Source organism: Rhizobium sp. 01L419, from assembly GCF_056400025.1.
This window is the reverse complement of record NZ_JBFTSM010000008.1, coordinates 272,605-320,712: the sequence shown is the minus strand read 5'-3', so window position 1 is coordinate 320,712 and position 48,108 is coordinate 272,605. Positions and strand designations below refer to the sequence as shown.

The following is a 48,108-nucleotide window of genomic DNA, read 5'->3' as shown; positions in this document are numbered from 1 at the left end:
CCGATACCGACGAACTGCTCGGCCTTATCAGAGGCTTCCGCATCAGCTCTACCGGTGTCGCCCCCGCCATGCATCAGGGTCGCCGCGCCGCTTAAAGACGGCGCGCAGACATCAGGCCTTTTCATCACCAAAATATTAGCGGCCGCCGGATGAAAATCCGGCGGTTTTGCTTTTAGCGCACCCCCCGATTTGTAGGGAAATTTTGTCCAAAATCTAATAAAATTAAAGCTTTATTATAAGATGGATGCCAATCGTAGCTAACCGGTCGCAGCATGTTCTCTTAAGCAGCAGTAGATGCGTCGCCCTCATCCGGCGCGCTCGCACAGGCGGTATAAAACCGCACCGGAATGCAGCCCCATTCCTGTTGCGAGGTATCATGAAGAATTTGAAAATATCGAAGCAGCTTATCTTGCTGGTTATTGGCCTGATGGTCGCGTTTGCGATTGCAACCACCTTCCAGGTCCGCTCCTCGGTCAATGCGATCTACAAGGAACGCTATGACATGCTGCGTTCGGAGGTCCAGTCCGCGGTCTCTGTTCTCAAGCTCTATCAGGCGAAGGTGACTTCAGGCGAAATGAAGCTGGAAGACGCCCAGAAGCAGGCCTACACCACGCTCAACGCCATGAAATATGACCCCGATGGCTATTTCTTCGGCTATAGCTACGACATCCAGATGATGTTCCACTATGACGCCTCGAAAATTGGCCAGACCAACAAGGGCATATCGAACCCGTTGAAGGACGTGCACAACGCGCTTCAGGCGGTTGCCGACGAGAATGTTTCTCTTGATATCCCGCATACCGGCATGAACAACGAAGTCGGGATGATGGCGAAGGCGACGCAGTCGCTGCAGGAAAAGATCCGGGAACGTCACGCGATGTCCGATCGCGAGGCTGCCCAGCARCTGGCTCTCGAAAGCGAGCGCGAAAGCAACCAGCGTCATCAGCAGGACGAAGCGACCGTTCAGGCTCGCGTCGTCAGCACCATCGGCCAGGCGCTTGAGCAGATCGCCCGCGGCGACCTGACGGTGCGTTGCGCCGACATCGGCCAGAAGTACGCGGCCCTGCGCGACAACTTCAACGATGCGCTCTCGCATCTGGAGGCCGCCATGGCCCAGGTCAGCGCCAAGGGCGGTGATATCGGCGTGGCCAAGGAAGAAATCCGCCGCGCCTCCAACGAACTGTCGCAGCGCACCGAGCGCCAGGCCGCAAGCCTGGAAGAAACCTCGGCTGCTCTCGATGAGCTGACCGTTGCCGTCCGCCAGACGGCCGATGGTGCCCATGAAGCCAGCAAGCGGGTTCATTCGGTCTCGACCGAAGCCACCCACAGCGATGCGATCGTCACCCAGGCCATCGAAGCCATGAGCGGCATCGAAAAGTCCTCGTCTGAGATCACCAAGATCATCGGCGTCATCGACGAGATCGCCTTCCAGACGAACCTGCTGGCGCTCAACGCCGGTGTCGAGGCAGCACGTGCCGGCGAAAGCGGCAAGGGCTTTGCCGTCGTCGCCCAGGAAGTGCGCGAACTGGCCCAGCGCTCGGCGGCTGCCGCCAAGGAGATCAAGGATCAGATCGCCCGTTCTTCCAGCCAGGTCGACCCGATACCGACGAACTGCTCGGCCTTATCAGAGGCTTCCGCATCAGCTCTACCGGTGTCGCCCCCGCCATGCATCAGGGTCGCCGCGCCGCTTAAAGACGGCGCGCAGACATCAGGCCTTTTCATCACCAAAATATTAGCGGCCGCCGGTTTCCCCGGCGGCCGTGTTCTTTTGTGCGAAGACGCTCGGAAAGCGCCCCATGCTCGGCGCCGCATTGGAAATGCACGTCCGGAACCAGCGCTGCGCTGGGTGGGTATCGTTGCGCCGATGCCATGACATGACAAAGGGGATGCTGCCGAGCGAGAGGGGCGGCTCCAGCAAGACGAGCCCGTCCGAATGACCCGAGGCCGCCACGACGCCAGCCATCAAGGTGGCAATCATATCCGAGCGGGCGATCAGCAGCGGCGCGGCATACATATTGGGAAGGGTCAGCGCGAGCCGCCGTTGAAGCCCTTTTTTCGCCAGCGCCGCATCGACATGGCCGAAGCGCTCGTTCTCCGGCGAGACCAACAGGTGCGGCAGAGCCAGAAAAGCATCGAGATCCAGCGGGTTCTTCGCCGTCGGATGATCTTTCCTGACAATGCAGATGAAACGCTCTTCGAATAGCGACTGGGTCAGAATGCGGCCCGTCTTGGTCGAGGGCACGCCGACCGTTACATCGACCTCTCCGGCATCCAGCAGATCGATGGCGTCATCACGGGCACTGAAATTCCTGACATGCAATGTGGCACTTGGAGCCGCCTCGGCCAGGCGGGCAACGAGCTGCGGCAGAAGCGCGAAGGTCGGGTGATCGGAGAGGCCGACCGTGAAGGCGGCAGATGAGGTCGAGGGGTCGAATGCCTGGGTGAAATCGAGGGTGCGCTGGATCTCGGCAAGCGCCCGCGACAGCGGCTCGGCGAGATCAAGAGCTCGCGGCGTCGGCTGTAGACTCTGCGGTCCACGCACCAGCAGCTCGTCTTTCAGAAGACCGCGCAATCGCGCCAGCGCAGCACTCATGGCCGGCTGCGTCCGGCCGATGCGGATGCCCGCCTTCGTTACGCTGCGCTCCTTCATCAAGGCGTCGAAGGCGACAAGCAGATTGAGATCGATGCCGTGTAAATCCATGGCATGGATGAATGCATATACTTGATATCAATTTCAAGCATGTTCCTGATGCCGCTAGGTTTGGCGGGTCGCAACGCAAACCAGGCAGGAGTTCATCATGCCATTCGCAAACTACAAGTTTCCCGAGGGTACTCTGACTGCAGAGCAGAAGGAGGATATCATCCTCAGGACGACGGCCATGTTCGTCGATTTTTTCGGAGAGGGCGTTCGCCCCTACACAATGGTTCTGGTCGATGAAGTCGTCGATGGCGGTTATGGCCGAGCCGGCGAAACCCTGACCATCGCCAAGATGCGAAAGGAACGATGAGCGCAAAGCAAAATGGGGCCGGAAGGCCCCATTTTTGTTATCGGCTGGCTCAGCCGGCGATCTTCGAAAAGTCTGCAACCGTTCCGGTCGCCGCACGGATCATCCGCAGCAGAGCGAGACGGTTGGCGCGGATCGCAGCATCCTCGTCATTGACCAGCACATCGGTGAAGAAGCGGTCGACGGGAGCGCGCAGCTTGGACAGTGCTTCCATGGCCGAGCGGAAATCTTCGTGAGCGACGGCACCGGCCGCTTCCGACGAAGCCTTGGTGATGGCGGCAAACAATTCCTTCTCGGCGTCGAGCTTCAAGAGCGCGCTCGAAACGCCATCGGCAACCACGGTGCCCTTCTTCTCCTCGGCGGCGAGAAGCTGTGTGGCGCGCTTGGTGCCGGCAAGCAGATTGATGCCGTCCTCTGATGTGATGAAGGCCGTCAGTGCCTCTACCCGGCGGGCAACCATCAGGAGGTCGTCGGCCTCAGGCGTCAGCACCGCATCAATGAGATCGTGACGCGCGCCCTGTTCGCGCAGATAGACCTTCAGGCGGTCGTGGAAGAAGGAAAGCAGATCGAACTGCCGCGACAGGTCGTCGGTGGCAACATTGGCGCCGATATCCATATCGATACGCTGCATATGCGAGATGATGCGCGGCAAGAGCGTCACGCGGGCGCGCTTTTCGAGCAGGATGCGGATGATGCCGAGCGCCGCACGGCGAAGCGCAAACGGGTCCTTCGAGCCGGTCGGCTTCTCCTCGATTGCCCAGAAACCGATGAGCGTATCGAGCTTGTCGGCCAGCGCCACCGTTATCGCCACCTTGTCGTCAGGCACGCGGTCGGATGGGCCCTGTGGCTTGTAGTGGTCTTCGATTGCGGCAGAGACGGAGACGTTTTCGCCTTGCAGCGCCGCATATTTGCGCCCCATCACGCCTTGCAGTTCGGGGAATTCGCCGACAGCTTCGGTGCGCAGGTCCGCCTTGCAGAGAACGGCGGCGCGATCCACCACCTTGTAGTCGGCGCCAACAGGCATGGCGATCTTGGCGGCCATTGCCCGGATGCGTTCGACGCGATCTCCCTGTGTACCGAGCTTGGCATGGAAGGTGACGTTTAGTGCATCGAGCTTGGCCATGCGCTGGTCGAGCGGCTTGGCAAGGTCGAGGCCGAATTTCTTGGCGGAAGCTTCCAGCGTTTCGAGGTCCGGCAGATTGCCCTGGTCACGCTTCCAGAAATGCAGCGCGTCCGACAGGCGCGCGCGCACGACCTTGCCGTTGCCGTGAACGATTTCCTTGCCGCCATCCGTCGCCTGGATATTCGAGACGAGAATGAACTTGTTCGAAAGCGTCTCTTCACCCTGTTTGCGAGTGACGAAGCACTTCTGGTTGGTCTTGATGGTCAGGCGGATGATCTCCGACGGGATCGAAAGATAATCTTCCTCGAAGGAGCCCATCAGCACCTGCGGCCATTCGACGAGGCCGGAGACTTCTTCCAGCAGGCCCTCGTCCTCGACCAGTTCCAGCCCGCTCGCAAAGGCGATGTCGCGGGCGTCATGCAGGATGATGTCCTTGCGCCGCTCCGCATCGAGGATGACCTTCGCCTTTTCGAGGCTCGCGACATAATCGTCGAAGCGCTTGACGGTGATGGCTTCGGGCGCATGGAAGCGGTGGCCGTAGGTCACGTTGGAAGCGACGATGCCGTCGATTTCGAAGGGAATGACGACCGTTTCTTCATGTTCTGTGCCGAAGGTGCAGACGATCGACTGCAGCGGGCGAACCCAGCGCAGTGAACCTGGCTGCGAGGAGGCCTTGCCCCAGCGCATCGACTTCGGCCACGGGAAATCCTTGATGATACCGGGCATCACGTCGGCGATGATATCTTCAGCGCCGCGACCGGGCTTGGAGATGACGGCGACGTAGAAATCGCCCTTCTTAGGATCGCTGACGACCTGTGTTTCGGACACGGAGGAAAGGCCGGCGCCGCGCAGGAAGCCTTCGATCGCCTTTTCGTTGGCGTCGGTGCGCGGTCCCTTGCGCTCCTCGCGGATATCGGCGGAGCGTGCCGTCAGGCCGTGAATGTCGAGCGTCAGGCGGCGCGGCGTCCAGTATTCGCGCGCACCCTCATAGGTCAGTCCTGCTTCCACCAGTGCATCGGTCAAGAGCTTCTTGAGATCGCCGGCGGCCTTGCGCTGCATGCGGGCGGGGATCTCTTCGGAGCGAAGTTCGAGAAGCAGGTTCGGCATGGTACTCTTTTCCTAGCGCCCGCAGGGCAGGGCGATCCAAAATGGTCGCCTCTGCTACCAAAGAATGCCGCATCTGCACAACCGCAAAAACAGGAAGAAGAAAGCTCAATTGTGCCTCAGTCGTCATGCTTAAATCGGCCCAAGGGCTGTCTTGCGCTGTGGAAAGCGGCGGCAGGCATTGCCTTGCCGCTTTTCGCCGCTATGGTCCGCCAACCCTAATAAGTGCAGGAAATCTCATGGCCGCTGATCTTCGTTCGCTCGCAGCAAGTATCTCCGCCGAAATCAACGCCCGGCCCGATCAGGCCAAGGCGGCGATCGAGCTGCTGGACGAGGGCTCGACGGTGCCGTTCATCGCGCGCTACCGCAAGGAAGTGACGGGCGGGTTGGATGATACGCAACTCCGCACGCTGGCCGAGCGTCTCGTCTATCTGCGTGAGCTCGAAGCCCGCCGCGATGCGATCATCGGATCCATCACCGGCCAGGACAAGATGAGCGCGGAGCTGATGGGCAAGCTCACCGCCGCCACGACCAAGGCCGAGCTTGAGGACCTCTATCTTCCCTACAAGCCGAAGCGCCGCACCCGCGCCGAGATTGCCCGCGAGCGCGGCCTCGGTCCGCTTGCAGAAGCCATCCTCGCTGACCGCAGCAAGGAGCCGGCAGCACTGGCCGAAGCTTCCATCACCGCCGACGTGCCCGACGTGAAGACGGCACTCGAAGGCGCGCGTGACATCGTTGCGGAAGGTTTTGCGGAAAATGCCGACCTGCTCGGCAAGCTGCGCGCCCATATGCGCGGTGCAGCCCTTCTCAAGGCCAGGGTCGTGGATGGCAAGCAGGCGACCGGCGAAAAATTCTCCGACTATTTCGATCATTCCGAACGTTGGGCGACCGCGCCCGGCCACCGCGCGCTTGCCATGCTGCGCGGTTGGAACGAGGAGGTGCTGACGCTGACGATCGAGGCGGATGCCGAGATCGCCTCGCCGAACAAGCCGGTCGAGCGCATGATCGCCGCCGCCTACGAGATTGGCGCCAGCCGCCCCGGCGATCGCTGGCTGATGGATGTTGCAAGCTGGACCTGGCGCGTGAAGCTTTCCATGTCTCTTTCGCTCGACCTGATGCGCGAACTGCGCGAAAGGGCGGAGGAAGAGGCAATCCACGTTTTTGCCCGCAATCTCAAGGATCTGCTGCTGGCAGCCCCCGCCGGCTCGCGTGCCACCATGGGCCTCGATCCGGGCATCCGCACCGGCGTCAAGGTCGCGATCATCGACGGTACCGGCAAGCTGCTCGATACGACCACCGTCTATCCGTTCCCGCCGAAGAATGACGTGCGTGGAACGCAGGCCGAGCTTGCCTCCCTCATTCGCAAGCACAATGTCGATCTGATTGCGATCGGCAACGGCACCGGCAGCCGCGAGACGGAAAAGCTGGTGGCCGATATGCTGACGGCACTTCCGGCGCCGAAGCCCACCAAGGTCATCGTTTCGGAAGCCGGCGCTTCGGTCTATTCAGCTTCGGAAACCGCTGCTGCAGAATTCCCGCAGCTCGACGTTTCACTGCGCGGCGCCGTCTCCATCGCCCGCCGCCTGCAGGATCCGCTGGCCGAGCTGGTCAAGATCGAGCCGAAATCGATCGGCGTCGGCCAGTATCAGCATGATGTCGATCAGACGAAGCTCTCCCGCTCGCTCGATGCAGTCGTGGAAGATGCCGTGAATGCCGTTGGCGTCGATCTCAACACCGCTTCCGCGCCACTCTTGGCGCGCGTTTCCGGTCTCGGACGCTCGATCGCCGATGCGATCGTTCTGCACCGCGACGAGAACGGCGCTTTCGAAAGCCGCAAGGATCTGCTGAAGGTTGCCCGCCTCGGCCAGCGCACCTTCGAGCAGGCGGCAGGCTTCCTGCGCATCCGTGACGGCAAGGAGCCGCTCGATGCCTCTTCCGTGCATCCGGAAGCCTATGGCGTGGCAAAGAAGATCGTCGCCGCTTGCGGCCGTGATCTGCGGTCGCTGATGGGCGACAGCGCCGCCCTGAAGGCGCTCGATCCACGCAAGTTTATCGACGAGAAGTTCGGCTTGCCGACGGTCAAGGATATCATTGCCGAGCTGGATAAGCCGGGCCGCGACCCGCGCCCGAGCTTCAAGACTGCGACCTTCGCGGAAGGCATCGATGAAATCAGCGACCTGAAGCCGGGCATGGTGCTGGAAGGCACCGTCACCAATGTCGCGGCCTTCGGCGCCTTCGTCGATATCGGCGTGCATCAGGATGGCCTGGTACATGTTTCGCAGCTTGCCGACCGCTTCATCAAGGATCCTCACGAAATCGTGAAGGCGGGCGATGTGGTCAAGGTTCGCGTCGTCGAAGTCGATGTAAAACGCAAGCGCATCGGCCTTTCGATGCGCAAGGATGACGGCGCTCCGACGGGTTCTCCGCGGGGTGAGTCGCGCGGAAACGCAGGCTCGCCTCCGCAGCAGGACCGCCGTCCCGCATCGGCGAAGCCGCAGAGCCAGGGCGCCTTCGGCGCGGCGCTTGCTGAAGCCATGAAGCGAAAATAAGGGCTTAGCCATCAAGTTTGCAAAAATGTCACACTTTGGCAATTGAATTTGCGGAGTGCTAAATCCGGCGCTTGTAAGGCAGCGAAGAGCTATTAAGTTGATGTGACCATCCTGTCACATTTGCGAGGCGTCCATGGCGTCGGCATTCTTATCGATTGTCCAAAAAATTGTCCGAAAGGGTTCTTTGGCCCTTACTCTTGCCAATGGCGAGACCCACACGATTGGCAATGGCACCGGTAATCCGGTTGCCGTTCGTCTTGCCGATCAGGAAGCCGAGGATGCGATCCGTCGCGATCCGACGCTGAAGCTCGGCGAAATGTATATGGAAGGCCGGTTCATTCTCGAACAGGGCAACATTTACGACTTTCTCTCTCTGGTGAAGCAGAACACCACCAACGAAATCTTCGATTTCAAGATGGCTGCCCTGCTGATGGGCCGCATCGCCATGCAGCAATTAAAGAGCCGCATGCCGGTCAACCATAACAAGCGTAATGTCGCCCACCATTACGACCTCTCCGAAAAGCTCTTCGAGCTCTTCCTTGATGAGGACTGGCAATATTCCTGCGCCTATTTCGATCCGCCTGATATCAGCCTGGAGGAGGCGCAGGTTGCCAAGAAGCGCCACATCGCGGCAAAGCTTATGCCGCAGCCGAACCAGCGCGTGTTGGAGATCGGTTCGGGCTGGGGCGGGATGGCGATGTATCTGGCGGAATCGACGCCCGGCCTCGATGTCACGGGCATCACGCTCAGCGAAGAGCAGCTGAAGATCTCACGCGAGCGGGCGCAGGCACGCGGCCTTGCCGATCGTGTCCGCTTCGAGCTGCAGGACTATCGCTACCTGACCGGCAGGAAGTTCGACCGCATTGTCTCGGTCGGCATGTTCGAACATGTCGGCATCGGCAATTACGGCAGCTTCTTCAAGAAGGTGCATGAGCTCCTGGATGACAACGGCATCATGCTGCTGCATTCGATCGCGCGTCCGAAGCCGAGCTTTGCCACAAACGCCTTCATCGAGAAGTACATCTTCCCGCAAGGCTATATTCCCTCGATCGCCGAGACGCTGGTGCCGGTCGAAAAGGCTGGACTGCTGACCCGCGATGTCGAAGTGCTGCCGCTGCATTACGCCTATACGCTGCGCCACTGGCGGGAGCGCTTCGTGGCCCGCAAGGCGGAAGCCGTCGCACTTTACGACGAGAACTTCTTCCGCATGTGGGAGTTCTATCTGGCCGGTTCCGAGATCGGCTTCCGCTGGGACGAACTCTTCATCGAGCAGATCCAGATCACCAAGAACCAGTTCGCGACGCCCGATAACCGGAACTATATTCCGGAGAACGAGGCGAAGCTGAAGGAATTCGAGGCGACGCGGCCACCCCTGGAGAAGTTCACCTTCTGACATCAAAAGCGCGGCTCGGCCGCGTTTTTTCTTTTGGAGAGACGGACATGAGCAGCGCATTTCCAGAAATCACCCTCGTGCGCCACGGCGAAACGGCATGGTCGCTATCCGGCCAGCACACCGGCCGCAGCGATATTCCGCTCACCGCCAATGGCGAGGCGGCGGCCCGCGCGCTCGCTCCGCGGCTCGCAGGTCTTTCCGTCTCCGCCGTCTGGTCCAGTCCCTCCCAACGGGCGCGCAACACCTGCACGCTCTCCGGGTTCGGGGAGGGGGCGATCATCAAGCCCGATCTCGCCGAATGGGATTACGGTGCCTATGAGGGCATTACGACCAGGGAAATCCTCTCGAAGCGCCCCGGCTGGCAGCTTTTCCGCGATGGTTGCCCGGATGGAGAAGCCGTAAAGGATATCGGCGCCCGGGCGGATCGCATCATCGCCGAACTGCGCCAACTCAATGCGCCGGTCCTGATCTTTTCGAGCTCGCATTTCCTGCGCGTGCTCGGCGCGCGCTGGCTCGGCCTGCCGCCGGAAGACGGCTCGCGCTTTATTCTCGATACGACGAGCATCAGCGTTCTCGGCTACGAGCACGATCTGACGGAACCGGTCATCCGCCGCTGGAACCAGAAGTAATTTCCGATCCCCTCGATCTCGCTCTCTTGGTTAAGAATGAGGTAACACCCTCTCTATAAATGTACCGATCGCCGCCGTCCGCGGCCGTTCTTGTATTGCGTTTTCTGGAGTGCGGATGTGTTTAATCGATCAGTCGTATCGATCTCTTTAGTTATTGCCCTTGCCTCTTTCGGCACTGCCTCCGCCCAGGAAGGCGGTCACTGGTGGTCCGGCGACTGGTATTTGAAGGTCGGCGTATCAGGCTTTTCCGCACCGAAGTTCGAGGGTGCGTCGAGCAACGAATTCAAGTTCAGCCCGCTGATCTCGATCGGCCGGCAGGGCACCGGCCCGCGCTTTTCCTCGCGCAACGACAATCCCTCCTTCGCTCTTGTCGACAATGGCGGCTTCCGCGCCGGTATCGTCGGCCGCTATGTGCCGGAGCGTGACGAAGGCGACGACAAGGATCTGCGCGGCCTGAAGAAGGTCAAGTGGGGCGCCGAAATCGGCGGCTTCGCGGAAGTCTACCCGACCGACTGGTTGCGCGCCCGCGCCGAAGTTCGTCAGGGCATCCGCTCCCATGACGGCCTCGTGGCCGACGTTGCGATCGACGCCTTTACCGATATCGCACCCGACCTGCAGCTTTCCGGCGGTCCGCGCGCCACCTTCGCAACGGGCGGCTATTTCGACTCCTATTACGGCGTCAACGACCAGCAGGCGGCTGCAAGCGGTCTGACGCCCTACGATCCCTCGGCCGGCCTGCAGTCTTATGGCGTAGGCACAGCGCTGACCTGGAATGCGACGGAGAACCTCTCGACGAGCGCCTTCGCGGAATACAAGCGCCTTGCCGGTCCGGCCGCGGATAGCAGCCTTGTTCGCGAGAAAGGTTCGAAGAACCAGTTCCTGATCGGCTTGTCTGCGAGCTACAAGTTCAATTTCACGCTGAACTAAGCGGGTTGGGTGATCATACCCAACCGCCATCGACGATGAACTGCTGGCTGGTGCACATGGCGCTGTCGTCAGCCGCGAGAAACAGTGCCATGCGGGCAATGTCGGAAGGCTGCAGCCTGTCGGGCAGGCACTGGCGCTCGGCGATCTGTCGTTCGCCGGCTTCCGTCAGCCACAGGCGCATCTGCCGCTCGGTCATGACCCAGCCGGGCACCATGCAGTTGACGCGGATGCGTTCGGGGCCGAACTCCCGTGCAAGCGCCCGCGTCATCCCCCAGATCGCCGCTTTCGCCGTCACATAGGCCGGGCAGTCCGGGTCGCCGACCATCCAGGTGATTGAGCCGAAATTGATGATCGAGCCGCCGCCGAGCACCTTCATGAAGGGCCGGGCGGCCTGAGCGGCGAAGAATTGATGGCGGAGGTTGATCGCCATGCGGTCATCCCAATAGGCGACGGTCACGTCCTCCGTCTGGTGTCGGTCGTCGTTGCCCGCATTGTTGCAGAGCACCCGAAGCGAGCCGTTCTGCGCGACGGCTTGCCGGATCGCCTGCTTCAGCGCCTCGATATCGCGCAGGTCGCAGGGAAGAAAGAGCGGTGCGGTGTGACCATCAGCCTCTATCGTAGCGACGAGTTCACGGCCGCTCTCCTCAGCAATGTCGACGAAGGCGACCCGGCTGCCCTGGGCGCAGAAGTGCCGCACGAGGCTTTCGCCGATGCCGCCCGCCCCGCCGGTGATGAACACGCTTCGGCCTCGGAGGCTCGGATAGCTGGCGTAGGTCGCAAGGTTGTCGCTGGCATCTTGGCTCATCGGGGAACTCCGGAAAGAATGTCGTAAAGGCTGGTGGGCCGCGCACGAAGGTGCCGCCCGACTGTATCAAACGGAAGACGCCGCAGGCACCCGGGAGGCGCTGCGGCGTCTTTTTTCAACGGTGTCCAGAGCCGCGACCTGCGGCGGACTTCAGGTCCGGCTCAGAAGCTCACGTTGAAATTGACCTTCAATGCATGATCCTGGGTCTCGCCTGCGATCTGACCGGCATAGGATGCGCCGATCGTCGCGTTTTTCGCGAGGTTGAAGTCCAGGCCGGCTTCCATGGTCAGCGCATTCTCGGCAATCGGCGCACCGACGGAATCGAAGCTCGCGCCGGTGTTGAAGGCGAGCTTGGAGCTCGGCGTGACATCGCCATAGGCGTGCCGCCAGCCAAGCATGCCGCGCACGGTTGCCTTGGTATCCTGCAGATCGATATCGGTGGAGGCGCGAATGCCGAACGTGGTGAACGCGGTGTCCATAGTGGACGATCCGGTTGACAGTGCTGCGATCGTGCCGCCTTCTTCCGAGAAGGCGTCGCTCTTCAGGCGGGCATAAGCGAGGTTGGCGAAGGGCTCGAAAGCGGTATCTTCAAAATCCATCCGGTAAGCCAGTTCCGCGAAGGCCTGGGTGGTGCGGGCGTCGTAGTCGGCCGACAGGGTCTCGTTGAATGCCGGGAACACGACATGGCGCTTAGTGCTGATATCGTGCGAGGTATAGAAGACGCCCGTGCGGAAGCCGAGCGCACCCCATTGCGTGCCGCCATAGATGCCGAGATGGACGTTGTCGCTCGAGCCGGATGACGTGCGGGCATCGACATCGAAACTGGTATTGCTGTAGCCGGCCATCGCGCCGAAGCGCCATGCCCCGGCCGCCGCGTCGGCGCCGAAGACGATGCCGCCGGTCGAGTGGTCGAAATCGGCTGCGTAGCCCGCTCCCTCGGTCGTGCTCTTGGCGCCGATCGCCTGGCTCCAGATGGCGAGGCCTTCGGTGTTGCTGATAGCGCCTGTCAAACCGTTCTCGTCGTAAGAGGTGACCTCCGACGTCGGCGTGCCCACTGCGCTGAACGCTGAGCGGAGACGCTGGCCGACCGCATCGTCGAGATAGAGGCTGTCCTGGATGAAGGCGCCCTTGACGCTGGAATGCACCTCGCCTGAGAGCGCATTGCCGTAAGGCCGCAGATAACGATAGAAGCCGATGGACTCGTCGAGCAGCGGATCGGGCTGTTCGCGGTTGATGACATAAAGCGACCAGCCATCCTTGGTCCAGCCGAAGGAGAGACCCTCGACTTCCTGGTCGCCGGGAGTGTCGAGCTGGCCGATCTCTTCCACTTCGCCTGTCGTCAGATTGGCGCGGTAGAGCGATTTTGTATCGCTTTCGGTGGAGAAATACATCCAGCCGTCGAGGATCTTGCCGCCCTGCGCCTGGTCGATCGTCCTCGAAAGGGGGATGTACTGCTTGAAGGAGCCGTCGGAGAGATTGTAGACCGCGATCTCCGTGGAATTGTCATAGGCCATGCCGTAGAGGAGGCCCTTCTTGGCATCCACGGCCACCCAGCTCGCAACGTCATGCGTGCCGTGCGGAGGGGTCAGCGAGAAATACTTGCCCGTGTAGGTCATGTCGCTCGCGTTATAGATCGCAAAGACCGGCGTGTTGTATTTCTCGCCGGTGACGGGATCGCGGGTGCTGGTGTCCAGCGAGATGTAAAGGTATCCGTCGGCGTAATCGATGTCGCCGATATGGTTGAGGCCTCTGGGCGCACCGGCAAACGGATTGGCGAGAGCCGGGTCGATCGCACTGTTGTCGCGGGTTATCGTGTTGAAGTTGCCGTCCGCCTTGTCCAGCGCGTTCGTGCCGGAAAAGTACCAGTTCTTGCCGTCGGTCGTCACACCCTGACCGCGATAAGTGATGGGATCGTCGGTGAATGTAAACTTCTCGACCATGATCCAGGGCTCGACGGCATAAGCGGGAATGGCCGTCGCACAGAGGAGAGCGGTGAGGAGGAGCGGTCTTGCCGCTTGCGCCATGGGCGCCCTGGTTGAGGGACCTCTGGTCATAAATGGCATTTCGAGTTTCCTTTTCGTAGGGCAAAGGCTGCTTGGTCGCAGCCGAGAGGGCCGCCACCTGACGGCAGGCGGCGACGGTGAAGGCGGTGTGACGAAAGCGCAGTGATCCGCTCGACAGGCCTCGAGGGCCGGTCGGTCGCGATGCTTTCATGGAGAGTGGGGCGCGTGCTGGTTCAGCGCGCGCAGTCGAACCTATCGAAAATGCGATTATACATTTGCGATATTCGATTTATAAATCGCGTAATTTTCGATTTTCGAAAATATATACGCTGAAATAATAAATAAAAGTCGGGATCTAGGCCCGAGATATTGTCAGAAAATCCATAATAAAGCTTCCATTTATGGGACTCTGATTCTAATTAAACATGAGTATCATGGTTTATTAGTATATTGTGAGTTGACGTCACTGAAGTGACTGTTCTATGAGGGCGGTAATAGGGGAGCGATGTGACAATAGTATGAATAGTATGAAGAATAGGAAGAATGCGAAAGCTCGATCTGCGGCTTTCGTGGCGCCATCGCGCATGGAGGGGATGACCGGCAGCAGCCTTCACACGAGGGTGCTCAACGAGATCGGCCAGAGCATCGTGCGAGGCGATCTTTTGCCCGGCGATCCGTTGCCGAATGCGGATGATTGGAGTGCCGCGCATGGAGTGAGCCGCACCGTGCTGCGTGAAGTGATCAAGGTCTTGGCCGGCAAGGGCATGGTGGAATCGCGCCCGAAGATCGGCACGCGCGTGCGTCCACGCAAGGATTGGAATTTTCTCGATCCGGACGTGCTTTTGTGGCGCTACGGCGGAAGAACCACAGCCGAAGACGCCCGCTCGCTTTTCGAGTTGCGTCGTGCGATCGAGCCGACGGCTGGTGCGCTGGCGGCCGAACGCGCCACTCCGGCAGAGATCGAGCATTTGCGTGGTCTGCTCGCCGATATGGAGCGGGCGGGCGATGATGGCGCGCGGTTTGCGGTGCCGGACCTCGCGTTTCATCAGGCGATCCTGCGCATGTCCGGCAATGAATTGATCGGTTCGCTGGCGGCGCTGATCGAGACAGCGCTGGTGATCAGTTTTCGGCTTTCCGACGACAATCCGCAGGGGCAGAGTCATTCGCTGCCGCTGCATCAGCAGGTCGTGGAGAGCATGGCAAATCGCGATTCCGCCGGCGCGAGCAAAGCCCTGGTTTCTTTACTGGATGGAGCCGAAAACGACGTGAAACGTGCGCTGGCTGCGCGTCAGCGATAGATATGCCGGCCGACCGGTGATCCGATGAACTCTCCTTCGTTCCACAGGGCAGGAGCCTTGCGACATGAAGCGGATACGATCGGGCCGCAGATGGCGCAGCTCGCCGGCGATGGAGTCTTGACCATATGTGCTGCCCGTCGCTAGATGGCCGCATGCAACAGATTGACGGTCTTAACGGGCGGGTTGCCGATGCGCCCTCGGATAATTGGGTTTATCGCATCCTGCCGCCCTGGCTGTGGCCTTATGCGCAACTGGCCCGTTGGGACCGGCCGATCGGCTGGCAGCTCCTCATGTGGCCGTGCTTCTGGTCGGCGACGCTCGCTGCCAACGCCGCAATCGAGCCGCGGGTCTTCTCCGGCGCCCTGCTGCTCTACCATCTGTTCCTGTATTTCCTCGGAGCTGTTGCCATGCGCGGCGCCGGCTGCACCTATAATGACCTTGTCGACCACGAGATCGACATGCAGGTAGCTCGCACCCGCTCGCGTCCGCTGCCGTCGGGTCGTGTGACGCATCGGCAGGCAAAGATATTCATCGGGCTACAGGCGCTGGTCGGCCTGTTCGTGCTGTTGCAGTTCAACTGGTTTGCCGTGCTCCTTGGCGTGTTGTCACTTGGCATCGTTGCGCTCTATCCCTTTGCCAAGCGCTTTACCGACTGGCCTCAATTCTTCCTCGGCCTTGCCTTTTCCTGGGGCGCGCTCATGGGCTGGGCAGGGATTTTCGGCAGCCTCTCCTTCTCTGCCTTCCTGCTTTACCTCGCGTCGGTCGTCTGGACGATTGGCTACGACACGATCTATGCCCATCAGGACAAGGAGGATGACGAGCTGATCGGCGTTCGCTCCACCGCGCGCCTGTTCGGCGAGCGCACGCGTCTGGCGCTTGTCGGCCTCTATGGGCTGACCCTGGCGCTGATGTTCCTGTCCTTCGTACTTGCGGGCGTTGGCCCTCTGGCTTTCGTCGGTCTGTTGATCGCCGCCGGGATGTTTGCATGGCAGATCAGGAAGCTCGATATCAACGATGGCGCCCAATGCCTCGCACTCTTCAAGTCGAACACCCGCGTCGGATTGATCATCTTTCTCGGCCTGTTCGTCTCGCTGCTTTTCGCCATTCCCTGAGCGCAAACGAAAAACCCGGCGCAAAGGCCGGGTCTTAAAGAGGTTCTGAGCGTAGCGCTCAGTTGCGGGCAATGATTTCCTTGCCTTCGATCTTCATGATGACGCCGAGCTTGCCGGTCGTGCGACGCACGAGGAAGCGCGGGCGACGGTTTGCGAAATAGGAATGACGACGGCGCGGCTTCATTTCGCTCGTGCGCAGGCCGCCGAGATGCTCTTCGAGCGGCCTGGCGACGCCGTCGGCTTCCACCATCAGCATGGGAATGCCGAAGGCTTCCGACCAGCTGCGCCAGTCGGCGGCGATATCGCCGAGATCATGGGCGACGAGCAGCGGAATGCAGAGTTCCGGATCTTCGTGATGCAATTCGAGCGTCACGGTGACGTCTCCGTTGCCGTGGTCGATGGCGCGGGCCGCAACGCCTTTGAAAACGCGCCGCGGCAAGGCGATGGAGAGCGGAAGGCCGCTGGAGGGGAGAATCTTGCGCAGGACCGCGCCGCGTTCGTCTATCGTTATGCTGACGTCACCGGCATGGTCGTGGATGGCATAGCTTACCTGCTGCGGAAAGCGAGACGGATCAAGACGCAATGTCGTGCCAGCCCAGACGGGCTTCAGAACGGTATTCTTCATTTCATTTCTACCCTTGTCTTACCTGAGAGCCGGTTTCCGGTCTTCTCCTCGGGACTTTTCGTCCTCTATGGCCGACAATAGGCGCCCCCCGTTCCGTACAGCTTAAAAATCGCGGTTAAGGAAATCCTGCCTCCGGGAATGGTTAGCAAAAGTGAATATGGCAGGGTTTCCGGAAGGTGAATGTGGGGCCGTGTCAAAGCGGGACAGCCTTAGGTAAGCCTCAGGTAAGCTTTGCATGGCAAAATACTCCCGCCAGTAGTCTGTCATTCTTTAAAGATTTTGCTGAAAAGGGCGCGCTTATGATCACGGCATCCCTCGCATATGTCATCCTGTCTCGCGATATGCCCAAGAGTCTGGACCGCGTCGCCAATCAGGCGCAGGTCAAGAAAGATGCCCAGTACTACGTCGATAATATCAATAAGGTGAAGGACGTCGACGACTTCCTTGGCGACTACAAGCTCTATAGCTACGCCATGAAAGCCTACGGCCTCGACGACATGACCTATGCCAAGGCCTTCATGAAGAAGGTCCTGCAGAGCGATCTCACAGATGCGAACAGCTTCGCCAACAAGCTCTCCGATACGCGTTACAGGCAATTCGCCGCCGCCTTCAATTTCAATGCGCCGCCCAAGGATATTCAGACGGACGCGCAGGAAGACGATTTGATCGGCCTTTACAAGCAGTCCTTTGCCGACGCGGCACAGCAGACCGCCACTGAGACGACATATTACAGCAAGCAGATGGACGGCGTGAAAACCGTCCAGGACTTCGTCAGCAATCCCCGTCTCCTGAATTACGCACTCAAGAGCGTCGGCATCGACCCGACCTACATGTCGAAGGACTATATTGCTGGTGTCCTGACCACCGACATCAGCAAGCTTGCCGGCAATGCGCCGGACCCCACCAACCCGGACGCACCACCCGTCGATCCGACCAAGACATATGTAGGCGACAAGCTCTATGCGCTCGCACAGCAGTTCAGCTTCAAGCCCGATAATGGCGATGCACAGTATTTCCGGGACAATATCGGTTCGGTGCAGTCGGTCGACGATCTCCTCGCCGATCCCCGTCTGCGCACGGTTGCGCTGCAGTCGGTCGGCATCGATCCGGCAACGGCCGATGACGCTTTCATCAAGATGGTGCTGACAAGCGATCCGGCCACTCTCGGCGGCGACGTGCCCTTCAGCAATCCCGATCCGTCGCTCAACTATGTCGGCGACAAATACAAGGAACTGCGTTCCTATTTCAGCTTCAACGCCGATGGCTCGGTCAACGGTTCTGCACAGAATTCCGATCAGACCCAGAGCGTCGCGTCGCTCTACGCGTTCCGCGCTCCCGCAGTCGGCGGCGTCGCCCAGACCGCGACACAGAAAAACAACGTCATCGAACAGTATAACATCAAGACCGCGACGCAGATTGTCGACCGCGACGGTACGGCCAGTGATGTGTACTATACCAGCCAAGCGATGTCAGATCTCAACAAGAGCTACTATCTGTCCAAGATCGGCACGATCACCAATGTCGATCAATTGGTCAACGACAAGCGGCTTGCAGATTACGTTCGCGCCGCATTCGGCATGGATCCGGGTTTTACGCAGCTGCGCAACGTTCTGACCGATCCTTCCTATGCCCGTTCGGTCGATCTGGGAAACGCCTACAAGGCCTTCAATTTCAAGTCCGACGGTACGGTCTCTCCGACGGAGCGCGCGCAGTCCTATGATCAGTTGACTGGCATCGTGACTGCCGCGTCGAACGTCTCGAGCTACTTCTCGAACATGATGATGCCGCCGGGTGGTGTCAGCCCGATCGACAATGTCGACGAACTGCTGTCCGATAAAATGCTGACCTCCTATATCAAGGATGCTTACGGCCTCGGTCAGGATTTCAGCGACGCCGAACTGAAGAACATCCTGACGGATTCCGCCTATGCCGATACCGCAGGCCATAAGAACATCCATGACGCCTTCAATTTCAACGCGGATGGTTCGGTCACCTTCCAGACGCAGCCGAATGGTTCCATTGTCGGCGCCCAAAATACTCTCCAGCTTCAGGGCATCAATCAGCTCGTCGCTAACAACTCTTCGTATTATCAGGTCAAGCTCAGCGAGCTTTCCAACAACGGCACGACCGCGGCGGTCGACGTATTCCTCGCCGACGACAGAGCGGTGAGCTTCCTGCGCTCCAGCATGCAGATTGGCAACGACGTCAGCGACACCACGCTACGCGGCATTCTGACCGATCCAACGGTCGCGGCTGCCCAGGGCTACGGTGACGTCTATCAGCTTTTCAATTTCCATCAGGACGGCACGGTCGCCCAAAACACCCTGTCACAGAATGCCGATCAGGTTGCCGCGATGAACAAGAAGGGGAGCGACGCCGCCACCTATTACGCGAACGCGATGCTTTCGATCGCCAGCGTCGATCAGTTGCTGGGTGACCAGAAGCTCAACAGTTACATTCGTTATGCCTTCGCCATTCCGACGAGCGTTTCGGATGCCGATCTGCGCAATGTTCTCACCGATCAGAGCGGCACCGGACCCTATGCCAATGTGAAGGCGGCGTTCAATTTTCAGGCGGATGGCACCGTCGCTGCCGGTTCGGCACAGACGTCTGCGCAGATGGCCTCCGTGAATTCGGCCGCTTCCATCAGGGAGGAAAGTATTCTGGACCGGATGGGCGACGTCAACGACGTCGATCAGTTGCTCGCCGATTCATCTCTGACAGACTATTTAAAGATGGCTTACGGTCTGAGCTACGACACTACCGACGCCGAATTGAAGAATATCCTCACCGATCCGGCCCATGCCGCGTCCGTCGGCCAGAGCGATCTCAACGCTGCTTTCAATTTCCGCGCTGATGGATCGCTGCCGACCTCGACATCCGCCCAAACCGGCGAACAGACGACGAATACCTCGGACAACTATACTTCCCGCGTCAACAATCAGGGCAACGATCTCATTGACCGCATCATCGCGAACTACAAATCGCGAATGGACGACGCCGATGGCGTAAAGAGCATCAATGATTTCATGAAGACCAACTCCACCGCCGATACGCTTCTCGGCAACAACTCCTATCCGGATCTTTATCAGATGGCGCTGCAGGCTTACGGCCTGACGACGAACGACATCTCGCGTTCCACCATGCGCAAGCTGCTCGCCAGCGACCCGTATGATCCGAAGGGATATGTCGCATCCTTCAAGGATGACCGCATCACCAAGATGGTGCGCGCGTTCAACTTCGGTGCTGACGGTAAGGCTGCCGAACCCCTGGCGGCTCTCTCCGCTGCCACGTTGGCGAAATATGCGACCGATTATAAGTCGCATGCGACCATGCTCATGAAAGACGGTCCCGCAAAGGACCGCGCTTCCAAGGATGCCACCAAGGAAGTCGATTATTTCGGCAAGACCATACCAACCGTAACGTCGCTCGACGATTTCCTGGCCGACAAGCGACTGACGGATCTCGTGCTGAAAGCGAACGGTCTCGATCCGAAGAACTACGACAAGGATACGCTGAAGAAGATCTTCACGTCCGATCCCGATGACAAGAAGAGCTATCTCAACACCAAGGCCGACGAGCGCTTCAAGGAGATCGTTGCTTCCTTCAACTTCGACAAGGACGGCAATCTGACCCGCGCCAAGTTGGGCACGATCCAGGACAAGCAGGCCGAAGCGAATACGCAGCAGATGTATGTGCAGCAGACCTTGGAAAACCAGCAGGGCGAAAGCAATGATGGCGTTCGCCTGGCACTTTACTTCAAGCGTAAGGCCGGTGACATCACGTCGATCTACCAGATTCTCGGCGACAAGGCGCTCTATCAGGTCGTTCAGACGACCTTTAGCCTGCCGCAGCAGATTTCGGCGATGAACGTGGACAAGCAGGTAGATCTGCTAAATCGCTTCGTGAAGCTGGAAGATCTGCAGGATCCGAAGAAGGTCGACAAGCTCATCAAGCGCTTCACGGCCATGTACGACATCAAGAACAACACACAGCAGTCGCCGGCACTTCAACTCCTGACCGGCGGCACCGGCCAGGCGGCATAGCTGCTCTGATGACGGCGTGAGCCTCAGTCCTCGAGGCTCACGACTTTGTCCGGGTTCATGATGCCTGCCGGATCGAAGGCGCGCTTGATGCGGCGCATCAATTCGATCTCTATTCCCGGCCGGATCGATGCCAACTCGTCCCGTTTCAACTGACCAATACCATGCTCGGCGGAGATCGAACCGCCATGGGCGAGCACCAGCCCGTGGACGATATGGTTCATCTCGTGCCAGCGGGCAATGAAGGCATCCTTGTCGGCACCGACCGGCTGGGAGATATTGTAGTGGATGTTGCCGTCGCCCATATGGCCGAAGGCGCAGATGCGTGCGCCGGGCATCGCTGCCATCACCGCCTCGCCGGCCTCGTTCATGAAGTGCGGGATCTTCGAAACCGGCACCGAAACATCGTGCTTGATCGAACCGCCCTCCGGCTTCTGGGCTTCCGACATGCTCTCGCGCATGTGCCAGAGCGCCTTTTGCTGCGCGACGGAGGAGGCAATCGCCGCATCCTGCACGAGGCCTGCTTCGAAACCCTGCTCCAGCACGGCATTCATCATCCGCTCGGCCGTTTCGGCGGAATCGGAGGTGGAGATATCGACCAGGACGTACCAGTCATGCGGCGTTTCCAGCGGATCGCGTACGCCGTCGATATTGCGCGCGGTGATCTCGACGCCGAAGCGCGGCATCAGCTCGAAGCCGGTGAGCGAGGCGCCGCAGAGGCTGGAAGCGAGGTTGAAAAAGGCGAGCGCATCCTCCACTGAAGAAAGCCCGGCAAAGGCAACCTGATGGCCGAGCGGCTGTGGGAAGAGCTTCAGCACTGCGCCGGTGATGATACCGAGCGTGCCTTCCGCGCCGATGAAGAGATCGCGCAGGTCATAGCCCGTATTGTCCTTCTTCAGGCGGCGAAGCCCGTCCCAGATCTCGCCCGTCGGCAGCACGACTTCGAGACCGAGGCAGAGTTGGCGCATGTTGCCATAGGCAAGAACCGCCGTGCCGCCGGCATTGGTGGAAAGGTTGCCACCGATGCGGCAGGAGCCTTCGGAGCCGAGCGACAGCGGAAACAGGCGGCCATGCGCCTCGGCGGCCTTCTGCACCTCGGCGAGGATCGCGCCGCCATCGGCCACCAGCACGTTCGCGATCGGATCGACGTCGCGGATCTTGTTCATGCGTTCGAGCGAGAGGATGACGTCGGCCTTGCCCTCGCGTGGCGTCTGCCCGCCAACGAGGCCGGTATTGCCGGTCTGCGGTACGATGGCCGTGCCGGTCTCGGTTGCAAGCTTCATGATCGCGGAAACTTCCTCGACCGAGCTGGGCTTCAGCAGGAGAGGGGAGGAGCCGTGATAGAGGCCGCGGTTTTCAACGAGGTGCGGTGCCAGATCGGCCTCGCTGCGCAGCGCATATTTCTCGCCGACGATGGCAGTGAACCGTTCGATTATGTCTTGAGAAATATTTGTGCTGTTCATGGAGCCCGGTCCTTCTTCGTCACTCGCGCGGTGCTGCCGCGCGCCGCAGTCTGTCGTTGATTGCTTCTCCAAGCCCCTCGTCGGGAATTGGCGAGAAGGCGATTACGGCCGCGCCGCTCGAATCGGCCTTTTTCATGTAGTCGAAAAGATTGGCCGCCGCTTCGGCCAGATCGCCGTGCGGGCTGAGGTTCAGCGCCATCGCCGCATGCTCGGCGCCTGCAACCTCGTTCGGCCCGAAGGCAATCAACGCTTCGCCGGGGTAAAGAGCCGTGGCCTCGAGCCGGACGGCTGCGCCCGGCGCATAGTGCGAGGCAAGCATGCCTGGCGCTTCGATCGCGGCGGCCGCCTTTTTCGAACGCAATAGCCGCTTGCCAGCCACCCGTTCGATCTCCCTGGCTGGCAGACCTCCCGGCCGGAGCAGCCGCAGTTCGCCATTCTCGACCTTCACGATCGTCGATTCCACGCCGACCGCGCTCGCTCCGGCATCAAGGATCAGCGGTATCTTCGCTCCAAGATCGGCCTCGACATGGGCGGCACTCGTGGCGCTCACCTTGCCGGACGTATTAGCGCTGGGGGCGGCGAGCGGCCGGCCGAAGGCGCGGATCAATTCGCCCGTAAAGCCCTTCGGTATGCGGATGCCGACGCTGTCGAGGCCTGCGGTCGCCAGCGCATGGATCGCGGTGCCGGTCTTCAACGGCAGCACCAGCGTCAGCGGGCCGGGCCAGAAGGCTTCTGCGAGCGCGCGTGAGATCGGATCGAATTCCGCATAGGCTTCTGCCATAGCAAGATCCGCCATGTGGCAGATCAGCGGATTGAAGCGCGGTCGGCCCTTGGTCTCGTAGATGCGGGTGATGGCGGCCGGATTGGTGGCGTCGGCGGCAAGTCCGTAGACGGTCTCGGTGGGAACGGCGATCGCAAAACCTTCGGCAAGTGCCGCGCAGCCGGCTTCGAGAGCTACCTGCCTGTCTGCCTTGATGTCGATTATTCGTGCCATGTCCTGCCCGGTTTTACTGCGGCAGTCATTAGGCCTTCCTTGCGGCGCGATCAATCCCGCCCAGAACGGGTGGACCTACAGCTGGCGGATGATCTGGCGAAGCTGTTCGTTGCGGGCGCCGAGCAGGAGGATGTTGCGGATGGCGATCTGCGGATCGTTGGTGCGGAAGAGCAGGCCATTGCCACGCACGGAGCGGTCGACCACCATCTTCTCCGGCGTGCTTTCTCCCGGCTTGACCGCTACGGCGAAATACATGCGGGAATTCTGTACCGCGATATTGTCGAAGAAATTGTCGTTGTCGCCGATGTCGGAATAGAAGTTGGCAATGTAGAAGGCCCAGGCCACTTCGTTGTAGCGGGCGAATTTGGTGCGCGCGGCCGTAACGTGGCAGTAGCCAAGATGGGGGCTGTCGGCCAGCGTCCGGTGGAAGATCAACTTCGGAAACTGGATCGCGCGGTGGAAGCCGTTGATATTCTGGTGGGTTTTTTCACCGGCAACCTGCAGCTTGCGCGCAGTCTTTTCAGCGACCTCCTCATGGGTGAGATAACGACGCTCTTCCGGCAGCCAATCCTCGCGGCGGCGGCTGATGCGGCCGGTGCGCAGGAATTCCGAATGTTTGGCGAAAAGCCGCGGCTCGGGGGGCTTGGTCTCGTCTCGCGTGTCGAAATATCGGAGTTTGGCCATGGCTTTCGCAGTCTTCCGCTGTGTCGGTCATCTGCAAGGATAGGATTTCATGTTTAACGCCCTGTTAAAATCGGCGGGTGGCGACTGAACCGGGGCAGGCTTCATCAAGGAGTGTCGCAAATAGGATATTGGTAGCCTGCTGCATTGGATTTGCTTGCAGCCAGGCCCCGCGCAATGTCGCAATTGACGATGATCAAGGCGGAATGGAATGATTTCGGGGATCGCCGGCTCCCTGTCGTCAATTTCGAAGCCGATGTCGCTTTACAACCAAGCGGCTGGCATGCTCGGTGATTAAATGACGCCATGACCAGTTCTCCGGAGGGAGAGGGAAGCCGGCGCGCTTCCGCTGCCGTGCTTCAACAGGGTGGCAGCCGCATGCACGAGGATAGGCAGATGGATATTCGCAGCAACGTTTTGCGCCAGCTCAAGAGCCGCCGCGAGGGTTTCAGCCTCGAACAGCCCTTCTATACCGACGAGGATTATTTCCGTCTGGATATGGAGATGATCTACTATCGCGATTGGCTTTTCGTTGGCCATGATTGCGAGCTGCCAAAACCGGGCGCCTACTTCACCGTCCAGATCGGCGAGTATCCTGTCGTCATCGTGCGGGGACGCGACAACATTGTTCGTGCCTTCCACAACAGCTGTCGCCATCGCGGCTCGCGCGTCTGCACCAAGGAACACGGCTCTTCGGTTCGTCTTGTCTGCCCCTATCACCAGTGGACCTACGATCTCGACGGCAAGCTCGCCTTCGCGCGCCACATGGGCGATGATTTCGACAAGAGCGGCTTTGGGCTGAAACCGGTCCATTGCGAAATCGTCTCCGGTTACGTCTTCATCTGCCTCGCCAATGTCGCGCCGGACTTCCAGGCCGTGCGCGACAAGATCGAGCCCTATATGGCACCCCACCACATCGGTGAGGCCAAGATCGCCTTCCAGAGCACCATCATCGAGAAGGGCAACTGGAAGCTCGTCTGGGAGAATAACCGCGAGTGCTATCACTGCGCCGCAAACCACCCCGAGCTTTGCCGCACCTATCCGGAAGCGCCGAGCGTGACCGGCACGGATGGTGGTGCCGACGATCCGGAGATTGCCGGCCATTGGGCGCGCTGTGAAGCAGCCGGTCTGCCGAGCAAGTTCCAGATTTCGCCGGACGGACAGTTCCGCACCGCCCGCATGCCGCTCATCGAAGACGCCGAGAGCTACACCATGTCCGGTAGGCCCGCCGTCAAGCGTCCGCTCTCCGACGACGTGAAGATCGGCCACATCGGCACCATGCTGCTCTTCCACTATCCGACGACCTGGAATCATCTGCTCGGTGACCACGCCATCTCCTTCCGCGTGCTGCCGCTCAGCGCCAACGAGACGGCGGTGACGACAAAATGGATTGTCCATAAGGATGCGGTCGAAGGCGTCGACTATAACCTTGAGGAATTGACCCACGTCTGGACCGAGACCAACGATCAGGACCGCCGCATCGTCGAAGAAAACGCCTTCGGCATCCGCTCGCCGGCCTACGAGCCCGGTCCCTATTCTTCGGTCCACGAAGGCGGCGTCATGCAGTTCCTCGAATGGTATTCGAACTTCATGGTCAACCGGCTGCAGGGCGATCAGGCAAAGCTCTCGGTCGTTGCCTGAGAGCGTTCATGACCGGTTAATGTCCGGTTCATTTCGCCTTCGGTAAAAATAGAGCGTAGATGCCGTTTTCGGGTCTTTTGGGAACAGTTTCCCATTTTATCCGTTATCGAGCAGGCTTTTTTCGCTCTTGATCGGAGATACGAATGTTTGGGCTGAGTAAGAAGGTTGCGACTGCGGTTATGGCCGCCGCCGTCGTTGTGACGAGCTTTGTGCCGTCGCAGGCAATTCAGATGCCCGCCGCCCCGCAGGTGGAAAAATCTTCGCCTGTCGAAAACGTCCAATACCGCCGTTACTATCGGCCCGGTTATCGGTCTGGTTATCGTCCCGGTTATCGCCCAGGCTACTATCCTGGCTACCGTCCAGCCTATCGCTCTGGCTGGTACGGCGGCTATCGCGGCTATTCCTATTATCGTCCTGGTTATCGCCACTATAACGGCTACTGGTATCCGCTGGCAGCCTTCGGCGCCGGTGCCGTCATCGGCGGCGCCATCGCCGCTCAGCCGCGCTACTACGCGCCTGCACCGGCTCCCTCGGGCATCAATCCGAGCCATGTCGGCTGGTGCGAAAGCCGCTACCGTTCCTACAGGGTCTACGACAATACGTTCCAACCCTATAACGGCCCGCGACAGCAGTGCTATTCGCCCTACTATTGAGGCGAAAGCAGAGATCGAGTCAGAACGCCCGGCCTTCGAGTCGGGCGTTTTCGTTCAGAGAATATCCACTCTCTTCAAGAGCCACCAAGCCAAAGCGATGGAGGCGAGGATGAGCCCCACGGCATATTCCGTACCGTAGTCTCCGACGGCGAAGGGCAGGTTCGCCGTGTTCATGCCGAAGAAGCCGGTCACCAGTGTCGGCGGCAACAGGAAGGCCGTCATGATCGACAGGATGTAAAGGTGGCGGTTCGTCTCCGAGGAGAGCTTGGAGTCGATTTCTTCATGAAGCAGTCTTGCACGGTCCTGCAGCGCATAGACATCGTGGTCGACTGTTTCCAGCCGGCTCGTCAGTCGTCCGGCAATATCGTCGAAGCCGAAGGGCATTTCGTCTTCGTCGGAGGCTGCCGCTCGCCGCATCAACGCGAGGACCGTGCGCAGGTGGCGGTGCAGACGCACGATCGTGCGGCGGACGGGAGCAAGCCTGCGGCGTTCGTCACGCGGGGCGTTGTCGTAGACGAAATCCTCGATCAGGTTGAGCTCTTCGGTGAGCTCCATGACGACGGAAATCAGCGTCCGCTGGAACTCGGTCACAAGCAGCTCGAAGAGGTCGACGGGACGGGTGAACTTGCCCGCATTCTTCTCGATCATCACGCGTGTCCGCTCCACGCTTCTCAGCGGCTGCAGGCGCGTGGTGATGATGAAACGGTCGGAGATGGCGAAATGCAGCCAGCCGAGATCGGCCGTGTCCTGGTCGAATTCGCGCTGGCAGTCCACCAGCGTGCCGTAGAGCATCTGTTCATCGACGGTCAGGATCGCGTGCGTGTCGCGCGTGGTCAGCGCCGACTTGGCGTCATCCATCACGCCGAGCGTGTCGAGGAGGGCGGGCACGCGGGCATCGGCGAGGTTGAGATGCAGCCAATAGAAACCGTCGTCCGCGGTCAGCTCCGCGGCCGTCGCGCTGTTTTGCAGCCGCACGGCCTTCTTGCTTTCCGGCGAGAAACGATAGGCCCATACAAGGCCGGGTATGTTGACAGGCAAGGTATCCATTATTGCCGATCCTCTCGCGAAAGCGATCAATCCTACTAAAGCATGTCGCGCAAAACTGTGTAGCGATTTTGCGGCAACGACATGCGTCAAAACAAAGGCCTAAAGCGTGACAGCGGATCTGAAAGATCGCGACACGCTTAGAGATTCTCCATGACGTTTGTTTGTGCAAGTGCACAAGCGAAAAGGCGCTCTCGATCATGGTTATCGACCGAAACCAAATTGACGTTTACGTAAAAATCAATTAGCTCTCAGGGTGGAGGCGCTTGCGGACCGGCTTTGCCGCACGCGGGCTGAATGCGGAGGAAAATAGGATGTATAAGGCGCCTGCCGAGGAAATCGTATTCACGCTGAAGCATGTCGCCGGCATGGCAGAAGCGATCGACAGCGGCATTATGGGCGATCTCGGCGAGGATCTCGTCGATGCCATCCTTGCCGAGGCGGGACGATTTGCCACGGAGGAAGTTGCCCCTCTCGCCGACATCGGCGACCGTCAGGGCGCCCGCCTCTCCAATGGTGAGGTGAAAACGCCGGACGGCTGGCGCGATCTCTACCGCAACTGGGCTGCCGGCGGCTGGAACGGCCTGACCGCGCCGGAGGAATTCGGCGGGCAGGCGCTGCCGCATATGCTGAATGTCGCAACGCTGGAAATGTGGAATTCCGGCTCCATGGCCTTTGCCCTATGCCCGACGCTGACCATGGGGGCCATCGAAGCGCTGAACGTTCACGGCAGCGTCGCTCTCAAGGAGAAATACCTGGCGCGGATGGTGTCAGGCGAATGGACCGGCACCATGAACTTGACGGAACCACATGCCGGCTCCGATCTTGGCGTGCTGAGGGCGAGGGCCGAACGCCGCGACGATGGCAGCTACCGCATCTTCGGCCAGAAAATATTCATCACCTGGGGTGAGCACGACGCGGCCGACAACATCATCCATCTCGTTCTCGCCCGCCTGCCGGATGCCCCTGATGGCACGCGCGGCATTTCGCTCTTCCTCGTGCCGAAATTCCTGGTCCATGACGACGGCTCGCTCGGTGCTCGCAACGATCTCTACTGCCATTCGCTGGAGCATAAGCTCGGCATTCACGGTTCGCCCACCTGCACCATGATCTACGGCGACGGAAAATTCGGCGAGGAGAAAGGCGCTGTCGGCTGGCTGATCGGCGAGGAGAACAAGGGCCTTGCCTGCATGTTCACGATGATGAACAATGCCCGCCTGGCCGTCGGCATGCAGGGTGTCGCGATCTGCGAGGCAGCGACCCAGAAGGCGATCGCCTACGCAAAGGAGCGCACGCAGGGCAAGGCGCCGGGCTGGAGCGGATCGGGCATGAGCCCGATCATCGAACACCCCGATGTCGCACGCATGCTGCTGACCATGAAGGCACTGACGCAAGGCTCGCGCGCCATCGCCTATGCCTGCGCGCACGCGATCGACATGGCCCATCGCGCCACCGGGCGACGCGGACACTGGCAGGAGCGCGCCGCTCTCCTGACGCCGGTCGCCAAATCCTTCGCGACGGATGCCGGCGTCGATGTTGCATCCCTCGGTATCCAGGTCCATGGCGGCATGGGCTTCATCGAGGAGACGGGCGCTGCCCGCTATCTGCGTGATGCCCGCATCGCCCCGATCTATGAAGGCACGAACGGCATTCAGGCGATCGATCTCGTCACCCGCAAGTTACCCTTGTCGGGTGGGGAGCAGGTCAAGGGTTTCATTGTCGAACTCAAGGCGATCGCCGAGGCTGTCCGCAGTTCAAACCTCGACGGTTTCGGCGCGACGGCCGACAGGTTGGAATCCGCGCTTGCAGATCTGGAGGCGGCAACAGATTGGCTGCTGTCCAGCCTCGCCGAAGGCAAATCGGCCGAGGCCCTGTCGGGTGCAACTTCCTATCAGCGTCTCTTCGGCCTCGCCCTGACCGGCTGCTATCTCGCCAAAGGCGGCCTTGCCCGCACGGCGGATGGAGCAGGCGCGGGCCGCATCTTGCTCTGCCGCTTTGCCGCTGAAAACCTATTGTCCGAAACGGCGGCGTTGAAAGATCGCATCGTCAATGGCGCCGAGAGCCTTGCTGCGGCCCGCACCGTCCTTGTCTGAGGAGCTGAAAATGAGCGATCCCATTATCATCGAGCGATCCGCCGAACATCCGGCCGTCCAGATCATCCGCTTCAACCGGCCGGAAAAGAAGAATGCCTTTACCCGCGACATGTATCGCAAAATGACGGATGCCCTGAATGCCGCAAATAGCGATGCCGGGATCAGGGTGACGGTCTTCCTCGGCACGGAAGGCTGCTTTTCGGCCGGCAACGACATCGGCGATTTTCTCGCCACGGCCATGGGCGGCAACATCGGAGAGGAGTTGATCGATTTCCTCTATGCTCTCGTCAATGCCGAAAAGCCTCTCGTCTCTGGAGTCGACGGTCTTGCAATCGGCATCGGCACGACGCTCAACCTGCATTGCGACCTGACGATCGCCTCCGACCGCAGCCAATTCCGCACACCCTTCGTCGATCTGGCACTGGTGCCTGAGGCGGGTTCCAGCCTGATCGCTCCGCGTATCATGGGGCACCAGCGCGCCTTTGCCATGCTCGTCGCCGGAGAGCCCTTTACGGCCGATGATGCGAGGCAAGCCGGTCTCATCTGGAAGGTGACGAGCCCGGAAGAGGTTGAAAAGCAGGCGCTAGCTGCAGCCGCAAAGCTTGCCGCCAAACCACCGGAAGCGTTGAACATCGCCCGCGACCTCGTTCGTGGCCCGCGGGAAGAGGTCATCGCCCGCATCGATGAAGAGGCCCGTCATTTCGCCGCCCGCCTGAAAACTGCTGAAGCGCGCGCGGCCTTCGAGGCCTTCATGCGCCGCTGATACCCTAAAAATCGGTGGGCATTCTCGGGTGCGAATTTAAGGTCTTTTTTAAGTATAATCTAACTATTGAATGGAAGACGGATCCCCCGACCGTCCGGGCGTTTGACGTGTTTCGTACGACCCCCTTGTCCGAATCCATTCAACGGCAATCGCCCGTTCGCAGCGCGCTTAACCCCCGCGCTGCGAAGCCGTTTTGAAGGACCGCAGCTCGAAGCACATCAACTGTATTTTCCTCGATTTCGGATAGTTAGGTATTTGCCAAACTATTTATTGACTCTCGTCCTGCTCCATCTATAGTTAGGCATATGCCTAACCAATCGCATGCCCTTGATTTGATGTTTCAGGCGCTGGCGGACCCCGCCCGCCGCAGCATGGTGGACCGGCTCTGCAAAGGGCCTGCTTCCGTGAAAGAGCTGGCCGAGCCACTCTCAATGGCACTGCCTTCGGTCCTCCAGCATCTGCAGATGCTGGAAGCAAGTGGCCTTGTGCGCTCGGAAAAAGCAGGCCGCGTGCGCACCTGCCGGATCGAACCGCAGGCGCTGCGCTCTGCCGAGGCCTGGATCAACGAGCGCCGTACGCTCTGGGAGCATCGTCTCGACAGTCTGGGCGTATATCTCGAAGCCAATCCGGAAATGCCTGACAAGCCTGGGAAGCAGAACGAAAAGGAGTAAGACCATGCAGGAAGAGTACAGCACCCTTCATTCCACCTTCTCCATCGAACGCACTTATGACGTGCCGGCTCCACGCGTTTTCGCCGCCTGGTCCGATCCGAAGGCGCGCCTGCAGTGGGAGGCGATCGGCGAGGACTTCACCACTACCTATACGGAGAATGATTTCCGCGTCGGCGGCCGCGATATCAGCCGGTTCAACTTTGGCAAGAGCGACGAATATGTCGCCGACGCCCGCTATGAGGATATCGTCAGGGATCGCCGCATCGTCTACGCCTATACGATGTCGCATAACGAACGCCGCATCTCCTCGTCACTGACGACCATCAGCCTGACGCCGGTCGCCGAAGGCACGCATGTCGTCGTCACCGAGCAGATCACCATCCTTGATGGTGGCGACAAGGTGGAATACCGCCAGGCCGGCATCGCCGGACAGTTGGACCAACTCGGCCGCTATCTCGCCGGCGAAAAGGTTGCCTGACGGCGGCCTATTTCTCGAGCGTCGCCACGACCTCGACATGCGAGGTCCAGAGGAACTGGTCGATGGGCGTGACCGAGGTGATCCGGTAGCCGCCCTCGACGAGGATGGCGAGGTCGCGGGCAAGCGTCAGCGGGTTGCAGCTCACGGCCACCACCTTCTTAACTATCGAGCGCGCCAGTTCCTTACACTGGAATTCTGCGCCCGCTCGCGGCGGATCGAAGACGACGGCGTCATAGACTTTCAGCTCCGAGGTCATCAGCGGGCGGCGGAAGAGATCACGCTTTTCGACGGTCACGGGCTTCAGGCCCTGCGTATTGCGCGCCGCATGGTCGAGAGCCGCGATCGCCTTGCCATCGCCCTCGACGGCATGCACGCGGCCGATGCGGGCAAGCTGCAGGGAAAAAGTGCCGGCGCCGGCAAAGAGATCGGTGATCCGCTTGGCCTTGCCGACATGCGCAAGCACCAGCTCTGCCATCGCCTCTTCAGCAGGCTTCGTCGCCTGCGTGAAGCCGCCGGCAGGCGGAGAGACCTTGATACCGCCGAACTCGACAACCGGCTTGGCAGGCTCGATCAGGATTTCACCATCGAGCGAAACGCGGGCGATGCCGCGAAGGCCGAGTATGACCTCCACCGTCTTGCGACGCTGCTGGTCCGACAGCTTCTTGACGCCTTCTACCGCGAGATCGAGGCCGGACAGGGTCTCCAGAACTGAGATGCGGAAGACATCCGCATTGGTCGCGACTGCCGCCCCGACAGCCTTGATCGCCGGCAGCCGGGAGATGATCCCCGCCGACGAGATGGGACATTCCTCGATGGCGACGATGTGATGACTTTCAGCCTGGTTGAATCCAACAAGCATGTCTTTTTCGGTCTTTCGCGCAGCGAAGACCACCCGGCGCCGCTCGCCGGGATGCGCGGCGACGATCTCGCCGACCTCGGGCGTCAATCCCTTCGATTTCAACGCATCGATGACGAGTTGCCGCTTGAAAGCCCGGTAAGGCACATCCGCCATGTGCTGCAGCGTGCAGCCACCGCAGGTGCCGTTGACGCCGTCTGGCCCGAAATGCCGGCAGGGCGGTTCCTGTCGGTCGGCGGAGGCCGAGGCGATCGACATGACCGTGCCCTGGCTCTTGACGCGGGCGATCGCCACCGTCTCGCCCGGCAGCGTGAAGGGCACATAGACAGGCCCGTCCTTGCCGTTGGCAATACCGTCGCCCTGCGCGCCGAGCCTGTCGATGGTGATTGTTTCCGTGCTCACGCTTTTGTCCCTGCCAGTAGAAATTCCTGATTGCCGTCGCCGCCCGAGATGGGTGAAGGGATGAGCCCAAAACTCTTCCAGCCCATGTCTTCGGTGAACCAGCGTTCGAGTTCTGCCGCCACATCGGGCCCGGAAGCCGGATCCTTGAGCAGTCCGCCCTTGCCGATCGCCTCGCGCCCCGCCTCGAATTGCGGTTTGACGAGGATGGCGGCGAGCGCATTGACCTCGGCAATATCGAGCGCCGGGGCAAGCGCCAGCTTCAGCGAGATGAAGGAGACGTCGGAGACGACGAAATCCACGGGCTGGCCGATATCCTCAGCCGTGAGATTGCGGGCATTGAGTCCCTCGATATTGGTCACCCGCGGATCGGCTGATATCCTCGGATGCATCTGCCCGTGGCCGACATCGATTGCCGTCACATGCGCGGCCCCCCGCCCCAGCAGCACTTCGGTGAAGCCGCCAGTCGAAGCGCCGACATCGAGACAGTGCCGTCCTGCCGGGTCGAGCCCGAAGTGATCGAGCGCCGCCACCAGCTTTAACGCTGCGCGCGAAACATAATCCTGCGCCGGATCGTCGATCTCGATTGCCGCATCCGGGCTGAAGACGGCACCAGCCTTCGTCACCACCTTCCCGGCGACCTTCACCGTGCCGCGTGAAATGGCGTCTCGGGCCCGCGAACGGCTCGCAAAGAGGCCGAGGGTGACGAGGAGTTGGTCGAGGCGCTGGCTGTTATGATCGGACATCGGCTGTGAATGACCGTCAAAGCCGCCGGTTGCAAGCATTTTGTTGGCACAGCGGGCACCCTAGTACAGCCTCATATCGCCGGAACCGCAATAAACTAAACCGATATGTGCTGCGATGCACAAATTTAAACAATTTTAAATCCTGCCCGCATAGGTTCGCTTTGATTGCAGCGGTTCAATTGAATCGCTTCGTGCCATGAAGGCTCTCGCGTCCTCCCCGCCGATCATGTTCCTCATCAAGAAGTCTTGTGGCTGCGCACCTCGCGCGGTTGCCCCTTGTCGCGCCTGATGTCGCCAGGAGAAATTGACCGATGTTCGCTCGAAACATATCCTTGAACGGTAAGCTTGCGGCCACGTTCGCAGCACTCATCCTTATTTTCGTATCCGTTTCCGCTTTCGTCTATTCCAAGGCAACGACTTCGGCGAGCGCCTCCGCCGAGCAGGAGAAATCCGAGCGTCTGGTCAACCAGATCGACGACGCGTTGCAGGCCATGCTCGAGCAGGCCGTCAACCTGCGCGGTTTCATCCTCTTCCGCAGTGACAGCACCTATGGCGACATCTTCGCCAACCGCGAGCGGATGCTAAAGGCAATTGCCGCCGCCAAGCAGACCGCTTCTTCCCAGCCTGAGGTCGTGTCGATGATCGACGACATGCAGAAGGCTGCAGACCTTTATTTCCATGAGCTCGCCGAGCCGCAGGCCAAGGCCCGCAAGGAAACCGAAACGCCGATCGCAGAGGTCGTCAAGATCGGTGTCAACGCCACCAAGGGCCAGCTCGACGGCTTCCGCGCCGCTTCCGCCAAGATCAAGTCGCTTGCCCGCGAAAAGTCCGAGTCTCTTGCTGAAGCTCAGCTTGAGGCCAACAGCGACCTCAAGACCACGCTGGTGGCTGGTGGCATTGCTGCAGCGCTTGCCGCCGCCGGTCTCGCCTGGGCCTTGTCGCGCACCATCGTTCGCCCGATCGTCGGCATGACGACGGCCATGGACCGCCTCGCCGGCGGCGACCACAATGTCGAAGTTCCGGCAACCGGCCGTCAGGACGAAGTCGGCCGCATGGCTCAGTCGGTACTGGTCTTCAAGGAAGCCGCCATCGAAAAGCAGCATCTTGCCGGCGAAACCGATCGCATGCGCGGCGAAGCCGAACGTCAGCGCCAGATGAGCGACGAGCAGAAGGCCCGCGAAGAAGGCGAGATCCGTTTCGCCGTCGAAGCTCTGGCCGGCGGCCTTGCAGGCCTTGCCGTTGGCGATGTCGCAGCCCGTATCCAAGCGCCGTTCGCCCCGCAATACGACAGCCTGCGCAACGACTTCAACAATGCCGTCGAGAAGCTGCAGGCCGCCCTGCAGTCGGTCGGCCGCAACGCTTCGGCCATCAATGCCGGCGCCGGTGAAATCCGCTCTGCCGCCGACGATCTCGCCCACCGCACCGAACAGCAGGCCGCTGCCGTCGAAGAGACCGCAGCCGCTCTCGAAGAGGTCACGACCACGGTCCGCGACTCCGCCAAGCGCGCCGAAGATGTCGGCAACCTCGTCGAGCGCACCCGCCTCGGCGCTGAAAAGTCCGGTGAGGTCGTCCGCAGGGCGGTTTCGGCCATGCAGCAGATCGAAAAGTCCTCGGGCGAGATCTCCAACATCATCGGCGTTATCGACGACATCGCCTTCCAGACCAACCTCCTGGCGCTGAACGCCGGCGTCGAGGCCGCCCGTGCCGGTGAAGCCGGCAAGGGTTTTGCCGTCGTCGCACAGGAGGTACGTGAACTCGCTCAGCGGTCCGCAAACGCCGCCAAGGAAATCAAGGCACTGATCAACACCTCCAGCGAACAGGTCAATTCCGGCGTCGGCCTCGTCGGTGAAACCGGAAAGGCGCTGGAAGCGATCGTCGCCGAGGTTCAGGAAATCAACCACCACGTCGGCGCGATCGTCACGGCCACCCGCGAACAGTCCATCGGCCTGCAGGAGATCAATACTGCGGTCAACAACATGGACCAGGGTACACAGCAGAACGCCGCCATGGTCGAAGAACAGACGGCCGCCAGCCACGCGCTTGCCCAGGAAGCCTCCGCCCTCGACGACCTGCTACGCCAGTTCAAGCTCGGCACCCAGGCTGCTGCTCCGGTCCAGAGGACCGTTGCCGCGACCCCGGCATCCCGCCCGGTCGCGTCTCCCGCCCGCGCACTCGCCAGCAAAGTCACCAGGGCTTTCGGCGGCAAGCAGGCAACGGCCGCCGCTGCTGTTGTCCAGGAAGACTGGACCGAATTCTGAGAGCTACTCTCGCGAATGACAAATGGGGCAGGGCGGCATTCATTGCCGCCCTTTCTTTTTGTGACCTTGGAGCAATTCAGCAAAAATGTGCACGCGGACATAGTTGCGACGGAATTGGGAAGGGCAGAGGCAGGCTTTATCGCCAATGGCGATTTCATCGACGATGCGTTGCATCACGGCGGAATGATCTTCCACCGCGACGGCAAGAGGCCGGAATTGAGAGATGCGGGTCGGTGTGCTGACTTAACCGGCCACGCCCACCGCAACACCGCGTCCGAGTGCGTTGAAGACAGTCGAGACGATGCCGGCGCGATCGAGCCCCGCATGACCGATCATCGCTTCCGGCTTTGCCTGCTCCATCCAGATATCGGGCATCACGAGTGTGCGAACCTTCAGCCCGCGGTCGAGCAGCCCATCCGTCGCCATGAATTGCATGACCTGACTTCCGAAGCCGCCGACGGAACCTTCTTCCACGGTGATGAGGATTTCGTGATGGCGTGCAAGCTGGCGGATCAGGGCGTGGTCGAGCGGCTTTGCGAAGCGCGCATCGGCAACCGTGGTCGAGAGGCCTGCGGCATCGAGGTCCTCGGCTGCCAGCAGACAGTCGGCAAGCCGCGTGCCGAAGGAGAGAAGCGCCACCTTGGTGCCTTCCTTGACGATGCGCCCCCGGCCGATCTCCAGGATCTGGCCGCGCTCCGGCATGTCGACGCCCACACCTTCGCCGCGCGGATAGCGGAACGAGATCGGGCCGGCATCATAGGCGACGGCTGTGCGCACCATATGCTTGAGCTCGGCCTCGTCGGCAGCCGCCATCACCACGAAGCCGGGCAGGGTGGCCAGGAAGGCGGTGTCGAAGGAGCCGGCATGTGTCGGTCCATCAGCACCGACGAAACCGGCGCGGTCAATCGGGAAGCGTACCGGCAGACCCTGTATCGCCACATCATGCACAACCTGGTCATAGGCGCGTTGCAGGAAGGTCGAATAGAGCGCCGCAAACGGCTTGAAGCCTTCGGCGGCAAGGCCGGCGGCGAAGGTCACGGCATGCTGTTCGGCAATGCCGACATCGAAATAGCGTGACGGGAAGATCTCGGCGAATCTATCAAGGCCGGTGCCGCTCGGCATGGCGGCCGTGATACCGACGACGCGGTCGTCGAGTGTCGCTTCCTGGACCAGCGTTTCGGCAAAGACATTGGTATAGCTCGGCGCATTCGGCTTCACCTTCGCCTGCGCGCCGGTGATGACATCGAATTTGTTGACGCCGTGATATTTGTCGGCGGCGGCTTCCGCCGGCGCATAGCCCTTGCCCTTCTGGGTGACGATATGGATCAGCACCGGGCCATTGGCATTGTCGCGCACGTTGCGCAGCACAGGCAGAAGATGATCGAAGGAATGTCCATCGATCGGGCCGATATGGTAGAAGCCCATCTCCTCGAACATCGTCCCGCCGGTCACGTAGCCGCGGGCATGCTCGACGGCGCGGGTGATGGCGCGGTCGATGTTCTTGCCGAGATAGGCCGTCAGTTTCTTGCCGAAGTCGCGGAAGCCCATATAGGTGCGCCCGGAAGCAAGGCGGGCGAGATAGGCGCTCATCGCCCCCGTCGGTGGAGCGATCGACATGTCGTTGTCGTTGAGGATGACGATCAGCCGCGCGTCCAGCGCGCCAGCATTGTTCAGCGCCTCATAGGCCATGCCGGCCGACAGCGCTCCGTCGCCGATGACGGCGATGACGCGGCGGTCCGTCTTGTCGATATCGGCAGCGACCGCCATGCCGAGACCGGCCGAAATCGAGGTCGAGGAGTGCGCAGCACCAAAGGGATCGTATTCGCTCTCTGCCCGGCGGGTGAAGCCCGAAAGGCCGTTTTCCTGGCGTAGCGTGCGGATGCGGTCGCGGCGTCCGGTCAGGATCTTGTGCGGATAACACTGGTGGCCGACGTCGAAGATCAGTCGGTCGTCCGGCGTATTGAAGACGCTGTGGATGGCGATCGTCAGTTCCACCACCCCAAGACCTGCGCCGAGATGCCCGCCAGTGCGGGAGACGGCATCGATCATTTCGTCCCTGACTTCGCGTGCAAGCTGCGGCAGATCGCGATCCTCGAGCTTGCGCAGGTCGGCAGGATAGGCGACCTGATCGAGCAGCGGGGTCTTCGGGGATTGTGTCACGGGCGGGCGCTCTTCTTTGACTGATCGGCTTTGCTTTATTCGATTGAATTGCGGCAAAACAACTACTTTTGCATAACCGCAAGTTTTTCACCTTAGAGCACTTCAGCCCTCCGGCAAAGGCACGAATTCCTCTTCGTCGCCGGGGACGATGTCGAAGCGGCCGGTGCGCCATTCCTCCTTGGCCTTCTCGATCCGCTCCTTCGAGGAGGAGACGAAATTCCACCATATGTAGCGCTTGGAGTTCAGCGCGGCACCTCCGAACAGCATCAGATGACAGCCCTGAGTGCCGGCTTCCAGCGTGATCGCATCGCCCGGCCGGAACACGAGAAGCTGGTCTGGCGCGAACCTGTCGCCGGCAATGACGACCTCGCCCGCAAGCACGTAGACGGCCCGTTCCTCGTGCGCCGCACCGAAAGGAAATTTCGCGCCAGGCTGCAGGGAAATGTCGGCATAGAGCGTATCGGTGAAGACCTTCACCGGCGAAGTAAGCCCTTCGAAGGAGCCGATCACGACACGGCCGGTGACACCGCCATCCTCGATCAGCGGCATGTCGCTTTTTTCAGTATGGGTAAAGGAGGGATCGATTTCTTCCTTGTCGCCGGGCAGCGCCAGCCATGTCTGGAGGCCGGACATGGAAAGCGAATGGCCGCGCAGATTGTCCGGCGTGCGCTCGGAATGCACGATGCCGCGGCCGGCCGTCATCAGGTTGATGTCACCGGGGCGGATGACCTTTTCCGTGCCGAGGCTGTCGAGATGGCGGATTTCGCCGTCGAAGAGATAGGTGACCGTCGAAAGCCCGATATGCGGATGCGGCTTCACATCCAGCGCCTCGTCGGGCTTCAGGATCGCCGGCCCCATGCGGTCAAAGAAGATGAACGGCCCGACAAGCCGGCGCTGGCGCGTCGGCAGGGCGCGCCGCACCTGGAAACCACCGATATCGCTGGTGCGCGGAATGATCAGGTTCTCGATCGCGTCACAGGCGAAGGCGTCGCCGGGCAGGGGATCTTTACCGGGGAAAAAGGACATGGCGAACTCCGATCACAAGGGCCTAAGCCACAGATAGCGCCTGCCGGTCTGTGGCGAAAGGGCCAGTTTCTGAGATCGTCGTGAAGCCTTCAGATCGCGGTGAAGCCGTTATCGACGAAAAGATGGGCACCGTTGACGAAGAGCGATTCATCGCTGGCGAGATAGAGTGCGGCTCGGGCGACATCTTCCGGCTCGCCGATCCGGCCCTGCTGCGCGGCAATAGCAGCGTCGGACACATCCACGCCATGCGCCTGCAATTCCTTCACCTCGCGCAGGCCGTGCGGCGTACGGATGAAGCCGGGGCAGACGGCATTGCAGCGGATGTTACGGTCGCGGAATTCCACCGCGATGGCGCGCGCAAACATATGCACGGCGCCCTTGGTCGTATCGTAGAGCACTTCCATCGGCGTTGCCGCGACGGCAGAGATCGAGGAGGTGCAGACGATAGAGCCGCCGCCGGCCTCGATCATCTTGGGCAGCACCGCCTTCGTCATCAGGAACATGGAGCGTACGTTGACGGCGTGCAGCCAGTCCCATTCCTCCAGCGTGGTTTCCAGGAACGGCTTGATGACGATCGTGCCGGCATGGTTGAAGAGCACCGTAACCGGGCCATAACGTTCCTCGACGCCTGCCACGGCAGCATTGACGGCCACTTCATCCGAAACATCAGCCGTCCAGCAATCGGCCTCGCCGCCGGCCGCGCGGATCTCGTTGACGGTCTCCGCCGCTGCGTCGCCATTGCGGTCGATGATGGCGACGTGCGCACCCTCAGCCGCAAACAGCTTCGATGCCGCGCCGCCCATGCCGGTAGCACCGCCTGAGACAATGGCGACCTTGCCCTTCAATCTGTCCGTCATTTCTTCTGTTCCCCTGATGTTGTCGAGGGATCATAGATCGACAGGAAGCTTGCAGCCAAGAGCCTTGGAAGAGATGGTTGCTGTGCCTCAGGCGCCGTCGAGCGGCTCCACGCCCTGCGGCTTGCCGGCGCGGTCGAGGCGGATCTTCTCGATGCGGTTTTCGGCGGCCGAGAGCAGCGTTTCGCAATGCTTCTTCAGCGCTTCGCCGCGCTCGTAGATCTCGATGGATTCATCCAGCGCCACGTCGCCGCGTTCCAGGCGGGCCACGATGCTTTCGAGTTCGGCAACCGCCTTTTCGAAGGAAAGACCGGAAACCTCCGGCTTGGCGCTGTCAGTCATTCTCAACCCTTCATCATTCTGAGGATATGCATACCCGCCGACTCGGCGAGTCCTTCCAGATCATAGCCGCCTTCCAGCAGGCTGACGACCCGGTTATTGGCGCTGCGATCGGCAACCTCCAGAAGCCGGCCCGTTGCCCAGTCGAAATCCTCACCCGTCAGGTTGATCTGCGCCAGCGGATCACGGTGATGCGCATCGAAACCGGCGGAGATGATGATGAGATCGGGCCTGAAATCGTTGAGTGCCGGCAGCACGCGCGACTTGAAAGCCTCGCGGAAATGGTCGCTGCCGACATTGGGCGAAAGCGGCGCATTGACGATCGTGCCATGCGCGCCATTCTCGTCCTTGGCGCCGGTCCCGGGATAAAGCGGCATCTGATGGGTGGAACAGAAAAGCACGGAGGGATCGTCCCAGAAGATATCCTGCGTGCCGTTGCCGTGGTGGACGTCCCAGTCGACGATGGCGACGCGTTCTGCGCCGTGAACCTTCTGCGCATGGCGGGCGGCGATCGCTGCATTGTTGAAGAAGCAAAAGCCCATCGCCGTCATCTTTTCGGCATGGTGACCCGGTGGGCGCGCCGCGACGAACACATTGTCCGCCTTGCCCCGGAACACGTCGTCGACGGCAGCCATCGCTCCACCGACGCCGGTCAGAGCCGCCTGCAGGCTCTTCTGGCTGGCATAGGTATCCGCTTCGAGCTGGTTGATCTTGTCTTCCTCTTCCGGGATCTGCCGCATGACGGCGATCAGATGCTCCTCCGGATGGGCAAGCAGTACGGCGTCTTCATTCGCCTGCGGGGCTTCCTTTCGATCGAGACGTTCGAAATTCGGATGCTCCAGCGCGACATTGAGCGCGCGGATGCGGTCGGAGCGCTCGGGATGGCCTGACGGCGTCACGTGCTCGAGAAAGATGGGGTGTTCGTAAAGACGGGTGCTCATGCAGGCACTCTATCGGTCGCAAATGTCATGATCCACAGCAGATGGAGCGCTGCGCGTCGATTTCAACAAGCCGCATCGTCGCAATTAACGCTCGCATCCTCCCGTTTACGCTATTTTAATTGTTTCGTTTACTTCGACGGACCCCATGCTAGGGTCATGGTGATAACCTGCAAGGCAGACCTGTAAATGAGTAAGACGAACCGCCCGGACATGGTGGAATTGCGCGTACCGTTTCGTGATGTGGACATGAACGGCCAGATGTTTCTGGCCTCCTATATTTCCTATGCCGAATCCGTACTTGCGAGCTTCTGGTCGTCGAGGCCAACAGTGGAAGACGAGCCCGTCTATACTGCCAGCAAGGTTTCCTGCATCCTTCATCGCCCGCTGCACTATCACGAGACGGTGACCTTCATCGCTGGCGTCGACAAGATCGGCGTACGTTCCATCGGCTTTCTCATCTCCTTCGAGATTGAGGACGAGCGTGTCGCCGAGGTAGAGATCATCTGGCAGGCACGCACCAGCGACGATGGTTCGCCCGCCGCACTCCCCGAAGAGACCCGCGACTGGCTCTATAGTTTTCTCGATTAGATACGGATCGGCAGCAGCGGATAGCCTACCATGACGGCCCGGCCGACGAGCGCTGCGACAAAGGCCTTGATGACGTCGCCCGGAATGAAGACCATGCTGCCGATAAAGGCCTGCTGCAGACCGATATTGGCAGCAAAAGCCAGATAGGCGATACCGAAAGCATAGAGCACGACGATGCCGCCGATCATGGCGGCGAGGAAGAAGCTGACCGTCTGCACGAGGCCGGACTGGTTGCCATGAACCAGACGCTCGCTGAGGAAGCCCGTCACGAAAGCGGCAAAGACCCAGCCGAACAGGAAGCCTGATGTCGGAGCCACGAAGGCGGCATATCCGCCACGGCCGCCCGAAAGCACCGGCAGTGTCATTGCAACAAGCAGCAGCACGATCAGCACGGAAATCGTGGCGCGTCTTGCGCCAAGCACGACGCCTGCCATCATGACGCCCAGCGATTGCGCGGTGATCGGCACCGGTATGAAGCCGAGATAGATGGGCGGCAGCAGACCGAGAGCCACGATAACAGCGGCAAAAAGAGCGGCAAGAACGAGGTCGCGTGTGCTCATCGTGATCTCCAATTCATAAATCGTTAACTGACATGCCGCCGAATGCCGCGCGCGTCAATCGCCGCTGCAATGTTATCCGCATCCCGTAGCGTCAAAATGATGAGCGGGGTCAGGATCGTCGTCGGCCGGACTTTCAGTCCGCGTGCCGCGTGCGCCTCGCTGATCGCGTGGTAGCGATTGATAATCTCCGGCACGAAGCGCAGCACGAGCCCGACCGCGAGGCCAATATCGTCCGCCTTCACCCAGCCGGTCCGTTCCAGCGGCCGGGCAAGCGCGGTTATCTCATCCATGAACTGGGTGATTGTTGTCGTCGCGGTCACTGCGGCGGCAAACAGCATCAGCGCCGTCAATCTCAAGAGTGTCGCCAGCGCGTCATGCCAGGGATTGACGATGAGGGTAAAGAGCGCCACGACCGCAATCGTCAGGAAGATCGGACGCAGCCGGAGGACCGACTCCTTCAGCGGCAGGCCGATGCTGCGATAGATAAGTGCGGTCAGCAGGGTGACGATGGCAAGCAGCGGAAGATTGTCCCCGACGAAGAGCACAAAGCCAAGCAGGAAGAGCGAGAAGATCTTTGCCCGCGGCGAAAGCCGGTGCAGGGCACTGTTGCCTTCGACATAAAGCGACTGCATCAGGCTGCGAGCTCCCTGTAGAGGGCGATCGCTTCGGCCGCCGGCGCATCGGCCGCCAATTTGCCTTCATGGAACAGAAGCACTCGCTCGAAACCTAATATCAATTCGAGATCATGGGTGATGACCAGGACATTCTCTTCCAGCCCGTCGATGGTCTTCTGCACGAGTGCCCGGTTTCGCAGGTCGAGCTGATTGGTCGGCTCGTCGAGGATCAGGATATTGGGTCCGGTCGCCAGCACCGAGCAGAGGGCTGCGAGCTGCAACTCGCCACCCGAAAGCTCGTGAGCACGGCGAACGGCCAGTTCCTCGGCGTTGAAGCGGGCAAGAACGAGCTCGACCTTTCTCTCTATCTCCGCTTTCGTAAATCCGCGGCCCTTGAGTCCGAAGGCAATATCGTCCTTGACGATAGGCAGGATGATCTGGTTTTGCGGCGACTGGAAGATGAAGCCGACATCGGCAAGCGCCGTCTTTTCATGAAGTGTGTCGCGCCCGTTGACCAGGACCTTGCCAGTGGTCGGTTTCATAAGCCCGTTGATCATCCGTGCGAAGGTCGTCTTGCCCGAACCGTTGAGGCCGATGACGCCCAGCCGGTTTTCGGTAAGAGAGAGTGTGAGTGGCTCGACCGCGACCCTTGCTCCGAAACTGGCGCCAGCGCTCTCGAAACGAATATCCAAGTATGGTCCCCTTGTTTGAATTCCTGCTTCTATAAGGCAGTGGCCGTGCGATAAAGGATCAAAATCAAGTTGGCTCGAATATGGTATCGGGTAGCTAGGAAGATTTTCCGCGCTATGATCGCTGCATGACGAATCTGCTGTCCAATTCCGATGCCCGCCGTATCTTCCTCGCCAAGCAGGGGTTGAGTGCGCCTCCGAACCGCGCGCTGACCAAGGCCGGCCTGTTGGAACTCATTCACGATCTCGGCTTCGTGCAGGTGGACAGCATCCAGACGGTGGAGCGCGCCCACCACCAGATCCTCTTCTCACGCAATCAGACATACCGACGTGAACATTTGACCGCGCTCCTGGAGAAGGAAGGCGCTCTCTTCGAGCACTGGACGCATGATGCTTCCATCCTGCCGAGCACCTTCTTCAAATACTGGAAGCACAAATTTCGCGACGAAGAAGTGGCGATCGTCGAACGCTGGCGCAAATGGCGTGGCGAGGGCTTCGAGGCCTCCTTCGAGGAAACCTATGAGCGGGTGGTGAAGGACGGGGCGATCCTGGCGCGCGACATGAAGGCGGATGGTCACGTCTCTGGTGGCTGGTGGAACTGGCACCCGAACAAGACGGCGCTCGAATATTTCTGGCGTACCGGCAAATTCGCCATCGCCGGCCGCTCCAACTTCCAGAAGATCTATGATCTTGTCGAGCGCGTCATCCCCGCCGAGTTCCACGAGCCTGAGGTCAGCCGCGAGGATTTCGTCGACTGGGCCTGCCGCAGCGCGCTCACTCGTCTGGGCTTTGCCACCCATGGCGAAATCGCCGCCTTCTGGGATCTGCTCTCGCCGGACGAGGCGAAGGCCTGGGTATGCGAACACCGAGACGAATTGATTGAAGTGCTGATCGAACCGGCTCTCGGCGGCAAGCCACGTTCCTCATGGGCTTTCACCGATTTCATAGATACAACGGATACTTACCCCGAGGCACCGGCACGAATCCGGGTGCTCAGCCCCTTTGATCCGATGATCAGGGACAGGAACCGGACCGAACGCCTGTTCGGTTTCTTCTACCGCATCGAGATCTTCGTGCCCGAGCCGAAGCGGGAATACGGCTATTACGTTTTCCCGCTTTTGGAAGGCGACAGGCTTATCGGCCGCATCGACATGAAGGCCGACAGGAAGAAGGGCACGCTGGATGTTAAGCGGCTGTGGCTGGAACCACGCGTGAAGGCATCTGCGGGCCGGCTGGAAAAGCTGGAAGCGGAGCTCGAGCGCCTGGCGCGCTTCGCCGGCGTGGAAAAAGTCGTCTATCTGGACGGCTGGAAGGGATAATTCCTTCTCCCCTCTGGGAGAAGGAGCAATCAGCAGATCTCTGTCTTCGAAATCTTGATCCCGAATCCTTCCAGGCCGACATAGTGCCGTTCGCGGCTGGTCATCAGCGTGATTGAGCTGACGCCGAGATCCTTAAGGATCTGCGCACCGAGGCCGATTTCCAGCCATTCATTGTCGCGTGTCTGCGCTTCGGCGTGTGCCTCGCGGCCCTGGCTGCGGGCCTTGCGGCCGTTGTCGTAATGGCCGACGCCTACCGAGCCTTCACGCAGGTAGACGATGACGCCACGCCCCTGTTCGGCAATCTTCTGCATGTAGAAATCGACCGGCTTGCGTTTGCCGAACAGGTCGTCCGCGACGTTTTCCGGATGCAGGCGCACTGGAATATCGACGCCATCACGGATATCGCCGAAGACGACGGCGAGATGCTGCATCGGGTCCCAGGGCAGGGCGTAGGTGTGCGCCTTGGCCTTGCCGAACGGAGTCTCGATATCGAAGCTGGAGCCGAGCTCGATCAGCGTTTCCTTGCGCTGGCGATAGGCGATGAGGTCGGCGACCGAGAGGAGTTTCAGCCCATGCTGTTCGGCGAAATCCACCACCTGCGGGCCGCGTGTCACCGTGCCGTCGTCATTGACGAGTTCACTGATAACACCGATTGGCGGCAGCCCGGCAAGCTTGCAGAGATCGACAGCAGCCTCCGTATGGCCGGAGCGCATCAGCACGCCGCCTTCGCGGGAGACCAGCGGGAAGATGTGGCCGGGACGCACGAAATCTGACGCACCGACATTCGGGTTCGCAAGGTTGCGTACCGTCAGCGTGCGGTCGTCGGCGGAGATGCCCGTCGTCGTACCGTGCTTGAAATCGACGGAAACCGTGAAGGCGGTCGTATGGGCGGAATCGTTTTCCGCCACCATGGCGTTGAGGTTCAGCCGCTTGGCTTCCTCTTTCGGCATCGGCGCGCAGACGATCCCTGACGTGTGGCGCACGATGAAAGCCATCTTTTCGGGCGTCGCATGCACGGCAGCGACGATCAGGTCGCCTTCGTTTTCACGGTCATTGTCGTCCATGACGACGACGATCTCGCCGGCTTCGAAAGCCCGGATAGCGTCAACGACGCGCTTCTGGTCATAAGACATGGGACAATTCCTATTTCAGCCGGCCGGTCTGGCCGCGGTCGCGAAGATAATGGTCGGCAATGGCGCAGGCAATCATCGCCTCGCCGATCGGCACGGCGCGAATGCCTACGCAGGGGTCATGACGGCCCTTGGTTCGAATATCGACATTCTTGCCGTCGGCATCGATCGACTGCCGTTCTGTGAGAATGGAGGAGGTGGGCTTGACGGCAAAACGGGCGACGACCGGCTGGCCGGTCGAAATGCCGCCGAGAATACCGCCGGCATTGTTGGACAGGAAGATCGGCGTGCCGTCATTGCCCATCCGCATCTCGTCGGCATTGTCTTCGCCGCTCGTCTCTGCGGCGGCAAAACCATTGCCGATCTCCACGCCCTTGACAGCGTTGATCGACATCAGCAACGAAGCGATATCCTGGTCGAGCTTGCTATAGATCGGCGCACCGAGGCCCGCCGGAACGCCTTCTGCGATCACTTCGATGACGGCGCCGATGGAGGAGCCCGCCTTGCGGATGCCGTCGAGATACTCTTCCCAGACGGGTACGATCTCGGCATCGGGAGAGAAGAACGGGTTCTGCCCGACCTGATCCCAGTCCCAGTTGGCGCGGTTGATCTTGTGTTTGCCGATCTGCACCAGCGCGCCACGGACGGACACGCCGGGTACGACGAGCCGGGCAATGCCGCCGGCTGCAACGCGGGCAGCGGTTTCGCGCGCCGAGGAACGACCGCCGCCGCGATAGTCGCGGATTCCGTATTTCACGTCATAGCTGAAATCGGCATGGCCGGGGCGATACTGCCGGGCGATCTCGCCATAGTCCTTGGAACGCTGGTCGGTATTCTCGATCTGCATGGAAATCGGCGTGCCGGTGGTGATCATCGTCTCTCCGTCGGCGTCCATCATCACGCCGGAGAGAACCTTCACAAGGTCGTCTTCGCGCCGCTGGGTCACGAAGCGGCTCTGGCCGGGCTTGCGCTTGTCGAGCCAGACTTGCAGGTCCTCGAGTTTGAAGCGCAGCCCCGGAGGGCAGCCGTCTACGACGGCGCCGAGCGCTGGTCCGTGGCTTTCGCCCCAGGTGGTTACACGGAAGAGATGACCGAATGTATTGTGCGACATATGTTCCCGCCGGATGCGCGGAACCGTTCGTCACCGGCCGCGCCATTACTCGAAAAAGGCGCGACACTCATAGGCCAAAAAACAGCCCAGGCAAAAGCCTTTCTTTGCGCCTGATGGTGCTATCGGGGAATGGTGTTTCCGGTCCCTGCGAACGGTGACGTGCCTGGCTTCAGCGCTAGGATGCCAGAAGCCAGGCAGTGCCGCGCGCCTCGATGGCGAAATCGTCGAAGGAGAGAGGGCGTGCAAAGGCATAGCCCTGCAGGAGATCGCAGCCGAGATCGCGTAGCAGTTCAGCATGCGCCATCGTCTCGACGCCCTCGGCCACCGTCTCGACGCCAAGCGAGCGGGCGATCTCGATGATGGAGCTGACGAGCGTGCGCTCCTGCGAGGAGGCGACGATCGGCTGCACGAGCTGCCGGTCGATCTTCAGCCGTTTCGGCTTCAGCTTCAGCAGTGAGACGATCGAGGTATGGCCGGTGCCGAAATCATCGATCTCGATATCGATGCCGAGCGCCTTGATCTGTTCGAGATTCTGCGAGACCACGTCCTCGCTTTCGTCGAGGAAGATGGATTCCACCAGTTCGAAGGAAATTTCGCCGGGGCGGATCTGCAGGTCACCAAGGGAGTCCAGAAGGCTGCCATCATGCAGGCGCCGCGCCGAAACGTTGACCGAGATTTTCGGAACATAGACGCCCTGTGCCGCCCAGCGCATCTTGTCGCGCAGTGCCGTTTCCAGGACGATGCGGTCGAGCGTCTGTACGACATTGATCTCGTCGGCAATGCGCAGGAATTTGTCCGGTGTCAGCAGACCCTTGGAGGGATGGTGCCAGCGTACCAGCGCCTCGACACCAGTCAGCTTCATCGTCCGTGCGCAGAACTGCGGCTGATACCAGGCCGTGAACTCGCCATTGTCGATGCCGGCAAGGATCTCATCGGCCGTGCGCTTGTTGTTGATGATGTCGGCCTGCAGGTTGTGGTTGAAGAATTCGTAACGGTTGCGGCCAAGGCTCTTGGCCCGGTAGAGCGCGATGTCTGCATTGATCAGTACCTTGCGGGCATCGATATGGATGCCGTTCGCCAGTGCGATGCCGATCGACACGCCGCAGCGACAGGAAAAACCCTGGAAATCGATGGGCTGACGCATCTCCTCGATGATACGGCCCGAAAGCTCCGCCATGTCCTTGTCGCCGACGTCGAAGGAAAGGATGACGAACTCGTCGCCGCCAATGCGGGCCACGACGTCACTCTCGCGCAAGTTCCTGGAAAGCACGCGCGACGCATGCACCAGCATGGCATCACCCGCTGCGTGCCCCAACGTGTCGTTGATTTCCTTGAAACGGTCGAGGTCTATATGCAGGATCGCGAATTTCTGTCGCTCCCTGTGGCCGGCATCCGTCAGATTTTCCAGTGCGATATCGAGC

39 protein-coding genes and 1 pseudogene (1 of these 40 only partly in view) are annotated in these 48,108 nt (G+C 60.5%); 18 read left to right on the top strand and 22 right to left on the bottom strand.

Features of this window, described 5'->3' with window-relative positions; all coding sequences use genetic code 11:
* Positions 1–376 precede the first annotated feature (376 nt).
* The gene (locus AC1DUP_RS18325) at positions 377–1,873 is read left to right on the top strand and encodes a methyl-accepting chemotaxis protein (protein WP_477833589.1); all 1,497 of its coding nucleotides are present in this window, start codon (positions 377–379) and stop codon (positions 1,871–1,873) included.
* Here AC1DUP_RS18325 and AC1DUP_RS18320 read toward each other — a convergent pair.
* Positions 1,805–2,701, bottom strand: a pseudogene (locus AC1DUP_RS18320) (LysR family transcriptional regulator); the annotation flags it as partial. The gene AC1DUP_RS18325 and the pseudogene AC1DUP_RS18320 overlap by 69 nt on opposite strands.
* A gap of 97 nt (positions 2,702–2,798) precedes the next feature.
* Between AC1DUP_RS18320 and AC1DUP_RS18315 the strand changes: the two are divergent.
* Positions 2,799–3,008, top strand: coding sequence for a tautomerase family protein (locus AC1DUP_RS18315; RefSeq protein WP_113297249.1), 210 nt, complete (start codon positions 2,799–2,801; stop codon positions 3,006–3,008).
* Positions 3,009–3,057: 49 nt separating this feature from the next.
* Here the strand turns inward: AC1DUP_RS18315 and glyS are convergent, their stop codons facing one another.
* Complete coding sequence (gene glyS, locus AC1DUP_RS18310) at positions 3,058–5,235, bottom strand: glycine--tRNA ligase subunit beta (protein ID WP_477833586.1); 2,178 nt, start codon at positions 5,233–5,235, stop codon at positions 3,058–3,060.
* Between the two features lie 236 nt (positions 5,236–5,471).
* On the opposite strand from glyS, the gene AC1DUP_RS18305 reads away from it, so the two are divergent.
* The 4 genes from AC1DUP_RS18305 to AC1DUP_RS18290 all read left to right on the top strand — a co-directional run bounded on the left by AC1DUP_RS18305 (position 5,472) and on the right by AC1DUP_RS18290 (position 10,730).
* Positions 5,472–7,781: a Tex family protein gene (locus AC1DUP_RS18305; RefSeq protein ID WP_113509614.1), complete on the top strand. Its 2,310-nt coding sequence runs from the start codon at positions 5,472–5,474 to the stop codon at positions 7,779–7,781.
* A gap of 133 nt (positions 7,782–7,914) precedes the next feature.
* Complete coding sequence (locus tag AC1DUP_RS18300; RefSeq protein WP_113297246.1) at positions 7,915–9,174, top strand: SAM-dependent methyltransferase; 1,260 nt, start codon at positions 7,915–7,917, stop codon at positions 9,172–9,174.
* Between the two features lie 47 nt (positions 9,175–9,221).
* Complete coding sequence (locus tag AC1DUP_RS18295; RefSeq protein WP_113310705.1) at positions 9,222–9,803, top strand: histidine phosphatase family protein; 582 nt, start codon at positions 9,222–9,224, stop codon at positions 9,801–9,803.
* Between the two features lie 117 nt (positions 9,804–9,920).
* Complete coding sequence (locus AC1DUP_RS18290) at positions 9,921–10,730, top strand: MipA/OmpV family protein (protein ID WP_113310706.1); 810 nt, start codon at positions 9,921–9,923, stop codon at positions 10,728–10,730.
* 13 nt (positions 10,731–10,743) lie between these two features.
* On the opposite strand, the gene AC1DUP_RS18285 is transcribed toward AC1DUP_RS18290, so the two are convergent.
* Both AC1DUP_RS18285 and AC1DUP_RS18280 read right to left on the bottom strand, forming a co-directional pair.
* Positions 10,744–11,535: an SDR family NAD(P)-dependent oxidoreductase gene (locus AC1DUP_RS18285; RefSeq protein ID WP_477833583.1), complete on the bottom strand. Its 792-nt coding sequence runs from the start codon at positions 11,533–11,535 to the stop codon at positions 10,744–10,746.
* Between the two features lie 161 nt (positions 11,536–11,696).
* The gene (locus tag AC1DUP_RS18280; RefSeq protein WP_477833581.1) at positions 11,697–13,598 is read right to left on the bottom strand and encodes an autotransporter outer membrane beta-barrel domain-containing protein; all 1,902 of its coding nucleotides are present in this window, start codon (positions 13,596–13,598) and stop codon (positions 11,697–11,699) included.
* 560 nt (positions 13,599–14,158) lie between these two features.
* On the opposite strand from AC1DUP_RS18280, the gene AC1DUP_RS18275 reads away from it, so the two are divergent.
* Both AC1DUP_RS18275 and ubiA read left to right on the top strand, forming a co-directional pair.
* On the top strand, positions 14,159–14,836 hold the full coding sequence (locus AC1DUP_RS18275; protein ID WP_477833579.1) for a FadR/GntR family transcriptional regulator: 678 nt from the start codon (positions 14,159–14,161) through the stop codon (positions 14,834–14,836).
* 152 nt (positions 14,837–14,988) lie between these two features.
* A complete protein-coding gene (ubiA, locus tag AC1DUP_RS18270) occupies positions 14,989–15,948 on the top strand; it encodes a 4-hydroxybenzoate octaprenyltransferase (RefSeq protein ID WP_477833577.1) in 960 nt (319 codons plus the stop codon).
* Between the two features lie 58 nt (positions 15,949–16,006).
* On the opposite strand, the gene AC1DUP_RS18265 is transcribed toward ubiA, so the two are convergent.
* Positions 16,007–16,573: a DUF6101 family protein gene (locus tag AC1DUP_RS18265; RefSeq protein WP_113297239.1), complete on the bottom strand. Its 567-nt coding sequence runs from the start codon at positions 16,571–16,573 to the stop codon at positions 16,007–16,009.
* 299 nt (positions 16,574–16,872) lie between these two features.
* On the opposite strand from AC1DUP_RS18265, the gene AC1DUP_RS18260 reads away from it, so the two are divergent.
* A complete protein-coding gene (locus AC1DUP_RS18260; protein ID WP_477833575.1) occupies positions 16,873–20,619 on the top strand; it encodes a DUF1217 domain-containing protein in 3,747 nt (1,248 codons plus the stop codon).
* Positions 20,620–20,642: 23 nt separating this feature from the next.
* Here the strand turns inward: AC1DUP_RS18260 and AC1DUP_RS18255 are convergent, their stop codons facing one another.
* The 3 genes from AC1DUP_RS18255 to AC1DUP_RS18245 all read right to left on the bottom strand — a co-directional run bounded on the left by AC1DUP_RS18255 (position 20,643) and on the right by AC1DUP_RS18245 (position 23,757).
* Positions 20,643–22,079 (bottom strand): FAD-binding oxidoreductase, encoded by a 1,437-nt coding sequence (locus AC1DUP_RS18255; protein ID WP_115035611.1) that lies wholly within the window; start codon positions 22,077–22,079, stop codon positions 20,643–20,645.
* A 19-nt stretch (positions 22,080–22,098) separates the two neighbouring features.
* On the bottom strand, positions 22,099–23,073 hold the full coding sequence (locus AC1DUP_RS18250; protein ID WP_477833573.1) for an L-threonylcarbamoyladenylate synthase: 975 nt from the start codon (positions 23,071–23,073) through the stop codon (positions 22,099–22,101).
* Positions 23,074–23,148: 75 nt separating this feature from the next.
* Positions 23,149–23,757 carry a DUF6656 family protein gene (locus AC1DUP_RS18245; protein ID WP_113297235.1) on the bottom strand — a complete coding sequence of 203 codons (609 nt, stop codon included), beginning with the start codon at positions 23,755–23,757 and terminating at the stop codon, positions 23,149–23,151.
* A gap of 393 nt (positions 23,758–24,150) precedes the next feature.
* Between AC1DUP_RS18245 and AC1DUP_RS18240 the strand changes: the two genes are divergently transcribed.
* Positions 24,151–25,395, top strand: a complete 1,245-nt coding sequence (locus tag AC1DUP_RS18240; RefSeq protein ID WP_113297234.1) for an aromatic ring-hydroxylating oxygenase subunit alpha — start codon at positions 24,151–24,153, stop codon at positions 25,393–25,395.
* 143 nt (positions 25,396–25,538) lie between these two features.
* Entirely contained in the window at positions 25,539–26,048 is a 510-nt protein-coding gene (locus AC1DUP_RS18235) for a BA14K family protein (RefSeq protein WP_115035609.1), read from the top strand.
* A gap of 54 nt (positions 26,049–26,102) precedes the next feature.
* Here the strand turns inward: AC1DUP_RS18235 and AC1DUP_RS18230 are convergent, their stop codons facing one another.
* A complete protein-coding gene (locus tag AC1DUP_RS18230; protein WP_113509625.1) occupies positions 26,103–27,095 on the bottom strand; it encodes a transporter in 993 nt (330 codons plus the stop codon).
* A gap of 311 nt (positions 27,096–27,406) precedes the next feature.
* Here AC1DUP_RS18230 and AC1DUP_RS18225 point away from each other — a divergent pair, with 311 nt between their 5' ends.
* From AC1DUP_RS18225 to AC1DUP_RS18210, 4 genes are all read left to right on the top strand, one after another.
* Positions 27,407–29,185 (top strand): acyl-CoA dehydrogenase family protein, encoded by a 1,779-nt coding sequence (locus AC1DUP_RS18225; RefSeq protein WP_115035608.1) that lies wholly within the window; start codon positions 27,407–27,409, stop codon positions 29,183–29,185.
* 10 nt (positions 29,186–29,195) lie between these two features.
* Positions 29,196–29,948, top strand: a complete 753-nt coding sequence (locus AC1DUP_RS18220; RefSeq protein WP_477833569.1) for a crotonase/enoyl-CoA hydratase family protein — start codon at positions 29,196–29,198, stop codon at positions 29,946–29,948.
* A 305-nt stretch (positions 29,949–30,253) separates the two neighbouring features.
* On the top strand, positions 30,254–30,619 hold the full coding sequence (locus AC1DUP_RS18215; protein ID WP_477833567.1) for an ArsR/SmtB family transcription factor: 366 nt from the start codon (positions 30,254–30,256) through the stop codon (positions 30,617–30,619).
* A 4-nt stretch (positions 30,620–30,623) separates the two neighbouring features.
* Positions 30,624–31,097 carry an SRPBCC family protein gene (locus AC1DUP_RS18210; RefSeq protein WP_477833565.1) on the top strand — a complete coding sequence of 158 codons (474 nt, stop codon included), beginning with the start codon at positions 30,624–30,626 and terminating at the stop codon, positions 31,095–31,097.
* A 7-nt stretch (positions 31,098–31,104) separates the two neighbouring features.
* On the opposite strand, the gene AC1DUP_RS18205 is transcribed toward AC1DUP_RS18210, so the two are convergent.
* Together AC1DUP_RS18205 and AC1DUP_RS18200 are read right to left on the bottom strand one after the other, a co-directional pair.
* On the bottom strand, positions 31,105–32,355 hold the full coding sequence (locus AC1DUP_RS18205; protein WP_477833563.1) for a class I SAM-dependent RNA methyltransferase: 1,251 nt from the start codon (positions 32,353–32,355) through the stop codon (positions 31,105–31,107).
* Complete coding sequence (locus tag AC1DUP_RS18200) at positions 32,352–33,098, bottom strand: TlyA family RNA methyltransferase (protein ID WP_113310722.1); 747 nt, start codon at positions 33,096–33,098, stop codon at positions 32,352–32,354. Before AC1DUP_RS18200 ends, AC1DUP_RS18205 begins: the two co-directional genes overlap by 4 nt.
* A gap of 311 nt (positions 33,099–33,409) precedes the next feature.
* Between AC1DUP_RS18200 and AC1DUP_RS18195 the strand changes: the two genes are divergently transcribed.
* Positions 33,410–35,356, top strand: coding sequence for a methyl-accepting chemotaxis protein (locus AC1DUP_RS18195; protein WP_113297226.1), 1,947 nt, complete (start codon positions 33,410–33,412; stop codon positions 35,354–35,356).
* 243 nt (positions 35,357–35,599) lie between these two features.
* Here the strand turns inward: AC1DUP_RS18195 and dxs are convergent, their stop codons facing one another.
* From dxs to AC1DUP_RS18170, 5 genes are all read right to left on the bottom strand, one after another.
* Positions 35,600–37,516 (bottom strand): 1-deoxy-D-xylulose-5-phosphate synthase, encoded by a 1,917-nt coding sequence (gene dxs / locus AC1DUP_RS18190; RefSeq protein ID WP_477833560.1) that lies wholly within the window; start codon positions 37,514–37,516, stop codon positions 35,600–35,602.
* A 102-nt stretch (positions 37,517–37,618) separates the two neighbouring features.
* On the bottom strand, positions 37,619–38,542 hold the full coding sequence (locus tag AC1DUP_RS18185) for a pirin family protein (protein WP_477833558.1): 924 nt from the start codon (positions 38,540–38,542) through the stop codon (positions 37,619–37,621).
* An 89-nt stretch (positions 38,543–38,631) separates the two neighbouring features.
* Positions 38,632–39,399, bottom strand: a complete 768-nt coding sequence (locus AC1DUP_RS18180) for an SDR family NAD(P)-dependent oxidoreductase (RefSeq protein WP_477833556.1) — start codon at positions 39,397–39,399, stop codon at positions 38,632–38,634.
* Between the two features lie 87 nt (positions 39,400–39,486).
* Positions 39,487–39,738, bottom strand: a complete 252-nt coding sequence (locus tag AC1DUP_RS18175; protein ID WP_003545921.1) for an exodeoxyribonuclease VII small subunit — start codon at positions 39,736–39,738, stop codon at positions 39,487–39,489.
* A gap of 2 nt (positions 39,739–39,740) precedes the next feature.
* Positions 39,741–40,676: a histone deacetylase family protein gene (locus tag AC1DUP_RS18170; protein WP_477833554.1), complete on the bottom strand. Its 936-nt coding sequence runs from the start codon at positions 40,674–40,676 to the stop codon at positions 39,741–39,743.
* 186 nt (positions 40,677–40,862) lie between these two features.
* On the opposite strand from AC1DUP_RS18170, the gene AC1DUP_RS18165 reads away from it, so the two are divergent.
* Entirely contained in the window at positions 40,863–41,264 is a 402-nt protein-coding gene (locus AC1DUP_RS18165; RefSeq protein WP_115035602.1) for a hotdog domain-containing protein, read from the top strand.
* Here AC1DUP_RS18165 and AC1DUP_RS18160 read toward each other — a convergent pair.
* The 3 genes from AC1DUP_RS18160 to AC1DUP_RS18150 are packed head-to-tail and all read right to left on the bottom strand — an operon-like array spanning position 41,261 to position 43,130.
* Positions 41,261–41,824: a biotin transporter BioY gene (locus AC1DUP_RS18160; protein ID WP_113297219.1), complete on the bottom strand. Its 564-nt coding sequence runs from the start codon at positions 41,822–41,824 to the stop codon at positions 41,261–41,263. The two genes, AC1DUP_RS18165 and AC1DUP_RS18160, sit on opposite strands and share 4 nt — an antisense overlap.
* Positions 41,825–41,847: 23 nt before the next feature.
* A complete protein-coding gene (locus AC1DUP_RS18155) occupies positions 41,848–42,456 on the bottom strand; it encodes a CbiQ family ECF transporter T component (protein ID WP_477833552.1) in 609 nt (202 codons plus the stop codon).
* A complete protein-coding gene (locus AC1DUP_RS18150) occupies positions 42,456–43,130 on the bottom strand; it encodes an energy-coupling factor ABC transporter ATP-binding protein (protein ID WP_477833550.1) in 675 nt (224 codons plus the stop codon). The genes AC1DUP_RS18155 and AC1DUP_RS18150 overlap by 1 nt, the downstream gene beginning before the upstream one ends.
* Positions 43,131–43,255: 125 nt before the next feature.
* On the opposite strand from AC1DUP_RS18150, the gene AC1DUP_RS18145 reads away from it, so the two are divergent.
* Complete coding sequence (locus tag AC1DUP_RS18145) at positions 43,256–44,446, top strand: winged helix-turn-helix domain-containing protein (protein WP_477833548.1); 1,191 nt, start codon at positions 43,256–43,258, stop codon at positions 44,444–44,446.
* Between the two features lie 29 nt (positions 44,447–44,475).
* Here the strand turns inward: AC1DUP_RS18145 and ribB are convergent, their stop codons facing one another.
* The 3 genes from ribB to AC1DUP_RS18130 form a co-directional block, all read right to left on the bottom strand.
* Positions 44,476–45,579: a 3,4-dihydroxy-2-butanone-4-phosphate synthase gene (gene ribB / locus AC1DUP_RS18140; RefSeq protein WP_113309858.1), complete on the bottom strand. Its 1,104-nt coding sequence runs from the start codon at positions 45,577–45,579 to the stop codon at positions 44,476–44,478.
* Between the two features lie 10 nt (positions 45,580–45,589).
* Positions 45,590–46,687: a chorismate synthase gene (aroC, locus tag AC1DUP_RS18135; protein WP_113297214.1), complete on the bottom strand. Its 1,098-nt coding sequence runs from the start codon at positions 46,685–46,687 to the stop codon at positions 45,590–45,592.
* 175 nt (positions 46,688–46,862) lie between these two features.
* Positions 46,863–48,108, bottom strand: partial view of a bifunctional diguanylate cyclase/phosphodiesterase gene (locus AC1DUP_RS18130; RefSeq protein WP_477833603.1) — the end only. The gene runs 1,928 nt beyond the window's last position; only the last 1,246 of its 3,174 coding nucleotides appear in the window; the start codon falls outside the window, past its right edge; it ends in the stop codon at positions 46,863–46,865.

Coding starts and splice junctions, on each gene's coding strand:
- AC1DUP_RS18315 (WP_113297249.1), top strand. CDS start 2,799: ATGCCATTCGCAAACTACAAGTTTCCCGAGGGTACTCTGACTGCAGAG.
- glyS (WP_477833586.1), bottom strand. CDS start 5,235: ATGCCGAACCTGCTTCTCGAACTTCGCTCCGAAGAGATCCCCGCCCGC.
- AC1DUP_RS18305 (WP_113509614.1), top strand. CDS start 5,472: ATGGCCGCTGATCTTCGTTCGCTCGCAGCAAGTATCTCCGCCGAAATC.
- AC1DUP_RS18300 (WP_113297246.1), top strand. CDS start 7,915: ATGGCGTCGGCATTCTTATCGATTGTCCAAAAAATTGTCCGAAAGGGT.
- AC1DUP_RS18295 (WP_113310705.1), top strand. CDS start 9,222: ATGAGCAGCGCATTTCCAGAAATCACCCTCGTGCGCCACGGCGAAACG.
- AC1DUP_RS18285 (WP_477833583.1), bottom strand. CDS start 11,535: ATGAGCCAAGATGCCAGCGACAACCTTGCGACCTACGCCAGCTATCCG.
- AC1DUP_RS18280 (WP_477833581.1), bottom strand. CDS start 13,598: ATGCCATTTATGACCAGAGGTCCCTCAACCAGGGCGCCCATGGCGCAA.
- ubiA (WP_477833577.1), top strand. CDS start 14,989: ATGCAACAGATTGACGGTCTTAACGGGCGGGTTGCCGATGCGCCCTCG.
- AC1DUP_RS18265 (WP_113297239.1), bottom strand. CDS start 16,573: ATGAAGAATACCGTTCTGAAGCCCGTCTGGGCTGGCACGACATTGCGT.
- AC1DUP_RS18260 (WP_477833575.1), top strand. CDS start 16,873: ATGATCACGGCATCCCTCGCATATGTCATCCTGTCTCGCGATATGCCC.
- AC1DUP_RS18255 (WP_115035611.1), bottom strand. CDS start 22,079: ATGAACAGCACAAATATTTCTCAAGACATAATCGAACGGTTCACTGCC.
- AC1DUP_RS18250 (WP_477833573.1), bottom strand. CDS start 23,073: ATGGCACGAATAATCGACATCAAGGCAGACAGGCAGGTAGCTCTCGAA.
- AC1DUP_RS18245 (WP_113297235.1), bottom strand. CDS start 23,757: ATGGCCAAACTCCGATATTTCGACACGCGAGACGAGACCAAGCCCCCC.
- AC1DUP_RS18240 (WP_113297234.1), top strand. CDS start 24,151: ATGGATATTCGCAGCAACGTTTTGCGCCAGCTCAAGAGCCGCCGCGAG.
- AC1DUP_RS18235 (WP_115035609.1), top strand. CDS start 25,539: ATGTTTGGGCTGAGTAAGAAGGTTGCGACTGCGGTTATGGCCGCCGCC.
- AC1DUP_RS18230 (WP_113509625.1), bottom strand. CDS start 27,095: ATGGATACCTTGCCTGTCAACATACCCGGCCTTGTATGGGCCTATCGT.
- AC1DUP_RS18225 (WP_115035608.1), top strand. CDS start 27,407: ATGTATAAGGCGCCTGCCGAGGAAATCGTATTCACGCTGAAGCATGTC.
- AC1DUP_RS18220 (WP_477833569.1), top strand. CDS start 29,196: ATGAGCGATCCCATTATCATCGAGCGATCCGCCGAACATCCGGCCGTC.
- AC1DUP_RS18215 (WP_477833567.1), top strand. CDS start 30,254: ATGCCTAACCAATCGCATGCCCTTGATTTGATGTTTCAGGCGCTGGCG.
- AC1DUP_RS18210 (WP_477833565.1), top strand. CDS start 30,624: ATGCAGGAAGAGTACAGCACCCTTCATTCCACCTTCTCCATCGAACGC.
- AC1DUP_RS18200 (WP_113310722.1), bottom strand. CDS start 33,098: ATGTCCGATCATAACAGCCAGCGCCTCGACCAACTCCTCGTCACCCTC.
- AC1DUP_RS18195 (WP_113297226.1), top strand. CDS start 33,410: ATGTTCGCTCGAAACATATCCTTGAACGGTAAGCTTGCGGCCACGTTC.
- AC1DUP_RS18185 (WP_477833558.1), bottom strand. CDS start 38,542: ATGTCCTTTTTCCCCGGTAAAGATCCCCTGCCCGGCGACGCCTTCGCC.
- AC1DUP_RS18180 (WP_477833556.1), bottom strand. CDS start 39,399: ATGACGGACAGATTGAAGGGCAAGGTCGCCATTGTCTCAGGCGGTGCT.
- AC1DUP_RS18175 (WP_003545921.1), bottom strand. CDS start 39,738: ATGACTGACAGCGCCAAGCCGGAGGTTTCCGGTCTTTCCTTCGAAAAG.
- AC1DUP_RS18170 (WP_477833554.1), bottom strand. CDS start 40,676: ATGAGCACCCGTCTTTACGAACACCCCATCTTTCTCGAGCACGTGACG.
- AC1DUP_RS18165 (WP_115035602.1), top strand. CDS start 40,863: ATGAGTAAGACGAACCGCCCGGACATGGTGGAATTGCGCGTACCGTTT.
- AC1DUP_RS18160 (WP_113297219.1), bottom strand. CDS start 41,824: ATGAGCACACGCGACCTCGTTCTTGCCGCTCTTTTTGCCGCTGTTATC.
- AC1DUP_RS18155 (WP_477833552.1), bottom strand. CDS start 42,456: ATGCAGTCGCTTTATGTCGAAGGCAACAGTGCCCTGCACCGGCTTTCG.
- AC1DUP_RS18145 (WP_477833548.1), top strand. CDS start 43,256: ATGACGAATCTGCTGTCCAATTCCGATGCCCGCCGTATCTTCCTCGCC.
- ribB (WP_113309858.1), bottom strand. CDS start 45,579: ATGTCTTATGACCAGAAGCGCGTCGTTGACGCTATCCGGGCTTTCGAA.
- aroC (WP_113297214.1), bottom strand. CDS start 46,687: ATGTCGCACAATACATTCGGTCATCTCTTCCGTGTAACCACCTGGGGC.